The organism is Actinoplanes sp. NPDC023936 (genome assembly GCF_040639325.1).
Classification (GTDB): Bacteria; Actinomycetota; Actinomycetes; order Mycobacteriales; family Micromonosporaceae; genus Actinoplanes.
The window spans coordinates 1-57,671 of record NZ_JBEZZR010000023.1 but is presented as its reverse complement, the minus strand read 5'-3'; the positions used below and the strand labels follow the sequence as shown (position 1 = coordinate 57,671).

The following is a 57,671-nucleotide window of genomic DNA, read 5'->3' as shown; positions in this document are numbered from 1 at the left end:
CCCGACGGCAGCACCCAGGTCGGCATCACCGAGGACCCGCCCGGCCCCCCGACCACCCTGCTCCAGCTGAAGGTCACGGGCTGACCCCAGCGCCAGGCGCACGACGGCCCACCGGGCCGTCGTGCCCTCAGCCATGCCTCGAATCCCGCAGGAGAGGAGCAGAGAACACCCATGACATCCCGATGGACACGACGGACCGCCGCCCTGGCGACCGTCGTGATGATGACCTCGGCGACCACCGCCGTGAGCAGCCCGGCTCGTGCCGAGCAGACAGCAGTGGAACCGGCCGACCGCTCAGCGGTCGTCCAGATGTGGCAGAACGGCGGGGTGCTCGTCGCCCCGGCCGCCGAGAAGGCACTGCTCGGTAGCGACGACGACGTCCGGGCCTTCCTCGACCAGGTCGGTACGCTCCAGGCCCTCGACGACCGGATCATGGTGAACCGGGTCCTCGCCGGCGGCGGCCCGACCGTCCGCACCGAAGCACAGGAGGCCCTCGACTCCGGTCAGCTGATCCCCTTCCTGACCCGGGGCTGGCAGGCCGCCCTGCGCGTGGACCAGCGGGTACGGGTCAACCAGATCATGGCGGCCGGTGGCACCCAGCTGCGCGCCGCCGCGCAGAAGGCCCTGGACGCCGACGCGGCCGCCACCGGACCGGCGGTCGAGGAGGTCGACGACTCCCCGCAGAGCCCGCTGGACGTCTTCCTGGCCTCCGGCTGGCAGAAACCGTTCGAACTCGACCAGCGGATCAAGGTCAACCAGATCCTGACGAAGGCGCCGGCCACCTCGAACGTGCGCCGGCTGGCGCAGCGGGCCCTCGACGCCGGCAACGTCGACGCCCTGACCTCCTTCCTCGACAGCCAGCACGCCATCGCCGCAGCCCGCGACGAGGAGGCCACCGCGATCACCGACCTGGTCGGTGCCGCCGAACGGGCCAGCGCGCGCTCCGCCGAACTCATCGAGACCGCGAAGGAGGAGGGCGCCAAGGCCGCAGCCGCCGCAGCCGCCGCCAAGGCGTCGGCGCAGGAGGCGCTGGCCGCCATGCGCGACGCTGAGGAGGACGCCGAGCGGGCCGCGGCCGCCGCCCGCCGCGCCGCCGACGCCGCACGCAAGTCCGCCGACGCCGCCGCCCAGGCGATCCAGGCGTCGCAGGCCGCGGTCGCCGCGGCCCGCGACGCCGCCGCGGCCGCCTCCCGTGCGGTCGCCGCCGCCGCGGCGACCCGGCGCGCCGCCAACCGCGCCTACAAGGCCGCCGCCGACGCGGCCCGCGACAAGAACAAGGCCGCCGCCGCACTGACCGCGGCAGCCGACGCGGAGAAGGCCGCCGCACTGGCGACCAGGGCCGCCGACGCGGTCACCAAGGCCGAAGCCGTCCTGGTCAAGGTCAAGGACGTCGTCGCGGCCGCGGACAGCGCCAGCGCGAACGCGGCGAACGCCGCCGCGGCCGCCGAGGACGCCCTCGCCCAGGCGCGTGCCACCGGCGTGAACGTCGCGGAAGCCGAAGCGGCCGCCCGGCGTGCCCGCTACCAGGCTGCCCGGGCCAACCGGGCCGCTTCCGCCTCGGTCAAGTACGCGCAGGTGGCCGCGACCGCCGCCGGCAACGCCCGCGCGGCGGCTACCCAGGCCGTCACCAGCGCACTCGCCGCTGCCAAGGCCGCCAAGGACGCCGCCGGTCATGCCGGCGATGCGACAAAGGCCGCCAACGCCGCGACCGCGGCGGCGAACGCGGCCAGCCAGGCCGCCGACGCCGCCATCACCGCGGCCAACAACGCCTACGCCATCTACGAGGCGGCCCGGGCCGTCGACGCGGAACGGCTGGCGATCTTCACCGAGGACGGCACCGAGCAGGCCCGCACCGAACTCGCCGCATATCAGCAGTACCAGGCGCGGATCCGGTGGGACGCGCAGGAGGCCGCCAAACGCAACGACGAGACCAACCGGCTCATCGCCGAAGTCCGTGACCCGGCCACCAACGCGGCGAACGCCGTCGTGAGCGCGCGCAAGGCCGCACTGAGCCTGAGCCGGACCGCTGGCCCCTACACCCAGCAGGCGGCGGCACGGGCACTCGGCGGCACCGACGACGAGGTCGTGGAGTTCATCCGCCACGGCATCGACGTCGCGGCCGCACGCGACGACCGGACCACCGTCGCCACCATGGCGCAGACCGGCACCGCCAGCCGGCGGGCGGCGGCCATCGCGGCGCTCGGTGGCACCGACACCGACGTCGCACGATTCCTCGCCGACCAGAACTACCCGGAACGGGCCGTGGACGACCGGGTCGAGGTCAACCGGATCCTCGCCGAGGCCAAGACCGCCGGCAGTCCGGCCACCATCGAACAGGCGCAGCGCGCCCTCGACGGCACCGACCAGGACCGTCGTGACTTCCTGGCCACCGGGCAGTTCCAGTCGGCGTACAACGACGATCGCATCGCCGCCAACAGGATGCTGACCAGCGAGGAGAGCGGCCCGGAACTACGTGCTGCCGCACAGATCGCACTCGACGGCACTCCCGGCGCCCTGCACGAGTTCGTGACGACCGGCTGGTACGGCCCCGCTCAGAACGACTACGACGCGGTCGTGCACGAGCAGGAGATGCTCGCCTTGCTGGCGCGGGCGTCCAACGCCGCCACCACCGCGAAGCAGAACGCCGAGGAGGCGCAGGCGGTCGCCGCCATGGCACGCGGCAAGGCCACCGAGGCACAGCAGTGGTCCGCCAAGGCGGGCGAGTCGGCGAAGCTGGCGGCCACCTACGCGACAAAGGCGATCCAGTCAGCGGTCAAGGCCGAGGAGTCGGCCGTCAAGGCCGCGAACTCGGCGAAGACGGCCATCGCCGCGGCCAAGGTCGCCAACCAGGCGGCCAGCGACGCCGCCCAGTCCGTCGCTGTGGCGCAGGCCGCCTACCGGCGGGCCCGCGCCGACGCGAGCCGGGCCATCGACGCAGCCGAACGCGCACGGGCGTCGGCGCTGGCCGCCGGCAAGGACAAGCAGGAGGCGCAACGGCTGTACGAGGAGGCCGCCACCCACGCCAACAAGCTGATCGACCAGGAGACCAAGGCAGCGGCCCAGGCGGCCCAGGACCAGTTCATCAACTGCCTCAGCGGCGCCGGACCCGCCCCCGAACTCCAGGCGGAATGCCTCCGCGTCTTCGAGCCGACCGACGCCAAGCTCGGCCGGGCGATGGTCAACAAGGAGTTCTGCAACAAGTTCGCGCAGAGCAACAGCGTCTACTACCAGAACTGCGTCGCGGACACGTTCAACCCCAACTTCATGCACAACCGGGCGATGGACCTGCTGACCGCGGGCGCTCTGGTGTTCAGCCAGTGGGGCACCGTCGCGATGGAGGTCATCCTGGGTGGCGCACTGACCCTGGGCTGCCTGGGCGGGCTCTGTTCCGCCGCGATGGCGGTGATCGGCGGCGCCGAAGCCAGCATGGGCATCGGCGGCATGTTCCTGACCTGGGCCGAAGGCTCGCTCATGCGGTACGCGGCCGGCGGCGTCTGGAGCGGCGTCGGCGGCGCCCGGCTCCTCGGGTCGCTGCACGGGTCGATCAACAAGATCCGGATCCCCGCGATCCTGCAGCGCGTCAGCACGCCGCAGAAGGCGGTGGACGCCAACTTCGCCCGGCTCGTCAGCACCCGCATCCTGCCCTCCTGCCTGCGGAAGAACAGCTTCGTCGCCGGCACACCGGTGCTACTCGCCGACGGCACCAGCAAAGCGATCGAGAACGTACGGGTCGGCGATCGGGTGCTGTCCACCGATCCCGGAACCGGGGTCACCGACGCGCAGACGGTCACCGACCTGATCACCGGCACCGGTACCAAGAACCTCGTCGAACTGACCGTCGACACCGGCGACTCGACGGCCACCGTCACGGCGACCGACGACCACCCGTTCTGGGTGCCGGACCTCGGCCGGTGGCGCAAAGCCGACGAACTCGCGGCCGGGCAATGGTTGCGTACCAGCGCCGGCACGTGGGTGCAGATCACCGCGGTGCAGCACAGCATCCGATGGACGACGGTCCACAACCTGACCGTCTCGACGCACCACACGTACTACGTCCTGGCCGGCGACACGTCGCTCCTGACCCACAACGACGAGCGCTGGTGCGACATCGAGTGGCAGGACCTCGGAGACGGCTGGTTCGAGAGCCCTTCCCACCTGCTGTACGGCCCGGGGTCGGCCGAGAATCACCGGATCCTGCACGTGCTGGACCACATGCAACCCAGGCCGGACAAACCGGTTCACAACGTCTTCGACATCGGCGACCAGAACGTCTTCGAATTGATCGACGAGGCCTGGCTCCGGCGCGGAACCGCGGTCTTCACCGACGACCCGGGGAACCGCACGTACTACATCATCCCGATGGGCCGCCGTATCGGTACCAAGGGCGAAACACATATCCTCATAATCGTCAAGAACGGCGACGAGATCATCACCGCGTATCCGAAGACGAAACTCAATCTGGAAGCCGATGACTAGAGACGACGTGGCCTGCAAGGTCTGTGGTCAGGATTGGCTCCGCCCCTACCGGAGCCTTCTCGACGGGACAAGTTTCCTGCTGTGCGGGGAGTGCGACTCGGTCTGGCTGAACGGTGACGATGTCACGAAGCCGACCGAGCATTCGCTCAGCACCGTGTTCGAGGGTTATGCGTTCCTGCCCGGCCAGGTCGACTGGGACCTGATCGAGCCCGACCCCGACCAGCCGAAACGCCGATGATCCGTGGGAGGGCGCCGGCACCGGCGCCCTCCCACGCGCGTACCTAGAAGGCGTAACGGACCCGCAGGTAGGGCGTGCGTGACGCGATCAGGTCGGTCAGGGCGCGGACGTAGGCGCCCTTCTCGCCGGTGCGGTAGCGGACGTTCAGGTCGCCGTTCTGGGACCGTTTCACCTGTTGCAGGTCCGGGCGCCAGAGCAGTTCCTCGGCTTTCGGGTGCCAGCCCAGGTTGACCTCGTGCAGGCCGCGGTTGTGGGTGAGGAAGATGATTTCCGCGGCCAGTTGCTGTTTCGCCGCCGGGCCGATGCCGGCGTCCAGCCGGTCGAGCAGGTCGGCCCAGTCGGCCAGCCAGCCGTCGCGCACCACGACCGGGCTGAAATTGACGTGCACCTCGTAACCGGCGGCCACGAAGTCGTCGATCGCGGCGATCCGGTCGTCGATCGGGCTGGTCCGGATGTCGAGCACTCTCGCGTCGGCCGGCGGCATCAGCGAGAACCGGATCCGGGTGCGCCCGCGCGGATCCCAGTCGAGCAGGTCGCGGTTCACGTGTTTGGTGGCGAAACTGGCTTTCGCGGTGGGCAGGTCGCGGAACAGGGTGACCAGATCCCGGACGTTGTCGCTGATCCGCGCGTCCAGCGCACAATCGGAGTTCTCGCCGATGTCGTAGACCCAGCTGAGCGGATCGCATTCGTTGGCGGCGGGCTTGACGCCCTGCTTCCGCACATGCCTTTCCAGGTACGCGCTGATGCGCTCGATGTTCGCGAAGATGGTGATCGGGTTGCTGTATCCCTTGTGCCGCGGCACATAGCAGTAGGCGCAGGCCATCGCGCACCCGTTGGCCGTCGACGGCGCGATGAAGTCGGCGGACCGCCCGTTCGGCCGGGCGGTCATCGTCTTCTTCACGCCGAGGACGAGCGCCTCCCGCTTGATCCGCACCCAGCGCCGCACGTTCGTCTCGTCGCCGTAGAGCTCGGGGATCCGCTGATGGCTCTCCACCTCGACGATCGTGGCGTCCGGGTGCCGCGCGAGCACCTCCCGCCCGCGCGGCAGGTCGGCCGCCGCCGGCTCGAGGTAGATGCGCCGGATGTCCAGTAGGTCGCTCACCTGTCGATTGTCCGTCATGACGAGGGCGGCCCGGCGGCGGTGCTCGCTATGCCGGGGGAGCGGGACGGGGAGGACCGATCCTGGTCAAGCGGGGACGCTCTCCGCGTACCCTCGCTCTTTGGTGGCCTGCGCCCAGCGGCCTGTGCTGAAGCGACCCAGCGCAAGCACCGCCAGGCCCAGCCCGCACAGGATCCACCAGCCGGCGTGCCCACCGGTGGGTGTGCCGCCGGAGGCGACGACCGCGCCGATGACCGCCACGCCGAGGGCGCTGCCGACCTGGCGGCTGGTGGAGGCGATCGCGGCCGCCACGCCGGCCTGGGCGCGGGGCATGCCGGAGACGGCGGTGTTGGTGATCGAGGATGAGGTAGCGGCGTGGCGCGCCGGTAGTTCTACCCGCAGGATGTTGGTCACATCGGCGGTTGTTTTCCCCGCCACAATTTTTGGGCATCGTGGGCGCATGAAAATCTGGCCTGGCAACCCTTATCCGCTGGGTGCGACATATGACGGCGGCGGCACGAACTTCGCCATCTTCTCCGAGGCGGCGACGCGCGTCGAGCTCTGCCTCTTCGACGACGACGGCACGGAGACACGGGTTGACCTGCCGGAACGTGAGGCGCTGGTCTGGCACGGCTACCTGCCGCGGGTGGTGCCGGGGCAGCGGTACGGCTACCGGGTGCACGGGCCCTACGATCCGTCGCGGGGTCTGCGGTGCAATCCGTCGAAACTGCTCCTCGACCCGTACGCGAAGGCGATCGACGGGGACTTCCGGTGGGATCAGGCGCTGTTCTCGTACAACTTCGGTGACCCGAACTCGTACAACGACGCCGATTCCGCGCCGTTCGCCGCGAGGTCCGTGGTGATCAACCCGTTCTTCGACTGGGGCAACGACAAGCCGCTGAAGATCCCGATGTGGGAGACGGTGATCTACGAGGCGCACGCGAAGGGGATGACGGTCCAGCACCCGGACATCCCCGACGACGTGAAGGGCACCTACTCCGGCATCGCCCACCCCGCGATGATCAAGTACTTGAAGAGCCTCGGGGTGACAGCGGTCGAGCTCATGCCGGTGCATCAGTTCGTGCACGACAGCGGGCTGATCGAACGCGGTCTGACCAACTACTGGGGTTACAACACGATTGGCTTCTTCGCCCCGCACAACGGCTATTCCTCGTTCGGCGGCCGGGGCGGGCAGGTCCAGGAGTTCAAGGCCATGGTGAAGGCGCTGCACGCGGCCGGCATGGAGGTCATCCTGGACGTGGTCTACAACCACACGGCCGAGGGCAACCATCTCGGTCCGACGCTGTCCTTCCGGGGCATCGACAACCCGGCCTACTATCGATTGGTCGACCAGGACAAATCGTATTACTACGACACCACGGGTACGGGTAACAGCCTCAACGTCCGCCACCACGAGTCGCTGCGACTGATCATGGACTCGCTGCGGTACTGGGTGACCGAGATGCACGTCGACGGCTTCCGGTTCGACCTGGCCGCCGCGCTGGCCCGCGAGTTCCACGAGGTGGACCGTCTCGCCGCCTTCTTCGACCTGGTCAACCAGGACCCGGTGGTCTCACAGGTGAAGCTGATCGCCGAGCCGTGGGACGTCGGCGACGGCGGGTACCAGGTCGGCGGCTTCCCACCGAACTGGACCGAGTGGAACGGCAAGTACCGCGACTCGGTGCGCGACTTCTGGCGCGGCGACCAGTGGAGCCTCGGCGAGTTCGCGTCCCGCTTCACCGGCAGCTCCGACCTCTACCAGGACGACGGCCGGCGGCCCATCGCGTCGATCAACTTCGTGACGGCGCACGACGGGTTCACGCTGCACGACCTGGTGTCGTACAACGAGAAGCACAACGAGGAGAACGGCGAGGGCAACCGGGACGGCGAGAGCCACAACCGCTCCTGGAACTGCGGCGTCGAGGGTCCCACCGACGACGCCGACATCGTCACACTGCGGGAGCGGCAGAAGCGCAACTTCCTGGCGACGCTGCTGCTCAGCCAGGGCGTGCCGATGATCGCGCACGGCGACGAGCTGGGTCGTACCCAGCAGGGCAACAACAACGTCTACTGCCAGGACGGCCCGCTCTCCTGGGTGGACTGGAAGGACTCCCGCAACTTCGACGTGCTGACCGGGTTCGTCCGCCGGCTCCTCGAGCTGCGGGCCGAACACCCGATCTTCCGGCGCCGGCGGTTCTTCACCGGCGAGCCGGCCGGCGACTCCAAGCTGCCGGACATCGCCTGGCTGCGCCGCGACGGCGAGGTGATGACCGAGGCGGACTGGAACACCCGCAGCGGGATGACCATGACGGTGTTCCTCAACGGGAACGGGATCCCGGAGCGGGACGCGCTCGGCGAGGAGATCAAGGACGATTCGTTCCTGCTGCTCTTCAACCCGCTCGACGAGGACGTGGCGTTCACGCTGCCGGGGCGGGATTACGGGCGTACCTGGGAGGTCGTCGCGAACACGGCTGATCCGCTGCTGGCCGGCCGCCGGCGGACCGCCAAGGCCGGCAGTCAGGTCAACGTGATGCGGCACAGCCTCGCCGTGCTGCGCTGCCGGTATTAGGTCTCCACGCAGAACACGTTGCCCTCCGGGTCGGCCAGCACGGTCAGCGCGCCCGGCGTCACCACTGTGGCGCCGAGCGCGCTGAGCCGGGCCACCACGGCGTTCGTGTCGCCCTCCAGGTCCTCGCCGAGCGCCGCCCAGTACCGGGCCGCGGCCGGGGCCCCGGGAAAGTCGAACGTGATGCTCTTGACGTACGTCAGTGTTCCGCTACCGACCGGTACCACGCGATCTTCTCCCGTACTCGTTTCTGTTCGAGTCGCAGCTGGGCGACCTTCTCGTCGATCTCGCGATCGTGCTCCTCGAGCAGCGCGGTGCGCTGCCCCGCCGTCTCGTCGCCGCCCTCCAGGAGCTCGGCGAACCGCCGCAGGCGCGCGATCGGCATGCCGGAGTCGCGCAGGCAGCGCAGCAGGCCGAGCCGGGAGAGGTCGTGCTCGGAGAAGACCCGGCGGCCGACGGAGTCGCGCTCGACCCCGTTCATCAGGCCGATCTTCTCGTAGTAGCGGATCGTGTCGATGCTGACCCCGATCCGGCCGGCGGCCTCGCCTGGCGTGTACGGCATTCCTCGATCCTCCCCGTGATCACGTCTTGACCTGGAGCGCGCTCCAGGCGACAGGGTATCGGACATGACAATTGTTCTCGGGGCCCTGGCGTTCGGTACCCGCATCGACGAGGCACAATCATTTGACCTTCTTGACCAGTATCTGGACCTCGGCGGCGAATGGATCGACACCGCCGACAACTACGCGTTCTGGATGCACCCGAGCGGGCGGGGCGGGCAGAGCGAGACGGTGATCGGTCGATGGCTGTCCAAGCGGCCGGGCGTCCGCGACCGCGTCCGGATCAGCACCAAGGGCGGTGCGATGGGGTTCCCCGACAATCCGGACGGGTTGTCGGCGGGGGCGCTGACCGCCGCGTTCGCCGGGAGCCTGGAGCGGCTGCAGACGGATCGGGTGGAGTTGTACTGGGCGCACATCGAGGACCGGTCGGTTCCGCTGGAGGAGACCGTGACGACGCTCGGCGGGTTCGTTGCGGACGGGCGGGCTGCTCGTCTGGGGGTGTCGAACCACCCGACGTGGCGGGTCGAGCAGGCACGAAACATCGCTGCTTCTCTGGATGTCGCCGGATACAGCGCTGTTCAGCTCCGGTGGTCCTACCTGCAGCCGCTGCCCGGCGTCGCCCTCCCGCAGAGCGGCCACGTGCACGCCACCGCCGAGACGTTCGACTACCTGCGCAGCCACGACGACGTCTCGCTCTGGGCCTACAACACCCTGCTCGACGGCGGCTACACCCGTGCGGACCGCCCGCTCCCGGACGCTTACGACCATCCGGGTACGGCCCGCCGCCTCACCGTCCTCGACGAGGTGGCCGCCGAGACCGGCGCCACCCGTAACCAGGTGGTGCTCTCCTGGCTGGCCGGTGGCCCGCTGCCGATCCTCCCGATCGTCGGGGTCACCACGGCCGCCCAGGTCGCCGAGGCGATGGGCGCCCGGGACGTGGTGCTCACCGCCGAGCAGCGCGCCCGCCTGGACCGGGCGGCCTGACGGATATACCGCAGGAAGACGACGCCGGACCGGGCCCTGCTCACTAACCTGAAGCGCATGATCGTGGCGGGGACCCGGTCCGGCCCGATCCGCCGGTTCGTCACAGCGCACCCGTTCGCCGCTGACCTGCTGTTCGCCGTCGTCCTGGTCGGTGTCCCGCTGGCCGGCTATCTGGCCGGGTCCATGCGCGACGAGGCGCGGGAGCCGCTCACCGTCTCCCTGGTCACCGGCCTGGTCATCACGTTCGTCGCGGTCCTGCTGCGGAGCCGGTGGCCGCGGGCGGTGCTGGTCGCCGTCACCGCCGCGATGATCTGGTACACGGTGCTCACCGGCGCCCGTCATCCGCTCCTGATCGTCGCGGTGGGTGTGGCGGCGTACACGGTGGCCCTGCACACCCCGCGCCGGGCGGCGCTGACGCTCGTCGCCGGGTGCGGGGTGGCGCTCTACCTGGGCGACGCGCTCTCCGGGCACTTCTCGCTGATCACCGGCGTGACGGTTCCGGTGCTGACGTTCCTGGCGATGGCGACGGCGTTCGGTGACGCCGCCCGCAACCGGCGGGCCTACCTCGCCGAGGTGGAGGAGCGGGCCCGGCGCGCCGAGCAGACCCGCGAGGAGGAAGCGCGGCGCCGGGTCATCCAGGAACGCCTGCGGATCGCCCGCGAGCTGCACGACGTGGTCGCCCACCACATCGCCGTGATCAACGTGCAGGCGGCGGCCGCCTCGCATCTGGTCGACCGCCGCCCGGACCAGGTCAAACCGGCTCTCGACCACATCCGGCAGGCGGGTGACAACGTGCTCAAGGAGCTGGGCTCGGTGGTCGGCGTGCTGCGCCAGTCCGACGACCCGGACTCGATCGAGCCGACCCGCGGGCTGGCCCGCCTGCCACAGCTGCTGGAGGCCATGGCGGCGGCCGGGCTTCGGGTCGCCGTCACCTTCTCCGGGCATGAGCGGGAGCTGCCCGCCGTGGTCGACCTGGCCGCCTTCCGGATCGTGCAGGAGGCGCTGACCAACGCGCACAAGCACGGCGACGGGGAGGCCACGCTGACCGTCACCTACACCGCCGAGGCGGTGTCCGTCGAGATCGTCAACACCGCCGGGACGGGCCACGACGGCGGCGGCTCGGGGTACGGCATCGTCGGCATGCGGGAGCGCGCCGCCGCCGCGGACGGGACCTTTCACGCCTCCGCGCAGCCGGACGGCCGCTTCACCGTCCGGGCTCACCTACCAGCACCGACTCCCTGACCAACCGCACCCATCGAGGAACGACGATGACCATCCGTGTCCTGCTCGCCGACGACCAGCCGCTGATCCGGGCCGGCTACCGGATGATCCTCGACTCCGAGCCCGACCTGGAGATCGTCGGTGAGGCGGTGGACGGCCGGGAGGCGGTGGAGCTCGCCCGGACCCAGCGCGCCGACGTGGTGCTGATGGACATTCGCATGCCGGGCGTGGACGGGATCGAGGCGACGCGGCTCATCGCCGCGGACGACGACCTCGCCGGGGTACGTGTTCTCGTGCTCACCACGTTCGAGCAGGACGACAACGTGATGCTCGCCCTGCGCGCCGGCGCCAGCGGGTTCCTCGGCAAGGGGGTCGGTCCGGACGACCTGATCAGCGCGGTCCGCGCGGTCGCCGCCGGTGAGGCGATGCTCTCCCCGAAAGCCACGCGCGGACTGCTCGATCATCTGCTCAGCCAGCCGGAGACCGGCCCGCCGCCGTCCGCGGAGAAACTCGCCGAGCTCACCCAGCGGGAACGCGAGGTGCTCGTCCTGGTGGCGCACGGCCTCTCCAACGACGAGATCGGCGAGCGGCTGTTCCTGTCGCCGCTGACGGCGAAGACGCACGTGAACCGGGCGATGGCGAAACTGGGTGTCCGGGATCGGGCACAGCTCGTGGTCGTGGCGTACCAGAGCGGGCTGGTCCGCCCCGGCAAGTGATCCGGCTGCGGTAGGAGCCGAGGCGTTTCTACTGCGGTTGGAGTAGCCGAACGGCCCTCCGCTGGAGGACGCGCCGGGCGACCCGCCGGGACCAGACTGGGCGCGCTCACTTCTCGTCGCCCGAACGGGGTCCCTGGTGTCCTTGTTGTCCCGGATCAGTCTCACGAACCGGAAGCTGGTGGCTCTGGTCACCGTGCTGCTGGTCGCCCTCGGCGTCTATGCGACGTCGTCGCTGAAACAGCAGCTGCTGCCCGACCTTTCGTTCCCCGCCGTGACGGTCGTCGCGTCCTATCCGGGCGCCGCCCCCGAGGTCGTCGAGGAGCAGGTCACCCGGCCGATCGAGGACGCCGTGCAGGGCCTCGACGGGGTGGAGAGCATGACCTCCACGTCGACGCAGGGCTCCGCCGTGGTGCTGCTGTCGTTCGCGTTCGGCACCGAGATCGGCGACGCCGCCGGCGACATCGAGCAGGCCGTCTCCAAGATCTCGCGGCAGCTGCCGGCCGACGTCGACCCGCAGGTGATGACCGGCAGCACCGGCGACATGCCGACGATGGTGCTGGCCGCCACGGCGGACGGCGACCAGCGCGCGCTCGCCGCGAGACTGCGCAGCGAGGTGGTGCCCGCGCTGCAGGCCGTCGACGGGGTGAACGAGGTGTCCGTCTCCGGCACGCGGGACCAGATCATCACGGTCACGCCGGAGAAACCGGCGCAGGCGCAGGCCGTCATCACCGCGCTCAGCGGGCTCGGCGGCACCCAGTCGGCCGGGTCGATCACCGCCGGCGGCACGGACCTGAGCCTCGCGGTCGGCGCCGCGGTCACCTCGGTGGACCAGGTGCGCAACCTCTGGCTGCCCGGCCCGGTGCAGCTCAAGGACGTCGCGACCGTCACCCTCGAGGATGCGCCGCGGACGTCGATCACGCGGACCGACGGCCGGCCCAGCCTCGGCGTGTCGATCACGATGGACCACGGCGGCAGCGCGGCGTCGATCTCCAGCGACGTGACCGATCAGCTCGCCGAGCTGGCGACCCGGCTCGGTGACGGCGCGCGGCTGACGGTGGTGTCGGACAGCGGCCCGCAGGTGCGCGAGTCGGTGAACGGGCTGCTCGAGGAGGGCGCGCTCGGCCTGCTGATGGCGATCGTGGTGATCCTGGTGTTCCTGCGCTCCGCGCGGTCCACGCTCGTCACCGCCGTCTCCATCCCGGTGTCGCTGCTGATCGCGCTGACGGCGCTCTGGACCCAGGACTACTCGCTGAACATTCTCACGCTCGGCGGCCTCACCATCGCGGTCGGCCGGGTCGTCGACGACTCGATCGTCGTCCTGGAGAACATCAAACGCCACCTGGGGTACGGGGAGGACCGTCGCCACGCGATCCTGACCGCCGTGCGTGAGGTGTCCTCGGCGGTCACCTCGTCCACGCTGACCACCGTGGCCGTGTTCCTGCCCGTCGCGTTCGTGAGCGGCTTCGTCGGCGAGCTGTTCGGGCCCTTCTCGATCACCGTGACGGTGGCGATGGTGGCGTCGCTCGTGGTGTCGCTGACGATCGTGCCGGTGCTCGCCTACTGGTTCCTCCCGGCACCGCGGAACGTCTCCCGCGAGCAGGTCGAGGCCGAGGAGCGGCAGGGCTTCCTGCCCCGGCTCTACCTGCCGGTGATCGCGTGGTCGGTGCGGCGCCGTAAGACGGTCCTCGCGGGCGCGGTGCTGCTGCTGGTGGCGACGGCCGGCATGGCGGGCGCGCTGAAGACCAGCTTCCTCGGCGACTCCGGCGAGGAGAGCGTGAGCATCAGCCAGGAGCTGCCGCCGGGCGCCGACCTGGAGCGGACCGACGCGGCCGCCCAGAGAGTGGAGACCGTGCTGTCCGGGCTGGACGCTGTGACGTCGTACCAGGTGGTGATCGGTTCCTCCGGTGGCTTCCTCGGCGGTGGCGGCGGCGCGAACACCGTCTCCTACACGGTGCACCTCGCCGAGGGCGCCGAGGCCTCCGCGGTCGAGGAGGCGCTCGCCGGTTTCGACGACCTGACGTTCGGCTCCGGCGGCGCCGGCCTCGGCGGCACCGACATCGAGGTCTCGGTGCGGGCCGGCGACGACGCCACCCTGACCGCCGCCACCGAGCAGGTGGCGAAAGCCCTCGCCGGGGTCAGCGAGGTCACCGGCGTGACCAGCGACCTGAGCGCCAGCGCGCCGCAGATCAGCATCGTGCCCAAGGGCGAGGCAGCCGCGCGGTGGGGCGTCAGCGACCAGACGATCGTGTCCACGCTGCGCACCGCCGTGCAGGGCGTCACGACCAGCCGGGCCGGGGCGAACGACGTGGTGGTGAAGACCGCCGCGACGGCGCCGGACAGCCTCGCCGAGGTGAAGGCGCTGACCGTGACGACCGAGAGCGGCCCGGTGCGGCTCGACAAGGTGGCCACGGTGAGCCAGGTCGACGGCCCGGTCCAGCGGGTCCGCACCGACGGCGCCCGGACGAACACGGTCACCGCCACGCCCGCCGGCGACGACACCGGCGCGGCCGGCGCTGCCGTGCAGGAGGCGCTCGACGCGCTGACCCTGCCGGCCGGCGCGTCGTATGAGACCGGTGGCGTCACGGCGCAGCAGGACGAGGCGTTCGGCCAGCTCTTCCTCGCGATCGTCGCGGCCATCGCGCTGGTCTTCCTGATCCTGGTCGCGGTGTTCCGCAGCATCCGGCAGACCCTGATCCTGCTGGTCTCGATCCCGTTCGCGTTCGTCGGCGCGGTCGCGCTGTTGCTCGTCACCGGCACCCCGATGGGCGTGGCCGCCCTGATCGGCATCCTCATGCTGATCGGCATCGTGGTCACCAACGCGATCGTGCTGATGGACCTGATCAACCAGTACCGGGAACGCGGCATGACCGTCACCGAGGCGGTCGTCGAGGGCGGCCTGCGCCGCCTCCGGCCGATCTTGATGACCGCGCTGGCCACCATCTTCGCGCTGATCCCGATGGCGCTCGGCATCACCGGCTCCGGCGGCTTCATCTCCCAGCCGCTGGCGGTCGTGGTCATCGGCGGCCTGGTGAGCTCCACGTTGCTCACGCTGGTGCTGATCCCCACCCTCTACACGCTGGTGGAGAGCCGCCGCGAACGCCGGATGCAGCAGCGCCACCCGAAGCAAAGCCAGCCCGAGCGCGAACTCGAACCAGTCAGCTGACGCACCCGCCCCGCCCCGCCCGCTCTGCCCCGCCCTACCCGCCCCGCCCCGCCCGCTCTGCCCCGCCCCGCCGCCGACCCGTTCCGGCGGCGGGGCGGGGCGTCAGCGCCGCTCGGCCGTGCCGCGTCAGCACCGCTCGGCCGTGCCGTGTCAGCGCCGCCCGGTCGCGCCGTGCCACGCGGCCGCGCCGTGCACACCCGGCCGCGCCGTGCACAAGCGCCCCGCGCACACCCTGCCGCCCGCACTAAAAACCGGTCGCGCCGCGAACAACCTGGTCGTCGTCGTGTACAACCGCCACCGAAGCAGATCTAGGCAAGTTGCGGCCCCCGGGACACGATCTGCCATGATCCCGCCCCGGTGGGCGGCATCCCACCCCTGAGCGCTGTGAGCGTGTGGAGTTCGGGTCAGCGCGTGCGAGCGGCCGCCTGTCAGCGTCCGTGATTGTCACTCGGTGTGCCGGCGTTCGGGGTAAAGGCGGCGCTTCGCGGAAGTCCGTGGACGCTCCAGGATCCACAGGATTCCGAGAAGCAGCAGCGCTCCGGCCATTTCGGTGACCCATCGTGACGCCGCATGGGCTCGGCGAGGGCCGGGACGCGGTCCGGGGCCAAACGAGCCTTGCCACGAGACTTGCGCCAGCTACGGCCGGGGCTCGCGAGCCGTAGCTCAGGCATGTGATCAAGTGCGTTTGCCTGCGCCAGCTACGGCCGGGGCCCGCGAGCCGTAGCTCAGGCATGTGATCAAGCGCGTTTGCCTGCGCCAGCTACGGCCGGAGCCGGCGAGCCGTAGCTCAGGCATGTGATCAAGCGCGTCTACTTGCGCCAGCTACGGCCGGGGCCGGCGAGCCGTAGCTCAGGCATGTGATCAAGCGCGTTTGCCTGCGCCAGCTACGGCTCGGCCGCAGGGCCTGCGCCGCTGCCCGCGCCGCTGCCCGCGCCGCTGCCCGCGCCGCTGCCCGCGCCGCTGCCCGCGCCCCTGCCCGCGCCGTGCCCCGGCCCGGCGGCTGGACCGGAAGGCATCGATGGATGTGCAATTGATCGACTTCGATTGTGGATGTTCGGCCCATGTCGCGCGGGCCGTTCGACTGATCGGATGCAGTGGTCGGTAAAGGCCGTCCACAGAGGAGGTACCGTGCGCACACCATCCCGTGCGTCGGCGGCATCCACCACAGCATTAGTCGCAGCCACGCTCGTCGTGCTCGCTCCCGCGTCCGCGGGGAACGCGGCGCCCGCCGAGCCAGCCCGGGCCGCCCGGGTGCACGACCAGGATCATGATCATGAGCATTCCGTCGACAACCGCAGCGGCCGGGTCGCCCCGACCGCGCAGCAGCGCCGCGACGCCGCCGATCTCGGTGCGGTGGCGCGCTGGAACACTCTCGGCACCCCGGCCGCGCTGACCGCCACGGCGGAGCCGCTGGCCTCCGGTCTGCCCGCGGAGCCGGTCGCGGCCGCCCGGGCGTACGTCTCACAGAACCTCGACGTGCTGGGACTCACCGAGCGCGGAGCGGACGCCCTCGAGGTGCTCGCCGACGCGCCGCTCGGCGAAGGCGCCGTCGTGATCTTCCGGCAGCGCTTCGGTGACCTGGTCGCCGGTCGTGACGGCCTGCTCTCGGTGGGCCTGCGTGACGGCAAGGTGTGGCATGTCACCTCGTCCCTGGCCCGGGACGCGGCGGCGCCCGCGCCCGCCACCCTCACCAAGGCCGACGCCGAGCGGATCGCCGCGCAGGACGCCGGTCTCACCAGCCCGACCGTGCTCGCCACCCAGCTCGTCGCGGTGCCCACCCCGGAGCAGGGCGCCCGGGCCGCCTACCAGGTCACTCTCGGCGAGGACCTGAACGGCGCGGACCCGGTCGCGTTCACCACCTGGGTCGACGCCCGCGACGGCGGCGTGCTGGTCAGCGAGAGCATCGTCGACGCGGACAGCGACAACCCGGAGTGGGACGTCTTCCCGGACTCGCCGCCCACCAGCTACTCGTCGGCGGACACCCGCCGGACCTGGTGCCAGCAGCCGTCCCGGCGCTGTGACGAGGCCGTCGGCAACCCGGCGTCGCCGCTCGGCTGGGACGTCGACCCGGCCACCGATCAGCCGACGTTCACGACTCGCGGCAACAACGCGATCGCGGTGCACAACTGGAACTCCAGCGACCCGTTCACGGTCGGCACCGAGACCGCCACCCCGAGCCCGACCCGCGAGTACCAGTACCCCTGGACCAACCAGTGGTACGAGGAGAAGTGCGCGCCGACCGTGTTCGAGACGCCGGCCCGCAACGACATCGACGCGGCCCGGGCGAACCTGTTCGCCATGCACAACCGGATGCACGACTGGTCGTACCACCTCGGCTTCACCGAGGAGACCTGGAACATGCAGGCCGAGAACTTCACCGGCGCCGGGCTCGGCAACGACTACGAGCAGGGCAACGCGCAGGCCGGTGGGATCAGCGGCGGACCGCCGGACTTCGCGGCCCGCAACAACGCCAACCAGATCACCCCGCCGGACGGCGAGGCGCCGATCACGAACATGTACCTGTGGCAGCCGATCGCCGGCGCATTCTACGGTGAGTGCGTCGACGGCGACTACGACATGTCGGTGATCGCCCACGAGTACACGCACGCCATCACCAACCGCATGATCGCCGGGCCGAACGCGGGCCTCAGCTCGCCGCAGGGCATGAGCGAGAGCTGGTCCGACCTGCTCTCGATCGAGTACCTGTACGAGCACGGTTACTCGAAGGACTACACGGTCGGCGAGTACGTGACCGGCGACGCCACGGCGGGCATCCGCAACTTCAACATGAGCCGCAGCCCGCTCAACTACAGCCACGTCGACTACGACTTCGTCGGGCTGCAGGTGCACGCGTCGGGCGAGGTGTGGAGCGCCGCGAACTTCGACATCCGCGCCGCGCTGATGAAGCGGTACGGCGCCGGCAACGCGGCCCTGCAGAAGGCCTGCGCCAACGGCAAGGTCGCGGTCACCAAGTGCCCGGGCAACCGGCGCTGGATCCAGCTGGTGTTCGACTCATTCCTGCTGCTGGCGAACAGCGCCAACAGCCAGGTCGACGCCCGTGACGCGCTGATCGCCGCGGACCAGCTGCGGTTCGGCGGCGCCAACCAGGACCTGATCTGGAACGCGTTCGCGAAGCGTGGCCTCGGTGAGGCGGCGCTGAGCAACGGGCCCGGCGACGCCGACCCGCGTCCCGGCTTCACCTCGCCGTACGCGAACGAGGCGACAGTGAAGTTCCGTCCGCTGGACGAGAACGGCAAGGTCGTGGCGGGTGCCAAGCTGTTCGTCGGTGACTTCCAGGCCCGCGCGGTCCCGGTCGCCGACACCGACCCGGCCACCGCGCTGCCGGACACCGTCGACCTGGTCGCCGGCCGGTACTCGTTCATCGCCCAGGCGCCCGGTCACGGCGAAGCCCGGGTCCGGCCCACGGACTTCCGGTCCGGGCAGGACCGGACGCTGACCGTGAAACTGCCGACCAACCTTACCTCCGGCGCGAACGGCGCGACGGCGACCGGTGACGGCGTGAACCTGGCCGCGCTGATCGACGACACCGAGGCGACCAACTGGGCGTCGCTGAACGCCCCGGTGGCCGGCAAGGGTGTCACCGTCGACCTGGCCGGTGACCGGCAGCGGGTCGAGCGGGTGCAGGTCAGTGCGATGCTGCGCCCGGCGATCGCCGGTGACCCGGACCCGCTGGCGCAGAACCGGTACTCGGCGCTGCGGCAGTTCAAGGTTCTCGGCTGCACGGCGTCGGCCACGACGGACTGTGCGGACGCGGCCGACTTCCGGACCGTCTACGTCAGCAAGCGGGACGCGTTCCCGTCCGGCCAGCCCCGCCCGCGGGCCCCGGAGGTGATCGTCCGGGAGTTCGACATCCCGGACACGACGGCCACCCACCTGCGGATCGAGGTCGTCACCAACCAGTGCACGGGCGGCCCGGACTACGCCGGTGAGCAGGACGCCGACCCGCGGGCCAACACGGACTGCGCGACGGCCAGCCCGCAGGCGCTCAACGTGCGCATCGCCGAGTTCCAGGCCTACGCACGCTAGAAAAAGCAGCACCCAGAGAAGCAGCACCAGAGAAGCAGCACCAGAGAAGCAGCACCAGGAAATCTCCTCCTGCCGGGGCGGACCACCCTTCCGTCCCGGCAGGATGGACCCATGAGTTCCGAACCGATCGCGATCACCGGCGCCACGGGCCAGCTGGGTGGCCGCATCGCTCACCGGCTGAGTGCCCTGGGCGTACCCCTGCGATTGCTCGTGCGAGACGTGGCGCGGGCGCCGCGGCTGCCCGGCGCTGACGCGGTCGTCGCGCCCTATGCCGACGGGCCGGCCGTGCGCAAGGCCCTGGACGGTGTGCGGACCGTGCTGATGGTGTCGGCGTCCGAGACACCGGACCGGGTCCAGCAGCATCACACGTTCATCGACGCCGCGGCTGACGCCGCCGTCGAACATCTGGTCTACATCTCGTTCGCCGGGGCGTCCCCGGCCGCCACGTTCACCCTGGCCCGCGACCACTGGGCGACCGAGGAGCACATCCGCGCGCGGGGGATCGCGGCGACGTTCCTGCGGGACAACCTCTACGCCGACTTCCTGCCGCACCTGGCCGGGGCCGACGGCGTGATCCGCGGACCGGCCGGCGACGGGCGGGTGGCCGCCGTGGCGCAGGACGACATCGCGGACGCGGCGGTCGCGGTGCTGCGGGACCCGGCGGCGCACGCCGGGCGGACCTACGAGCTGACCGGGCCGGAAGCGCTCAGCCTCGCCGAGATCGCCGGGATTCTCGGCGTGCGGTACCACGACGAGACCGTCGAGGAGGCCTACGAGTCGCGCGCGGTCTACGGCGCGCCGCGCTGGCAGCTCGACGCCTGGGTCTCCACCTACCTCGCGATCGCCGCCGGCGAGCTGGCCACTGTCACCACGCACATCGCCGACCTGACCGGCCACCCGCCGACCGGAATCGCGCAGCTGCTGCGAAAGTGACACGCCCCGGGGGACGAATCGGAGAATTGGTGCTAGGCAGAGACATGGACGGTGTGCCTTTGCCCCGGTTGCACTTCACCCCGCGCGCCGGCGAGGCCGGTGAGATCATCGGCGTGGTGCGCTCCGGCGGGCGTTACCAGCTCTTCTACGAGACGCCGGACGGCTGGGGGCAGGCGACCTCCGACGACCTGGTGCTGTGGTGGGAGCAGCCGGTCGCCGATCCGCTGCCGGAGCAGTTCCGCACCGGAACCCCGGGGGAGGTCCCGATCGGGGACGCGCCGTCGGTGCTGACACCCCGGGAGGGCGCGCGCGGCCCGCAGCTGTTCCCGCTCGACGGCGTGTGGGTGCTGCTCGCCGACGCCTCCTACGCGGTGGGTGACTACGACGGCCGCACCTTCACGCCGCAGACCCGGGGCGTGTTCGGGCGCGGCCGCCTCGGGCGTGTGGTCACCTTCGCGGACGCTGCCGGGCGGCGCTGCGCGCTCGCCCAGCTGCCCGGTCCGGCCGGGGCGTTCAGCCTTCCCTGGGTTCTTTCGGTACGGGCACGGACGCTGCTCGCCACCCCCCACCCCCACCTCGACCCCTATCTGACCAGCGGCGCCACCGGTCTGACCGCGACCGGGGGCGAGGTCCGCGACAACGGCGAGCTGATCCTGCGGATGCCGGCCGGCGGCGAGACCCTGGTCGTCACGGACGCCGACATCGTCGAGGTGACCGTCGAGGGCGTGAGCGGCGTCGGCGCGGCACGCCGCAGCATCGCCGGCTTCTCCGGCGTCCGGGTGGCCCGTTTCGCCTGAGATCTCGGCGGCCGTTCCGCCTGATGTTTCGGCGGCCGTTTCGGCTGATATTTTGGCGGGCGTGAGTGATCTCGAACGGTTCGTGCAGGCCCAGGACGGCGTCTACGAGCAGGCCCTGGCCGAGATCGTCGCCGGCACCAAGCGCACGCACTGGATGTGGTTCGTCTTCCCGCAGATCGCCGGCCTCGGCTCCAGCCCGACCGCCCGGCAGTACGCGATCCGGGACCTGGCGGAGGCCCGGAGCTACCTGGCGCACCCGGTCCTCGGACCACGGCTGGTCGCCTGCGCGACCGCGCTGCTCGCCCACACCGGCCGATCCGCGAGCCAGATCTTCGGCTACCCCGACGACATGAAGCTGCGCTCGTCGATGACCCTGTTCGCCCGCGCGGCAGAGCAGCCCGGTGTGTCCGAACAGCCCGGTGTGTCGGAACAGCCCGGTGTGTCGGAGCAGCCGGGAGTGTTCGAGCAGGTGCTCACCCGGTTCTACGACGGCCCGGACGAGCGCACGCTGGCGTTGCTGGGCTAGAAAAAGTCCGGCCAGGTGCGGTCCGACGAGACGGTCGCGGCCGGAGTGGCCGCGACCGCCCGCCGCGAAACCCGGCCGTCAGACCGAGAAACCGCCGTCGACGTTGATCACCGCGCCGGTGACGTACCGGGCGCCGTCACCGGCGAGATAGGAGACCGCCGTCGCGATCTCGGCAGGTGTTCCATAACGGCCGAGCGCGGTGAAGCCGGCGATCGTGGCTGCGGCCGGGCCGTCGGCCGGGTTCATGTCGGTGTCGATCGGGCCGGGATTGACCAGGTTGACGGTGATGCCGCGCGGGCCGAGGTCCCGGCTGAGGCCCTTGGTCAGTCCTACCAAGGCGGTCTTGCTCATCGAGTACAGCGAGAAGCCCGGGAACACCGTGCGTTCCACCATGTTGCTCCCGATGGTGACGATCCGTCCGCCGTCACCCATGTGCCCGGCGGCGGCCCTCGACGCGAGGAACGGCGCCCGCACGTTGACCGCGACCATGCGATCGAACTCCTCCCGCCCGAGATCCTCCACCGGCCCGACGAGGAACACCGCCGCGTTGTTCACCAGAATGTCCAGCCGCCCGAACTGGGCGGCCGCACGGTCGACCGCGCTGGTCACCGCGTCCGGGTCGGCGCTGTCCACCCGCAGCGCCATGCCGCGGCGGCCGAAGCCCTCGATCTGCTTCACCACGACCGCCGCCTGATCGTCACGGTGCTGGTAGGTCAGCACCACGTCAGCGCCGTCCTCGGCCAGCCGCGCGGCCACGCCGGCGCCGATGCCCCGGCTCCCGCCGACCACCAATGCCACTCTGCCATCAAGATCGTTCGTCATGCCCCTACTGTCGTCCGCAGGCGCGTCCTCGTCTGGCGGCAATCGGACCCGGCGTTCCCCGGTCCCGTCCGACGCCACGGCACGTGACACCGGGTCGGGCGCCGGGCCGGGCGCCGGGAGGGGGAACAGGCGCTGGGAGGTGGATCGGGCGGCGGGAGGTGGATCAGGCGCCGGGAGGTGGAACGGCAGGCTAGGTCCGCGCGCCCGGCCCGGCGATCCGGCGCAGGGTGACGGCGATCTCGGTGGCGCAGCGGACCCGGCGGTCGCCCACCGGCTGCAGCAGGCCGTCGGCGTCGGCCGCGTAGAGCGCCACCAGCTCCTCGGCCAGTTGCGGGGGAACCGGCAGCGCCTCCCGCCAGCCGGCACGCGGCACGGTGACCACCTGCAACGGCCGGCCGAGCAGCTCGCCGAGGGCCGTGGCGACCTGCCGCTCGGTGTACTCCGGCGCCTCCAGGACGACGATCTCGCTCGCCGCCGGCGGGTCGATCAACGAGTGCGCCACGGCGGCGCCGATGTCGGTGGTCGCGACCATCGGAACCGGGACGTCGGCGTCGTCGCCGAAGACCGGGTAGATCCCGGCGCCGGTCGCCGCCTCCAGGACGGTCTCCACCTTCTCCTGGAAATGCGGCGACCGGATCGCGGTGACCGTGGCACCGGTGGCGCGCAGCAGGTTCTCCAGGTGGTGCAGCCAGCGGATCGGGCCGGTGCCGGCGGCCAGGTCGGCGCCCCAGGACGACAGCACCACCACGTGCGGGACACCGCTCGCCTCGACGGCGGCGGCGATCGAGGCGGCGAGCCCGCGGTGCGCCTCGTCGGTGAACGGCGCGACGACGGGCAGCAGCACGAACGCGCCGTCGCATCCGTCGAACGCCTTGGTGAGCGCGGCGGTGTCGGCGAAGTCAGCGACCGCGTCGTGCTCGTGGGCCGGGTTGCGGACGATCCGGCGGACGGGCCGGCCGGCCTCGGTGAGCGCTCGGGCGGCCGCGCCGCCGACGTGCCCGGTGACTCCGGTGATCGCGTACATGTGGTCCTCCTCGGGTTTGGTAGGCCTCCAGTCAAATCGCAGGTGGTGAGACGATCCATGTTCGTGCGCCTCGTTCGCATGTTCGTCCGTCTACGCTGCGGAGTCATGGACCCGCTCGGAGACCTGCTCGACGGCGTGCGCGCCCGGACCGCCGCGTTCTGCCGGTCGGTGCTCGATCCGCCGTGGGCGCTGCGGATCGTCGACGAGGCGCCGCTCGGGCTCGCCACGCCGCTGCGGGGGCACGCGTGGGTGGTGCCGGACGACGGCGAGCCCACGTTCGTCGACGCCGGGGACGTGGCGATAGTGCAGGGACCCGCGCCGTACACGGTGGCCTCCTCGGTGGGTGTCGAGCCGACCGTTTTCGTTCATCCCGGCAACCGGCTGGTCACGGCCGGCGGGACGGACATCACCGCGGAGACCCGGCTCACCGCCGGCACCAGCGCGCTCGGGCTCGGCACCGGCGGCGCCGGCACGCTCGGACTCGGCACCGGCCGCGCCGGCACGCTCGGACTCGGCACCGGCGGCGCCACGGTGATCGCGAGCGGCGCCTATCAGGTTTCCAGCTTCGTCAGCGGCCGGCTGCTCGCCACCCTGCCCACCGTCGTCCGGGTGCCCCGCGAGCAGGTCCAGTCACCGATCATGGACTTGCTGCACGCCGAGGTGGAGCGGGACGAGCCGGGCCAGCAGGTGGTTCTCGATCGGCTCCTCGACCTCGCCCTGATCGCCACGCTGCGGGCCTGGTTCGCCCGGCCGGCCGGCGATCCGCCCGGGTGGTACCGGGCGCACGGCGACCCCTGCGTCGGCCACGCTCTGCGGAGCATGCACGAGGAGCCGCACCGGCAGTGGACGGTCGCCGGGCTGGCCACCGCCACCGGGGTGTCCCGGGCGGCGTTCGCCCGCCGGTTCACCGCGCTGGTCGGGCAGCCGCCGATGACGTACCTGACCCATTGGCGCCTCGACCTCGCCGCCGAGTCGCTGCGCACCACCGAGGCCACGATCGGCTCGATCGCGCGCCGGGTCGGTTACGCCAACGCGTTCGCGCTGACGGTGGCGTTCAAGCGGGTCCGGGGCGTGACGCCGCAGCAGTTCCGGGCGGGTCTCGCCGCTGTCCGAGCGCCGCTTGCAGCAGCCCCACGTCCCCGGCGTCCTTCGGCCGCCTCGGCAACCCCGGGACCCAGACCGGCATCGATTGCTTGATCTCGATTTGGGCGTACGGGCTGACCACCGCGCACGTGACATCCCCGATCCGGCATGCCGGCCAGTCGAGCAGGCCGGCCGGCCAGGACTCGCCGGCCCACGGTCCCGCCGCGACCTTCAGATCCGTGGTGAGCAGCGCGAAGCTGAGCTCCACGCCGTCACGCAGGAACTCCAGCTGGTGGTCGTGCGGTAACCGTTCCCAGCCGCAGGCGGTGAGCGCGGCGGCGATCCGGTCCGCGTCGGCGGCCATCGCGAACCAGTCGACGTCGCGGTGCGGGCGGGTCACCCGGCCGAGGAAGAAGTCCATCGCCCAGCCGCCGCGCAGCCACACCGGGATGCCCAGCGCGGCGACCTCCGCGATGGCCGTGAGCTGGCGTTGCGTGCCGGAGCCGGTTCGGTCCGTGAACACTTCGGAGTCCTTACAGTGACGACACGCGAGGGTGATCGGCGTCACGCCGGCGGTGTTCGCGCAGCGCCGGCCGGGTGCCCGGGCGGCACCGGGACGCGGTGTGCTTTTCCGGACATGAGCATGCGTCAGGATACGGCGCTGCGGCCGCAGAGCGCGCGCCGGACGTATCGCGGGGAGACGACGACAGTGAACGGCAACGCACCAGATCCGGCCGAGGGGCGCGACGCGGCGGGGCAGCGGCGGCTGTCCCGGGCGGAGAGTCTGCGGCTGACCCGGATGCCGCAGCGGCCGGTCGCCCGCACGAGCGATCCGGCCGGGCCCGGCGCGCCGCCCGCTGTCGCGGCGCCGGCTCGGAACGCTTCCGCGACGCCCGGGCGGGGCGAGTCCGCGCTGCTCGGGCGGACCACGCTCGCGGCACCCGGACGGGACGACTCCGGGCGGCTCGGGCCGGATGCGCCAGCGGCGCCGGGGCGGCCGGCCGGCGGGCGGAAAGGCGTTCGCCGGGCTGTCGTCGGGGTGACGGTCGCGGTTGTCGCACTGGCGGGCGCCGGCTGGGCGTACCGGATGGAAATCGCGGAGGCGGGCAGCGAGCCCGCGCCCCCGCCGGTGGCCGAGCCGGTCGGAAGCGGGGTCCTGCCGAGTGCGCTGGCCCGGCCTCTGACCGAAAGTGCTCAGGGCGCGCCGCTGCCGGGAGGCGTCTCGGCAGCGCCGCCGCCGGGAAGCGCCCCGGCCGCGCCGCTCGCGGCGAGCGCGCCGGCCGCCGGACAGGTGTCGCGTTCTCCGGCCGGCAGCGCGGCGGCGAGCCCGTCGGGGCCGGCCGGGTCGGGACCGGCCGGGACGAGCAGCCCGGCCGGGAAGAGCAACCCGAGCGGGGCCAATCTCGCGCTCGGCGGCGTGGCCAGCGCGTCGGCGGTGGAGGGCGATGCGTGGCTGCCGAGGAACGCGATCGACGGGGACGAGACGACACGGTGGTCGAGCGGCTTCTCCGACCCGCAGTGGATCAAAGTGGATCTGCGCCAGCGGTGGCGGATCTCCGAGGTGACGCTGGTGTGGGAGCACGCGTACGGCGTCGCCTACCGGGTGGAGACGTCGGTGGACGGTACGAAGTGGAAGGCCGTGTACTCCACCACGGCCGGCAAGGGCGGCGAGGTCGCCATCGACGCCAAGGGCGAAACAGCACGTTATATCCGGATGTACGGTACGAAGCGTAACGGCTCCTACGGCTACTCCCTCCTGGAGCTGCGCGTCACGTGACCAGCGGGATCGACGGGTCGGGGCGCAACGCCACCTTCACCGCGCCCGCGCGGGCCCCGGCCGTGGCCGTCGCCAGCGCCGCCTGCCAGTCGTCCAGATCGTGCACGTGTGTGACCAGGCCGTCCGCCGGGAACGACGGGTCGCCCAGCCACTCCACCACGCGGGCCATCACCGGCGGCGCCGAGTTGACCGTCCCCTGCACGGTGAGCTGCCGGTTCCACACCAGGGACCAGTCCACCTTCTGCTTGCCCGCGCTGCCGATCAACACCAGCATGCCCGCCGGGCGCAGCAGGTGCAGTCCGAGGTCGATGGTCTGCGGCGCCGCCACACAGTCGAACACCACGTCCACCCCGTCCACGAGGATCGGCGTCCGCGTCATCCGCGGCCGCAGCACCGCCCCGAACGCCTCCACCGCCCGTGGCCCGGACGGCAGCGTGCGGGTCGCGCCCATCGTCTCCGCCCGCGACCCCGGCCCGATCACCGTGATGTCGAGATCCGGGTGGAGGCGCCGCAGCGCCGCGGTGAGCAGCAACCCGATCGTCCCCGGTCCGATCACCACGGCCCGGTCGCCGCGCCGCTCCCAGCGCAGCGCCGCGTGCAGGGCGATCGAGGCGGGCTCGGCCAGCACCGCGCGGCGGGACGGGATCGCGCCGACCGGGTGCAGCTGGGTCTCGTGGGCGACGAGGCGTTCACCCCAGCCACCCCCGAGCGCCGCGTCGAATCCCTGCGCCGGGCTGGTCTGGCGTTCGCAGACGTTCGGACGGCCGCCCCGGCAGGAACGGCAGAGCGTGAAGCCGCGCTGGGCGCAGGAGAGCACCGGATCCAGGGCGACCCGTTCGCCGGTGGACTCCACCACGGCGACCATCTCGTGCCCGAGGATCTGCCGCCGGGCGGTGTAGAACGCGCTGAGCACCAGTGACGACTTCGCGTGGGCGACCGCCACGTCGCTGCCGCAGATGCCGGAGAGCTCGGGCCGCAGCACCACCCAGCCGGAGCCGGACGGCAGAGCCGGCTCGGGCGCGTCGTCACGCAGGGTGAGCAGAGAGGGCCGCCCGGCGGCGGTCAAAAGGTAACGAGGGACGGACATTTCGGCGACCACTGCTCGCATTACGTGATGTTGCCATTGCGGCCGGTCGATGCGGAAGACCTAGGTCACAAACCCGTTGCCCGCAGACGCCCGCGATGACCGGATCGGTAACGTGGCCCGCCATGCGAGCAACCACCGCAGTGATCGCCACAAGCGTCCTGCTGACCCTGGGCCTGACCGGCTGCGCCAGCAGCGACGAGACCACCACCGCTCCGGGCGCCGCCACCGCGGCCTCCGCCGCGGACCTGTCCGGCCTGGACGAGGGCACCGCGACCGCCTGCACGCTGGCGGAGAACGCGGTCCTCGGCAACGCGGGCCACGACCTCGACCTGGAGTCCGCGAGCCAGATCGTCACCGCCGGCAAGTCCGCCAAGAGCACGCTGATCACCACCCAGACCGGTGCGCTGGAGTTCAGCGTCCGCAAGGCCCAGGCGGCGGCCGGCAACCCGGACGAGCAGACGCTGACCGCCGCGGTCAGCAGCGAGATCCTCAAGTTCCGCACGGTGTGCCAGGACGTCGCGGCCCTGAAGGCCAGCATCCCGTCGGCGAGCACGGGTGGCTCGGGCGCGAGCGCCGACCCGGACGAGCCGGTCGACCGCAGCGTCCGCTGAGCGGTTTTCCCGGCTCACATGCCGCCGCGCGTGGACTCACGCGCGGCGGCGACGGAGCTAACCGCAGGTGTTCAGCATGGCCTGCAGGGCGGTCTTCTCCGCCGGCTGCAGGGTGAGCGCCCAGTAGTACTTCACCGCGATCCACATCCGGGCGTACGTGCACCGGTACGACGTGACCGACGGCTGCCACGTCGACGGGTCCTGGTCGCTCTTGGCCTGGTTGACGTTGTCGGTCACGGCGATCAGCTCGGGACGGGTCAGGTCGTTCGCGAAACTCTGCCGCTTGCTCGTGGTCCACGCGCTCGCACCGGACCGCCACGCCTCGGCGAGCGGCACCACGTGGTCGATGTCGACGTCCGAAGCCGCGGTCCAGGTGGCCCCGTCGTACGGCGAGTACCACGACCCCGACGTCGCGGCGCACGCCGAGCTGGTCACCACGCCGGACCCGTCGCGCTTGAGGACGGTCTCCCGGGTGTTGCAGGTCCCGCTGATCGTGACCCAGTGCGGGAACAGGTCCCGGTCGTAGCTGCCGGCGTTCGCCTCCGCGGCGACGGTCAGCGCGTTCAGGTAGGTCTGCGCGGTCGCCTTCGCCGGAATGCCGGTGGGCGCGGCCTCAGCCGGGGTGCTGAGTGCGGTGACGCCCAGGACGGCGGCCAGGAGTGCGGGGATGAGGGGACGGAGGGACAGGCGCATGGGGGCTCCCATCGATGACGATGTCCGGTGCGGACACGCATAGATCTACGGGAGCCGAACGTCACGAGATGTCGACGTACGTGAATTCCTTGTGTCTGAACAAACAAGAACAATCACCCACGCCGCAGCGGTACCCGCACCCCCCGGCTGAACATCACCTCGTGCAGGACCAGGGTCGTCAGCCGGGTCCCGCGCGGCACGTCGAAGACCAGCCGGCCCTTCACCGTGTGCCCCGGGCCGATCGACCGGGTGAAGTCGGGGTGCTTCTGGTTCGCCCAGGTCCCGGCGATGGTGTCGGGGTGGTGAACGCCGTCCTCGGCGTCGCGGGCCAGCTGCGGCATGTCCAGGAACGCCGTCGGGGACGTGCCGATGTTCGTCACGGTCAGGTCGATCAGGCAGAACTCGCCCTGCGCCGCCGCGCCGTACGCGGCCGGGCCGACCCGCTCGCCGCCGCACGTCATCGCCGTGACGGTGAACTCGAACCCGCCGTCGCGGGCCGGCTCGCCCATCGCGCCGGTGACGGCGTGGTCGCCGCGCTGGTTGGCGTCGAGCTCGGCGGCGGTGACGCCGGCTTCGATCGCGCCGGGGCCGTTGAGCGTGAACGCCGCGATGCCACCCAGCAGCACGGCGGCGGTGAAGCCGCCGGCGACCCGGGGCCACAGCGCCCGCCGGCGCGAGGCGCGAGCCGGAACCGGGATACGAACCGTGGCCTGCCCCGAGTCGGGCTCCACGACCGCCTCGCCGGGCTCCGGCACCGGCTGCCCGGGCTGCACGACCGCCTCGCCGGGTTCCGGCGCCGGCTCGTCGAGCGTCGACGGCGACTCAGAAACGGAAGGCTCGAAGGTCACCCTCGACCAACACGCTCGGCACGCTCGCGGCGATGGTCCGATCGGACACGCGCCACCGTCGATCGGACAAAGAGCGGGCCGTCTACGATGCGGCCATGATCGAGATGCACCTGGCGAACGCGGCGGCGATGTGGGCCTCGCACACGGCGGGGGTGGTGCGCGGCGACGGATATCTGCTGGCCGAGCACCCGGCCGGCGCGCGGGTGATCCTGCTCGGCGCCGAGGCGCGACCCGATGAGGTGCTCGATCTGGCGCCGCGGCGGACGCTGGTGGTGGAGGACGCCTTCGGCGTCGTCGAACCCGGGCCCGGCACTCGGCAGATGCCGGTGATGATCCGGCGGCCAGGGCGCGTGGCCGCGCCGATCACGAGGGTACGGGTGAGCGAGGTCCACGATCCGGACGAACTGGCCGCGGCGGAACGCGTGATCGTCGACGGGTTCCCGCTGCCCGCCTATCAGCCCTGGTCGCCGGGGCGGGCGCTGTCACCGGACCTGCTGGCGACGCCGGGCTGGCGGGTGTGGCTGGGCCGTCACGAGGGATCGCCGGCGGCAGCCGCCTACACCTACGACGACGGTACGGCCGTCGGCGTCTACTGGCTGGCGACGCTGCCCGAGCAGCGTTCCCGCGGCGCCGGCCGGGCCGTGCTGACGGCGGCTCTGGCGGCCTGCCCGGACCGGCATGTCACCCTGGTCGCGACGGAGGCCGGCCGCCCGCTGTACGAGTCCGCCGGTTTCGTGACGGCCGGTGTCGCGGCGTGGCACACCCGCCCGCCGTGCGAGCCGTGACCGGCGAGCGGAGGATCCTGGCGGTCACGGCGGGTCACGCGATCTCGCGGACCGCGCCGGTCGCGCTGTCGTAGACGAACGCCCGCAGCGGCGCGGCGGCGACCGGAGCGATGCTGGCCGGGCCGACAGCGGTGGCCGACCCCGCAGCGGCGGCCAGCCCGAAGGCGAGGGCCACACCGGTGACCGGTGACGACGGGACCGCGGAGGTGATCGGGGCGACCGCGACACCGTGGTCGGCGGAGCGGATCGCGGCGGTGCTGCCGGCCGTGCCGAGGACGACGGCGGCGGCCATCGCGGCGCCGCGCATCCGCCAGCGGATCGGCGTCACGGCGACGGCGGCGGAGGACTGGGTCTGCGGGAAGCGAATCGCGAAGTCGGTCATGACGATTACTGTCCGCCCAGCTCTTGGCCCTGACCCATGAGTGATCTGTGGGCTTCCTGTGCGCCGGGGAACCCCGGGCAGCAACCGGCCCGGGGCGGAACCCCCGGGCCGGTGCGAGTGGATCAGTCGGTCGGTTCGGGCTGCGGCGGCGGCTTCCCCGGGTCGTCGTCCCGGCGTTCCTCGTCCGGCCGCTGCGCCTTCTCGCGTTCACGGATGTCGTTCAGGTCGACCGGGCGTTCGATGTCCGGCTGCCCGTTCGGGTCGGTGGCTGTCATGCCGGCCTCCTCTCGGCAACAGGAGGAATACCCGCCGGCAGCCGCTAATCACTTCTTCTGGTTGATCCGGATCATGTTGCCGGAGGGGTCGCGGAAGGCGCAGTCACGGACACCGTACGGCTGGTCGATCGGCTCCTGGAGCACCTCGCCGCCGGCGGCCCGGATCCGCTCGAACGTGCCGTCGACGTCCTCGGTGGTGAAGATGACGCCGCGCAGCAGGCCCTTGGCGAGCAGCTCGGCCATGGTCTCCCGGTCGGCGGGGGAGGCGTTCGGGTCGGCGAGGGCCGGTTCGAGGACGATCTCCACGTCCTGCCCGGGCGCGCCGAGGGTGATCCAGCGCATCCCCTCGTAGCCGACGTCGTTGCGGACCTCCAGGCCCAGGGCGTCGCGGTAGAAGGTGAGCGCCTTGTCGAAGTCGTCAGCGGCGATGAACGTCTGCGCGAGTCGGATCGTCATGCGCCCCACGCTACGGCCGGGCGGTCCGGCGGGCTTCTCCGTTCCTGACCGGTCTGGTGTAAATCTTGGCGTAGCAGGCCGGGATGCCCGCGCCGGCGTCGTGGCTGCGCGCCCGGTACGCGCTCGGGCTCTCCCCGACGAGCTCGGTGAACCGGGAGCTGAACGAGCCGAGCGAGGTACAGCCGACCGCGAAGCACACCTCGGTGACGGACAGGTCGCCGCGCCGCAGCAACGCTTTCGCGCGCTCGATCCGGCGGGTCATCAGGTAGCTGTACGGCGTCTCGCCGAACGCGGCCCGGAAACTGCGGGAGAAGTGACCCGCCGACATGCAGGCGTCCCGGGCCAGCGCCGGGACGTCGAGCGGCTCCGCGTAGTCGCGGTCCATCCGGTCGCGGGCGCGGCGCAGCCGGACCAGGTCGTCGAGCGTCACCGGATCACCATCGCACATTCGCCGGGGAGCCCGCGTGACCCGGTCGGCGGAGTTACCCCGTACCCGATGGGGAAGTCAGCTCGCCCGGCCCCAAGCCTGCTCCGCCGCGCGTTGATGGATTACCGCCAAGCCGGGGTGATAGCTGCGCAAGCAGCCCTTTCCATCGCGTTTCGCCGCATACATGGCGATGTCCGCGTCGCGCAGCAGCGTCTCGATGTCGGCGTCCGGCCCGGCGGTGGCCGCCCCGATGCTCGCGTTGGCGTGGACGGCGGCGCCCTCGTCGACCGGGATCGGCGTCTCCAGCGAGCGCAGGATGCGATTGGCGGTGTGCTCGGCAGCGGCGGTGTCGCAGTCACGCAGCAGCACCGCGAACTCGTCGCCGCCGAGGCGGGCGACCAGATCGTCGCCGCGCACCGACTCGGTGAGCTTGCGGGCCACCCCGGCCAGCAGGGCGTCGCCGGCCGGATGGCCGAAGGTGTCGTTGACCGCCTTGAAGCCGTCCAGGTCGATCAGCAACAGCGAGACGGTGCCCGGCTCGTGGCCGTCCAGCGCCGCGGCCATCTCGTCGTGCAGGTGGGTGCGGTTGGCGAGGCCGGTCAGCCCGTCGGTGTTCGCCTGGCGGCGCAGCCGGATCTCGTGTTCGCGCAGCTCGGCGAGGGTGCGGTCGAGCTCGGAGATGAGCCGGGTGTTGTCGTGGAACGCGACCAGCTGCCGTCCGGCGACCAGCGCGATGATCACGCCGAGCCCGGCGATCACGCCCCAGAGCCGTCCGTTGTCGGCCCCCCGCAGGCCGCCGTTGCGGGCGATGAGCAGCACCATCACGCCGAAGACGATCGCGATCGAGCCGTAGGGCAGCAGGCTGTACGGCTTGCGGCGCCGGGTGCCGAACGCGCTCTGGTCGAACCGGGCGATGATCTCCTGGGTGCGCGGACCGATGGCGATCAGCAGCGACGGCAGGAAGCGGATCGCCAGGGCGTAGGCCGGTAGCGCCTGATCGGTGCCGCCGGGCAGGAAGAACGCGATGCTGTTCACGCCGGCCGCCACGATCATCGGAAACGCGGCCGCCCTGTGCATCGGCGCGTTGCCGTTGAGGCTCATCTTCACCGACGCGAACGCCGAGGTGAGCACCACCGCGCCGGCGGCGAGCGTGGTGACCAGGGCGCCGGTCGAGTTGCTGCCCGGGCCGAAGCACCAGGCCACGACCGCGCCGCCGACCATCACGGTGGCCGAGTCGAGCCAGAACGCGAGCCGATCGCGGCCGGAGCGCTGCGGGTGCGGGTGCAGCAGCATCGCCAGGATGAGGGCGCCGAGCCCGACCGCGAAGCAGATGCTCTGCACGGCGCCGCCGCTGGTCCGGGTGCCGGCGCCGGCGACCAGCACGGTGACCGTCTGGGTGGTGTCCCCGATGACGAAGAGCACGCCGCAGAACGTCAGAACCCACCAGAAGCGCTTGATCGCGCCGGTCGCGATCCGGGAGACCCGCCAGGACGAGTACGCGACGAGCGCGTCGAGTGGCACCTGGAACGCCCAGTAGATCCGGATCTGGGACTCGATGGCGTCGTCCAGCGCGAACAGGAGGATCACCGCGAGGATGGCCCACCAGCTGGCCACGGTCAGCAGCGGATCATGCCGGAGGGCGGGTGCGATGATCTCGCTGCGCTGCTGCCCGTCCTTCAGTGACCGTTCCACGCATGCGTTATCGGCCGTGGCGGCGGGTCCATGAGGGCAAGCGTTATGTACAAGCGTACATAGCGTCTGTACCCTCGTACGCATGTCCGTCACCACCCGCACCGCCCCGCCGCGCGAAGCCCGCCTGGCGCGCGTGGCCGTCGCTCTGGTCTTCCTCACCAACGGCGCGCTCTACGCGAACGTAGTGCCCCGGTTTCCGCAGCTCAAAGCGGATCTCGGGCTGACCAACGCGGCGCTGGGGTCGGCGATCGCGGCGATGCCGCTCGGCGCGCTCATCGCCGGCCTCTTCGCCGCCGCGGTGATCCGCCGGTTCCGCTCCGCGCGGGTCGCCTCGGCCGGCATCGTCCTGCTCGCCGTGCTGGTGCTGCTCGTCGCGTTCGCGCCGAACGTCTGGGTCCTGGCCGCCGTCTTCTTCGCGGCCGGCGCGCTCGACGCGATCGTGGACGTGGCGCAGAACGCGCACGGGCTGCGGGTCCAGCGGGTGTACGGGCGGTCCATCCTGAACTCGCTGCACGGGTTGTGGAGCGTGGGCGCGGTGCTCGGCGGCCTGATGGGGTCGGCTGCGGCCGGCCTGGCGATGAGCCTGCCGCTGCACCTCGGCATCTCCGCCGTGCTCTTCAGCCTGGTCGCGATCGTCGCGTTCCGGTTCATGCTGCCCGGCCCGGACGGGGCCGCCGTTCCCGCGTCCCCGGCGTCGTCCGGCTCGTCGCCGAAGCGCGCCTACTCCGCGCACGCCGTCCGGATGCTCGCGGTGCTCGGCCTGCTCGCCGCCTGCGGCGCGCTGGTCGAGGACGCCGGTTCCTCGTGGGGCGCGCTCTACCTGCGCAACGAGCTGTTCACCAGCGCCGCGGTGGCCGGCCTCGCGTTCGTCGCCCTGCAGGTGGCGATGACCGTCGGCCGGCTGACCGGCGACCGGGTGGTCGACCGGTTCGGGCAGCGCGCCGTGGTGCGTGCCGGCGGCGCCGTCGCGGCCCTCGGCATGGGACTGGCCCTGGCGTTCCCGTCGGTGCCGGCCACGCTGATCGGATTCGCCCTGGCCGGTCTCGGGACCGCCACGCTGGTTCCGGCCGCCATGCACAGCGCCGACGAGCTGCCCGGCCTGCGGGAGGGCGTCGGCCTGACCGTGTCGAGCTGGTTGCTGCGCGCCGGATTCCTGCTGTCGGCGCCGCTGGTCGGGGCGATCGCCGACCTGTCCAGCCTGCGTGTCGGCCTGTTGTCCGTGGTCGCCGCCGGGCTGATCACGGTGGCGTGTTCCCGCGTCCTTCCGGATAAGTGATCGACTTCGATTGACGGGGAGCGTTCCGGTGCCTAACTTACGAGTCAATATCGTAAGTTTCGCGCTCCTCTCCACCGAAGGAGTCACCCGTGAGAAAGGCAATTCTGGCCGTCGTCGCCGCGGCGGCCGTCCTCCTGCCGTTCGCCCCGCCAGCGCAGGCCCACGGCTCGTCACTGCGGGACGCCGCTCCCCGATACTTGCGGATCGGTTCCGCGGTGGCCGGCGGCGGGCACCACGTCGACCAGCCCTATCCGGACCCGTTCCCCAACGACCGCGAATACCGCAGGATCCTCGCCCGGGAGTTCGACTCGGTGTCTCCCGAGAACCAGATGAAGTGGGAGTTCATCCACCCCGAGCGGCATCGGTACAACTTCGGCCCGGCCGACGCGATCGTCGCGTTCGCCCGCAGGAACGGCCAGGTCGTCCGCGGGCACACCCTGCTGTGGCACAGCCAGAACCCGGCCTGGCTGCAGGAGGGCACGTTCACCAAGGCGCAGCTGCGCTCGATCCTGCGTGAGCACATCTTCACGGTGGTCGGTCACTACCGCGGCAAGATCCAGCAGTGGGACGTGGCCAACGAGATCTTCACCGAGAACGGGGAGTACCGGCAGGAGAACATCTTCATCCGGGAGCTCGGGCCGGGCATCGTGGCCGACGCGTTCCGCTGGGCACACCAGGCCGACCCGCGCGCCCAGCTCTTCCTCAACGACTACGGGGTGGAGTGGCCCGGTGTGAAGGTCGACGCGTACGAGACGCTCGCCCGCCAGCTGCTCCAGCAGCGGGTGCCGCTGCACGGGTTCGCCTCCCAGGCGCACCTGAGCATGCGGTACGGGGCGCCCGACCAGCTGGCCGGTGTCCTGCAGCGGTTCGACGACCTCGGCCTGGCGACGGCGATCACCGAGCTGGACGTCCGGATGGACCTGCCGGTCACCGACGAGAAGCTCGCCACCCAGGCGGTGTACTACCGGACCGTGCTGGACGCGTGCCTGGCCGTGGACGGGTGCAACTCGGTCACGCTGTGGGGCTTCACCGACAAGTACTCGTGGGTGCCGGTCTTCTTCCCGGAGGAGGGCGCGGCCACGGTGATGTGGGAGGACTTCCGCAAGAAGCCCGCGTACTTCACGGTGCGCGACACCCTGGCGTCAGCGCCCCGGCACCACCGCCGCTGAGCCACTGCGCCGGATCGTGAGCGAAGCGCTCACGATCCGGCATCGAGGGATATGGTTCTCGGATGTTGCTGGGACCGGACGAGACTTCTGCAGGGGAATGGCACGAACCGGGCTGGGACGACTTCGTCGCCTCGGTGCTGGCCGCGGCCGGGACGCCGGCCGGGCGGCCCCTGCTGATCGCCGTCGACGGGCGGGGCGGCAGCGGCAAGACCACCTTCGCCGAGCAGCTCAGCCGGCGGATCCCCGGTTCGGCGATCGTGCACACCGACGACGTGGCCTGGTGGCACTCCCGCTTCGACTGGTCGGATCTGATGGCCGGCGGCATCCTCGAACCGCTGCGCGCCGGCGCGGCGGTGCGCCTGCGCCCGCCGGCGTGGGAGCGGCGCGGCCGGGACGGGCGCATCGAGGTGCCGGCCGGTTGCCGGGCGGTGCTGGTCGAGGGCGTCGGCGCGTCCCGGCGGGACCTCGCGCACCTGTTCGACGTGGCGATCTGGGTGCGCTCCGACTACGTCGAGGCGGAACGGCTCGGTCTGCTGCGTGACCTGGGGCTCAAGGGTGTCGACCCGGAGACCGCGAAGCGGGAGTGGGACGAGTGGATGGTCGAGGAGAACCCGTTCCTCAGCGCTGATCGTCCGTGGGAGCGTGCCGGGTTCGTGGTCGCCGGCACCGGGGTGGGAACGCCCGGCACGGTCCTGACGTCGAAACGGCCATGAAGCGGATCCTTGCACTCGTGGTCGCGGCCTGCCTGCCGATCGGCGCGGCGGGCTGCGGGGGTGAGCCGTCGGCCGTTGTCCCGCCGGACACGGCGGTGTCGTCGGCCCCGCCTGTCCTGGAGATCCCGCCGCTCGCTGAGGCGCCCTCCACCCCGCTCTCCGTCCCGCCGGAACCCACGCGGTCCCGGGTGCCGGCGGACTGCGGGACCTTTGTGCTGAAACAGGGGGAGGCGCTCCCGGCCGGCGCCGCCGGTTGCCTGCTCGACGCGGCCGGGGCGAAACGTGTCGCCACGCTCAGGGTGACCGCGCCGACCGTCGAGGGCCACCCGATCCCGACCACCTACGCGGCCCGCGCCGACGGCCGGATCGACGTCACCGTCGACTCCCGCACCGACCCCTACGGCGAGCAGGCGATGACCCGCCGGACCTGCGCGACGGCCGATTACGACACGGCGCGAGGCATCGTCGTCGGCGACTGCGCGAACCCGCTGCGCGTCGAGGAGTGACAGCCGTAGAGTGTCGACCCATGTCGATGTTCGTGCGGCAGTTCGTCAGCTATTGCCAGTACCAGGTGTACACCGGTGACGGCGGCGACGGGCTGGAGATCTACACCGTCGGGGACGACCTGCTCCACGTCGGCGGACCGGCCGAGTGCACCGGGTTCACCGGGTTGCACACCGGGGAGATCGACATGCGGATCGTGCCGTCCGCGAGCGAGCCGCCGGTGCTGTCGATCGACGACTGGGACGCGGCCAGCGAGACCACGCTCTGGTGCCCGGACGGCAGGATGACGGTGATCGGGCTGATGTCCGGGCCGCGGGACGGGCTCGACCGGGTGCCCCTCACGGGACACGGATTGATGAGGGTACGGGCCTACGCGCGTAACCGGATCCACGAGTCCGTCCGCACCGAGGAGGACCCGCCCGAGCAGCACGAACTGCATGTGTGGCCGGTGACCGAGGAGACCGGGTCGCGGACGCTCTACGACGACGGGTCGCGGGGAGGCTGGCCGCAGCGGACGGAACAGGCCGCGACCTGGGCGCTGACCCGCCTGCTGACAGCGCCGGGCACCTCGGCTCAGCGGGTCACCGTGGTCCGGCGCCGGGACGAGGCCTGGACGCCACCGGAGACGATCTTCGCCGGGGACCTGGAGATCCGGCTGCGGCGGGTGCGCGAGGGGACGTACACCTGGGAATGGGTGACCGGGCAGCCGATCTTCCCGGATCCGGTGACGCGGCTGCCCGACGACGAGCCGAGCACCGTGCGGCTCACCGTGCAGGACGGGACGCCGACGGTACGCCACGAGGGTGTGCCCGGACACCAGGCGGTGCTCCTCGGCCTGGTCTGGGATCACCTGCTCGGCCTTCCGCCGGGCCGGCCGCCGGCGTGGGAGCAGCCGATGCGCGCCACGGCCGCCGAAGCCACCCGCGCACACGAGGAACGCCGCCGGCGCCGCGTCGAACAGGAGGCCGCCGCATGGGGTGGCGTCCCGCCGACCGAGCGGATGCGCGGCCTGCGGGCACGGGCGAAGGCGTTGGCCAAGCTGGACCGCGCGCTGCTCGACCGGCTGGCCGGCCTGCCCGCGGACCGGCAGCGGAAGGTGGCGTGCTGGGCGGTGCGCCGGGCGATGGCGTCCGCCGCGCTCGATCGGGTGCCGTGGATCGCGCTGTCGCTGGAGGCGGTGGAGGCGGGCGGTCCGCTGCCGGATTTCCTGATCGATCACGGCGAGGCGTTCCGGCGGCTCCTGGAGGACCCGGAGGTGCCGCAGACGCTGCTGGAGATGCCCGGCGGCCCGCGCAACGTCCTGCACCAGGCTGTTGCGTTCCCGGCGCTGCTGGCACTCGGCGAGGAGGATCCCCTGGCGGCGGCGATCGAGGCGGTCTACATCGCCTCGTCCGCGCACGGCTCCGAGTTCCGCGCGTTCCTCGCCGAGGCTCATGACGCTTAGCCCGGCCGCACGCCGCCGCGCCCGTCCCGTCCCATCCCGTCTCGTCCCGGCGGAATAACGCGCAGCGCGCGAGAGCGGGCCGCCCGCCGAGCCCGGTGTCACAGTGGGTTCCGGCGGTGGGGGAGCGCTGCGGGTTCGCGCTGACGGGCGGCCGTGGTCTCCTGCCGGCTCCGGCGGCGATGACGCGCCCCGAGCAAGTCGCCCCGAGAGCATTGCCGCGTCCGGGAGCACTGACCTTGCCGGCTGATCGAGGAGCCGTCGTCCGGTGGGACGTGAGGTGGCGCCGCTCGGTTGTGGATCGTGGAGCGGTGCGGGCGGGCTGGCGCGCAGTGCTCTCGGAACAGGCATCCGGCAGCACTGGTGACCAGCTCGTGTGGCCCGGCTGGCTGTCGGTGTTCTCGCCGGCCCGTCGGGACAGCACTGAACGCCAGCCGGACCGCGCGCTTCCACGATCCACCAGCCGAGAACAGCACTGACTACCAGCTGGACCAGCTGGTAGTCAGCGCGCTCGGCCGCGGCAATGTTCCCGAGGCGCGTCATCACCGCTGCAAGGCCAGCCGAAAACCAGGACCGGACCGCCCGTCAGCACGAGCCGTTGTCACCCAGCGTGCCGACAACCACGGTAAACCCCGCGCTGCACGGAAACCTGCGGACGCCCCACGCCCTGCAGAATGACGCAAACCCCCAGCGCTCCACGGTCAGCGGCGACCGACCGTGACGCGCGGCCGCATCGGCGCACTACCGGGCAGCGGGTATTCGGCCAGGTCGTCTTCGATACCGCAGAGTTCCTCCACCTGGTCGGGGAACACGGCGGCGCGGCGATACACGACAGCCGGCGGATCCGCCCCTTCCGGCCAATTCCACGACCGGCATCGTGGCGTGCGCTATGGAGGATCGCGTCGAACAGCCCCAGCGCACGGCTGTTGTGCAGCGGTTCCGTGTTCATCGGTGCCCCGGGACGAAGTGAGGATGAGAAGGCATGACGCCTCCGGCCGCGGTGGCAGGCTGACTGGGGGCCTCGGTGTGTCGTCGGGCTGTCCCCGGAGCGGGGGAGTGCCGGCACGGCCCACGACGGCCCAGCACACTCGGAACCCGGCAAGCAGTGGCCGTCCAGGCCCGGCACCGGAGCAAGCCGGGCCTGGACGGTGTTTCACCTGCTCAGCGGAGATAGATGACGGGTTGCGGCGGCGTGGTCATGCCGTTGCCGAGGAAGAAGCTAGGGTGCGGCGGCTGGTTGTACGCCGTGTTCTGCCAGGCGATCGCGACGCGGTACTGGGAGTCGTGCATCAGCGTGTGAACGCGCCGGTCCGTCGCCGCCGGTGTGCTGTAGATCCGCAGCGCCGACGAGTCCGACAGCCGCCAGACGATCTCCTCCCGCCAGTCGCCGAGGATGTCGCCGGAGAGGGCCGGCGTCTGTTTCGTGCCGTTGTTCGACGCCACGCCGGACGCGGTGAGCAGCCGGGTGTCGGCGCTGGTGCCGTACTTGTCGACGCGGGTGGCGTCCACGAGTTCGCGGACCGGGTCGCCGTCCCACCAGGCCAGGAAGTTCGCCGACGACGGTTTGCGGCCGATGTTCTGGCCTGCCGTGTTGGAGAGCCCGCTGACCGACGACGACCAGGCCTCGGCGCCCGCGCTGCCGGCGTGGACGTCTGCGGCCACCGCCCGGCCGTTGTCGCAGCCGCAGGACGGGTGGGACCAGATGACCGCTCCGGTACGGGCGTCGAGCATCGCGTCGGTCGGCTGGGAGGTGCTCTCCGACGGTCGGTAGACCTCCAGGCCGGCGCGGGACGGGATCAGGTCGCCGACGTGCAGGGCGTCGCCGTGGCCGAGACCGCTGCGCCACATCAGCGTGCCGTTGTCGTTGATCGCCGCGGCGCCGTACATGATCTCGTCCTTGCCGTCGCCGTCCGCGTCGGCGATCGACAGCTGGTGGTTGCCCTGGCCGTAGGCGCCGGTGTTGCCGGTGCCCGAGTCGTAGGTCCAGCGGCTGGTCAGCGCGCCGTTGCGGAAGTCCCAGGCGGCCACGACGGCGCGCGTGTAGTAGCCGCGCGCCATGATCAGACTGGGGCGTTCGCCGTCCAGGTACGCGGTGCCGGCCAGGAACCGGTCGACCCGGTTGCCGTAGCTGTCGCCCCAGGACGACACGGTTCCCCGCGCCGGGACGTAGTTGACCGTCGACATCGCGGCGCCGGTCCGGCCGTTGAACATGGTCAGGTATTCCGGGCCGGACAGGATGTAGCCGGACGAGTTGCGGTGGTCGGCGGTCGACGAGCCGATCACCACGCCGGTCCCGGAGCGGGTGCCGTCAGCGGTCTTCATCGCCACCTCGGCCGTGCCGTCCCCGTCGTAGTCGTAGACCTGGAACTGGGTGTAGTGCGCGCCCGCCCTGATGTTGCGACCCAGGTCGATGCGCCACAGCCGCTGGCCCTGCAGGGTGTACGCGTCGACGAAGACGTTGCTGGTGACCCCGGACTGCGAGTTGTCCTTGGCGTCCGCCGGGTCCCACTTGAGGACGATCTCGTAGTCGCCGTCGCCGTCCAGGTCACCGACCGAGGCGTCGTTCGCGGAATAGCCGGATCCCGGTGGTGAGATCGGCACGTCCAGATAGCCGTTCGCGAACGTCAGCGAGTTCGGCGAGGCGGCCTGCTCGACGCCGCCGACAACGGCACGCACGGTGTAGACCGCGTTCGCCGCGGCGCCGGCGTCGAGGTAGTTGGTCGACCCGGTGACCGGGGTCGTGGTGATCCTGGTGCCCGCGCGGTAGACGTTGAATCCGGTCGACGGCGCCTCGGTGCCGAGCAGGCGCCAGCTCACCAGGTTCGCGCTGCCGGATCGGACGCTGATCAGGCCGCGGTCGAGATCCTCCATCTGGCGCGCGACGGCCGCCGATGCCGGGTTCGTTGCGACCGCGACGACGGCGACCGGTGCGGCGATGGCGGCGAGCACGGCTGCGGTGAGCCGTCTCCGCCTTCGTGTTACGGACATAACGGGTCCTTCCACTGGGGATGACGATCGGCCGGTGGGGGACCAGCCGATCCATACCAGTAGATGCGTTAGGGCGTCCGGAACAACAGTTCTTTCAGGCGGCGACTTCAGGTTTTCCGGCGGCGGCTTCGAGAGATTCCTGCCAGACCGCCCAGCGGGTCTCCGGGCCGAGCGCCTTCGCCTTGTACATCGCCAGGTCGGCGCGGTGCACGAGCTCGTCGTGGTGAAGCTCGCCCGGCGCGGACACGGCCACCCCGATGCTCGCCGCCAGGGTGATCAGCCGGCCGTCGACGGCTACCGGGCCGAGCGCGGCGGCGATCCGGCCGGCCGTCTCGTACGCCTGCCGCGGTGACGCCAGGCCGGAGAGCGTGACAGCGAACTCGTCCCCGCCGAGCCGGGCCGGCAGGCCCGGCGACGGCACGCAGCGGCGCAGCACGTCGGCGAGCTCGACGAGCACCGCGTCGCCGGCCTGGTGGCCGAACGTGTCGTTGATCTCCTTGAAGCTGTTCATGTCGATCACCAGGACGGCCGAGTGCAGGCCCGCGCGGGCGTCCCGGTGCAGCCCGCGGTGCGACGTCTCGCGGAAGCGGGACCGGTTGGCCAGGCCGGTCAGCCCGTCGATCAGCGCCAGCTCGTCGGACTCCCGCTGGACCAGCGTCTGGCGCGACAGCACCAGGGCGCTGAGCGCGGCGCCGCCGATGGCGAGGCCGCCCCACGGCGAGAAGTGCCTCTCGGCGATCGCGGAGTACAGCATCAGGCCGGGGGCGACCATGACCGCGAGGTACGGCAGGCAACGCCCGATCCGGAACCCCGGCCGGTGGGTGAACCCGGCCCGGCGCGCCGGCCGGCTCTGCTCCACCGCGGCCGCCGCGAGCAGCGCGTCACTGGTGATCCACCAGTAGAACTGCCAGGAGGCGCTGACCGTGATGCCGTGCGCGTTCAGGTAACCGTTCACCGCGTCGCCGGCGAAGAGCACCAGCGTGCCCGCGGTGAGCAGCTGCAACGGCCGCCGCGCGGAGTCGTCGGCGCCGCGCAGCAGGGCGCGGGCCACGGTGAACAGCAGGGCCAGGTCGCCGATCGGGTAGAGCACCGCGGAGACGAACCCGTCCGTGAAGTCGTGACCGCTGTGGATCATCGGGTCGACGGCCGTGTACCAGAGCACCAGCGAGCCGCCGACCAGCACGGTCATCGCGTCGAGCACGTTCTTGGCCCGGTCGCGCGGACGCATCTTCGCCAGCGGGAAGAGCTGCAGCGCGATCAGCAGCGCCACCACGAAGATCACGTGGATGACGTCGTCCGCGGTCTTCGCGTCACCCGGGTTCAGGCCGCTCAGGTTCAGCACGCACAGCACCGGCACGCTGAGCACCAGCACGCCGAAGCAGCCGGCCACCGCGGTCCAGGCCCGCCGCAGACGTGCCGGCAGGTCGGGCAGGCGGGCCGCGCGCAGGGCCGCGAGCATGCCGAAGACGCCGAAGCCGAACCGGGCCGTCTCGGCGATCCACTCCTCGTCGCCGCCGCCCGCGTCCACGGCGAGCAGGGCTGCCGTCGTGACGGCGTAGAGCAGGCCGAGCGCCCGATACGACGCCCGCGACGGAGGCACCCGATTCGTCCAGGTGTGCAAGGATCCTCCTCCGCCGGTGCCGACCCGCCGACCAGCTCCGTGCTGATCAGTTCCGGATGATTGGTTCCGGGTGATCGGTTCCGGGCTGATCGGTTCCGGCCAGAGGCGACTTGAGCAGGCCCTCGGGGGCAGTCGGGTTGCCGCATAGGATCGGCGCATGCTGACCCACGACGAGGCGGTCACCGCCGCCCACCGGCTCGCCGCCGAGCTCGAACCCGGCGCGATCCAGCGCGACCGCGACGGCGCCGCGGTGATCCCGCACGACGCGCTCGCCGCCCTCGACGCGTCCGGCCTGCTCGGCATCACGATCCCGGCGGCGGACGGCGGTCCGGGCCTCGGCCCCCGCACCCTCGCCGAGGTCACCCGCGTCCTCGCGGCAGCCGACCCGGCGATCGCCCAGGTGCCGCAGGGTCACTACCTCATGATCGACATCCTGGCCGTGCACGGCGGCGCCGACGCCCGCAAGCGCCTCTTCGCCGACGTCCTGGCCGGAAAGCGCCTCGGCAACGCCCTCGCCGAGCGCGGCGGCAAGCATGCGCAGGACCTGCGCACCACCATCACGGACGGTCGTCTGACCGGCGTGAAGTACTACACGACTGGCGCGCTGACCAGCGCCTGGATCGCGGTCAGCGCGCTGTCCCCGGAGGGCCGCCTGGTGCTGGCGTTCGTGCCCCGTGACGCGCCCGGCGTCACCGTGGACACCGATTGGGACGTGATCGGCCAGCGGGCGACGATCAGCGGGACGGCCACGTTCCGTGATGTCCCGGTCGAGCTGGTCGTCGATTACGCGTCGGCCTACGAGGTGCCGCAGCAGCTCGGGGCGCGGGCGCAGCTGGTGCACACCGCGATCGAGGCGGGGATCGCCGGGGCCGCGCTGCGCGACGCACGGACCTATCTGCGGTCCACGGCCCGTCCGTCGACGGAGGCCATCCGGGCAGGTCACGGCAGTGCTGCGGAGGATCCGCACGTGCGGCACCGCTACGGGCGCCTGGCCAGCCGGGTCCGGGCCGCGGAGGCGCTGCTGGACTCGGCCGCACGCACCCTCGACGAGATCGGCCTGATCCCGGCATCCGCCGACGAGGCGACCCGCGGATCACTCACGGTAGCGGCGGCGAAGGCGTTCGCCAGCGAGGTCGCGGTCGACGCGGGCTCGGAGCTCTTCGCGATGTGCGGCACCAGCGCAGCGGCCGCCAAGTGGGACCTGGACCGCCACTGGCGCAACGCGCGAACGCACAGCGTGCACGACCCCCTGGATTGGAAGTATGCGCACATAGCCGCATATGAGCTCTCCGACATCCTTCCGCCCAATCACGGACAGCTATAACCCTTTCCGGTACGCGCAAAGCCGTCCCCCACCGCACCACACCCGTCCCGCCGCCACCACCCCTGACGCCCCCGGCCCGGCGCGCCCCGCCGCCGGCCCCGGCGCGGGTCCGGAGAGCGCCCGCGCCGACAGCGCCCGCGCGGCGACAGGCGCTCGTTTCGCCAAGGTCGCGCCGACAGCGCCCGCGCGGCGACAGGCGCGCCGCGACCGGGCACGGGGACGAGCCGCTGCGGCTGGCGGCGGGGAAGTGTCGTAGGGGAGTGGCACGATGCGGGCATGGGGCTACGGGTTGATCTGACATTCGACTGTGTGGATGCCGTCTCGTTGGCGGAGTTCTGGAAATCGGCGCTCGGTTACGTGGACGAGCCGCCGCCGCCCCCGTTCGCGACGCGGGACGAGTGGGTGGCGTCGTTCGGCGAGGGGGAGGGTGACGGCGGCGCGGCCTGGCTGGAGGATCCGGCCGGCGCCGGGCCGCGGCTGAGCCTGCTCGAGGTGCCCGAGCCGAAGGTTGCCAAGAACCGGCTGCACATCGACATCCGGGTGGGCAGGTCGGACGACCAGTGGGAGCGCGTCGTGGCGAAATCCGGCGAGCTCGTCGCGGCGGGCGGCCGCGTGCTCACGGTCGTCGACGGCCACCACATCGTGATGGCCGACCCGGAGGGCAACGAGTTCTGCGTCGCCCCCTGAGGGAGGCCGCCCCGGGCTCGGGGGGCGCCGGGCTCGGGGGGCGCCGGGCTCAGAGGGCCCCCGGCTCGGAGGGCGCCGGGCTCTGCGTCGCCCCTGAGGGAGGTCGCGCCCCCGGCCCGGAACGAAAGGGACGGGCCGGAGGCGGGTGTCAGGCCGTGGCGGTGCGGCGGAAGGAGGCGAAGACCACGTCGCCGCTGTGTTCGAAGCCGAGCCGCCCGTAGAGCCGGATGGCGTTCTCGTTGTCGTGGACCGTGTGCAGGAACGGGAGCTCGCCCCGGGCCAGGATGCCGGCCGCCACCGCGAGGGTGAGGCGGGCGCCGAGGCCCTTGCCGCGGAACTCCGGGTCCGTGCAGACGGCGCTCACCTCGGTCCAGCCGGGCAGGCGGAACCGTTCGCCGGCCATCGCGACGAGGCGGCCGCCGGTGTCCCGGATGCCGAGGTAACGGCCCAGGTCGATGGTGCGCTTGCGGAACGGGCCGGGTTGGGCGCGGGCCACCAGCTCCAGCATCTCCGGCACGTCGGCCTCGGTCAGCTCCACCGCGTCCGGGTCGTCGACGCCGGTCATGCTCTGGCCGATCATCTGCACGCCGGCGAGGACCTCGGTGGTCTCCCAGCCGGCCGGCGGGGTGATCGACGGGCCGGTGAGGACCGCGTGATCGGTGATCGTGGCCAGGTCGCGCCACCCCGCCGGGTCGGCGGGGTCACGCAGCGCGGCGAAGGGCGCGATCTCGGGTGAATAGCGGGCGGCGTCACCGGCGGCCTCGGCGAAACAGGCCTGCGGCCCGGCGAGGGCGGCCCACACGGGATTCTTCAGCACTCTTGCGACCCTGCCCCTTACCGGTCCGCCGCGCCAGTGATATCCGGGCAGCCACTCACGCGGGAACGCACACTTATCTGCCGGATCTGTCAACGATCCGGCAGACAAGTGGGATACGTGCCAACTCAGCTCATGATGGCCAGGCGGGACGCCACCTGCGTGCGCGCCGGGATGTCGGCCGGCCAGAGCGGCTTGGCGAACAGGTAGCCCTGACCGTACTGGCAGCCCATGGAGTCGAGCGCGGCGTGCTGGCCGGACTCCTCGATGCCCTCGGCCACGACCGCCAGGTCCAGGTTGCCGGCGAGCGTGATGATCGTGTCGACCAGGGCGTGCTGCTGCCGGCTGTGCAGAATGTCGTCGATGAACGACTTGTCCAGTTTCAGCACGTCTACCGGCATCTGCCGCAAGTAACTGAGCGAGGAGTACCCGGTGCCGAAGTCGTCGATCGCCACCCGTACCCCCAGGGCGCGCAGCGCCTTCAGATCGGCGAGGACCTTGTCGGCGTCCCGGAGCACCAGGCTCTCGGTGATCTCCAGGAGCAGCCACTCGGGACGGGCGCCCGTGTCGGCGAGGGCCTGGCGGACCACGTCGGCGAAGTCGGGGCTGCGGAACTGGCGCGGCGACACGTTGACGCTCACGTAGCGCAGCGTGCTCGACGGGTCCTCCGCCTTCCACTCGGCGAACTGGCGCAGCGCCTCGCGCAGCACCCACGTGCCGATCCCGACGATCGCGCCGCTCTCCTCGGCGGCCTCGACGAAGTGGAACGGCCCGAGCAGGCCGCGCACCGGGTGCTGCCAGCGGACCAGCGCCTCCACGCCGGTGATCCGCTGATCGGCCAGCTCGACGATCGGCTGGTACTGCAGGACGAACTGCTCGCCCTCGATCGCCTCGATCAGCTGGGTACGGACCTCCAGGCGCTGCACCATCGCGGTGTGCAGGTCGTTCTGGTACCGCTGCCAGCCGCCCTTGCCGAGGCCCTTGGCCAGGTACAGCGCGAGATCCGCGTGACGCAGCATCTCGGTCGCGTTGGCGGCCTCGGAGTTGGTGGCCACGCCGACGCTGGCGGCGCCGTTGACCAGGTGCACCCCGCCTTCGCCGTCGGCCAGCTCGATCGGCGCGGCGAGCGCGGCCACCAGGCGGCTGGCCACGTCCTCGGCGGCATCCGCGCTGTGGCTCTGCTTGACCAGCACGGCGAACTCGTCGCCGCCCATCCGCGCCGCGGTGCCGCCGGCCCCGATGGTCGCGGTGATCCGCTGCGCCACCGCGATCAGCAACTGGTCGCCGACCGCGTGACCGAGAGTGTCGTTGACCTCCTTGAAGTCGTCGAGGTCGAGGAAGAGCATGGCGAGGGTGCTGCCGTCCTGAGCGGCGGCGAGGTGCGCCTGCTCGAGACGGTTGCGGAACAGCACCCGGTTGGCCAGGCCGGTCAGCGAGTCGTGATACGCCTGGTGGGTGAGGTCGTCCTCGAGGCGACGCTGCTCGGTCACGTCACGCAGGGTGACCACGATCCCCCGTACCGTCGGGTCGTCACGCAGATCGCGCGAATCGCACTCGATCTCCACCCGCCGCTCGCCGCGCAGCGCGGCGAGCGCGATCCCGGCCAGGTCGCCGGCGCCGTGCTCGACGCGGGCGAGGGCGTCCCACAGCGTGATCCGGGCGTCCGGCGTGAGCAGGTCCGCGAAGATCCGGCCGGTCGGGTCGGTGCTGCCGAACAGTGTGCCGGCGGACGGGCTCGCGTACCGGATGGTCCCGTCCTCGTCGAGGATCATGATGACGTCGGCGGCGCTCTGGATCAGGGTACGGAAATAGGCCTCGCTGTCCCGGCGGCTCACCTCGTGGGTGAGCGCGATCCGCTCCAGCACCGACGCGATCTGCGCGCCGAGCGTCTCCACCGAGCCGCGCAACGCCCGCAGCACCGCGTCCGGGGCGCCCAGCACGATCACGCCGTGCCGGTCGCCGGGCAGCGGCTGCGCGCAATGAAGCACGTTCGCGAACCCGCCGCTGCTCAGATCCTCGGGCAGGTCGCCGGCGGCCATCCAGCTCACCACGGCCTCGGCGCGACCCGGCCGGGGCATCGCCAGCTGCAGGTGGTACGGCTGGTCCTCGGGCATCAGGCGGGCCACGGCGCTCTTCACACCGACCACCAGATCCTGCTCGTCGGCGGCGGCGAACAGGGCGGCGCCGGCCTCCCGCAGCGCCCGTTCCCGCGCGCCGGCCTGGCGCTGCGCCACGGCGAGATCCGCGACCCGGGCCAGGACCAGCAGGAACATGACGGCAGCGGCGGCCGCGATCACCGGCGCGTCGACGATGCCGCCACGGGCGATCTCGACCTCCCGGCCCTGCGCGTATTCCAGGGCCAGCACGGCCGGGGCGATCAGTGCGGCGGCGCTGAGCCAGAACAGCCGGTGGCGGCCCATGCCGGTCTCGGCGCTCTGCCCGGCCGGCTCGGTGAGCTCGCGCATCGACGGGCGCAGCGCCGCGTACCCCATCGACGAGTAGAAGACGATCCAGCCGAGGTCGACCGGGCCGCCCAGCTCCCACGCGCTGTTGAGCTGGTCCTGGCCGTAGAAGATGTCGGAGACGAGCAGGCCCACCATGGCCACGCCGATCGTGCTGACCGCGCCGGGCTTCTTGCCGTGGCCGGTGAGCATCCGCAGGATCATGGCGAGCACCAGCACGTCCCCGAGCGGGTAACCGATCGAGACGACCTTCTCCAGCGTGGTCAGCTCGGCCGAGCGGGCGAACGGCGCGATCCAGTACACCCAGGCGAGCAGCCCGAGGCCGACAGTGGGCACCAGCGCGTCGAGCAGCGCCGCCTTGTCGCCGCCACCCGACCGGACCCGCACGAAGATCAGCAGACCGGCGGTGAGCAGCGGGTAGAACAGCAGGTAGAGAACATCGTTCGGGCCGGGGAAGCCGGGCTCCCCACCAACCGCGAGCACCAGGTTGTACAGGCTGTCGCCGGTGGTGAACAGGACCAGCGAAATGCTGATCAGGTACCACGGCAGGCGCCGGGCCGGTCGGTGCAGGCGCACACCCACCAGCACCATCGCCGCGCACGAGTAGCCCAGCGCCGCCCAGGTGTAGAGCTGCGCGTCCGGAAACGCGTAGTACAGCCCGGTCAGCACCACGGCCCAGGCGGCGAAGCACGCGCGGACAGCTCGCGTCGACAATGCGTACTCCGATCGTTCGGCGGGGTTACCGAACAGGGGTATCGGAGGGGAGGGGCCGGGACTTGAGGAATCCGGGGGATCAGCCAGCCAGGGCGTCCACCAGGCGCCGGGCCGAGCCGGCCAGGTTCCACCGCTCGGCGAGCGCGAGCAGCGCGTCACCGTCGCGGGGCGAGGCCGGCAGCGCCGGGTCGAAGTCGGGCAGCGGCACGTCGAGGGCCACCTTGCAGACCGGCAGCGCCTTGGCCAGGTAGTCCCGTGCGGCGTCGAGTTTCAGCCGCAGGCCGGGCGCGAATCCCGAGGCCGGGTCGTCGAGGGCGGCCAGGATCTGCTCGACGCCGCCGTACCGCTCGATGAGCCGGGCCGCGGTCTTCTCGCCGACCCCGGCCACGCCGGGCAGGCCGTCGCTCGGGTCGCCGCGCATCGCCGCGAAGTCCGCGTACCACCGGGCGGGCACCCCGTACTTCGCGCTCACCAGGGCCTCGTCGGCGTCCTCCAGCTTCGCGACGCCACGGCCGCAGTAGAGCAGGCGGGTGCCGCGCGCGTCGTCGACCAGCTGGAACAGGTCACGGTCGCCGGAGACCACCTCGACCGGGGCGGGCTGGCCGGCGGCGAGGGTGCCGAGCACGTCGTCGGCCTCGTAGCCCTTCACCCCGAACGCCGGGATGCCGATCGCGGCGAGGACCTCGAGCAGCACCGGGACCTGCCGTTCCAGCGAGGCCGGCACCTCCTCGACGTCGCCGTGCGCCACCCGGTGCTTCTTGTACGACGGAACCAGCTCGACCCGCCAGGCCGGCCGCCAGTCCGCGTCGAGCGCGCAGACGAGACGGTCCGGCCGGCGGGTCCGGATGAGCTGGGCCAGCATGTCGAGGAAGCCGCGGATCGCGTTGACCGGCTCGCCGGCCGGCGTCTGCGCGGCCTTCTCGGGAATGCCGTGGAAGGCCCGGAAGTACAGGCTCGGGGCGTCGACTGCCAGCAGCGGTGAGGTCACGCCGAACACCCTATTCGTTGTGCAACACCCGTGCGATCGTCAGCCTCGCGGCGGCGCGGGCCGGCAGCAGCGCCCCGGCCACCGCGATCGCCACTCCGCTGAGCAGCAGCAGCCCGAGGGTCACCGGATCCCAGACCTGCATCACGTACTCCGGCAGGCGGATCTTCGCGGCGTCCGCGGAGAGCGGCACCACGAACCGGTGCGCGACCAGGCCGAGCGGGATGCCGAGCACCCCGGCGACCACGCCGAGCGCCGCCATCGACGTCACCACCATCGTGACGACCTGCCGGGGCGTCATCCCGATCGACTTGAGCATGCCCAGGTCGCGGCGGCGTTCGGTGACGTTGAGCGCGACCGTGTTGAGCACGCCGAGCGCCGCCACGGTCGCCAGCATCAGCGCGAGCACGCCGGAGAAGGCCGTGATCGCGGTGGAGAACGAATCGCCGCCGGTGTTGTTCCAGGCGTCCAGTCCGGGATCGGCAGCGGTCACCGCGTCGGCGTACGCGGTCAGGTCGGTCCCGGCGACGGTCTGCACCTGGTAGAAGTACGCGTTCGTGTCGAGGCCGGTGAAGTTCCGCCACGCGGCGAACGCTCCTTCGGGGCCGGGCAGGCCCCGGACCGTCTCGCCGACGACGGTGAAGGTGGTCCAGGCGCCGTCCAGCGACACGGTGAGCTTCTCACCGATCGCCAGGCCGCGTTCGTTGAGCAGCTGGGTCGGCAGAACGAGCTGATCAGGGGCGGTCATCCAGTGGCCCTCGTAGAGTTGTTCCGCGTAGCCCATGGCGGCCATGTCACCCCGTACAAAATTGATCTGCAAAGGCTCGCTCTGACCGGCGACCGACAGGTTCCGGTTCACCGCGACCCCGACCCGGGCGGTTCCCGGCAGGCCGCGCAGCATCTGCTCGACCTCGGTGTCCGACCGCCGGCTGGGTGCCTGCTCCTCGCCGTTGAAGGGCCGGACGCCGATCTCGCCGGAGGCGCGTGCCCCGACCTCGCTGATCCGGATGACGGAATCGGACAGGCCGATCGCGAACGTCACGCTCACCACGCCGAGCAGCAGCGACGCCATGGTGAGGGCGGTCCGGGCCGGGCGGGCGAACGGCAGGCCGAGTCCGAGGCTGATCGACCGGGGCAGCCCGGATCCGCCGAGCACCCGCTGCACACGCAGGCCACGGCCACGCCGCGGCGCGCTTCCCGCGCTGATCGCCTCGGCGGCGGAGAGGCGGTGGGCACGCCAGGCGGGCAGCAGCGCCGCGATCAGGACAATCATGGGTACGCCGGCAAGCGCCGCCCCGATGACCCAGGAGCGGATCTCCGCCTCCTCACCGAAGCCGAGCCCGCGGAACGTGTCGGTCAGCATCGGGCGCACCGCCGCGACGCCGAGCCCGGTGCCGATCGCCGCCCCGGCGACGGCCGGCAGCGACACCATCGTCAGGTAGACGGCGACGACCTGGCGCGGTGTGAACCCGAGCGCCTTCAGCACGCCGATGTGCCGGAACCCGGAGATCACCGCGCCGCTCACCACGTTCCCGACGATGATCACCGCGACGAGCAGCCCGAGCACGCCGAACGTGCCGAGGAACGGCAGGTAGACACCGGGCCCGGCGGCCGCCTCCTCCTTCCTGACCAGGTACGGCTGGGCGGCGAGCAGCGCGTCGCCGGGGAGCCCCGTGGTCACCCCGGACAGTCGCGCTCCCAGCGCCGCACGGGTGGCGACGTCGCCGGTGAAGCGGTAGAGCATCTGCGTGCCGGTCGGCTTCATCGCGGCCACCTGGGCGGGCGTCACCCAGCCGTCGGCCGAGCCGCTGATCGTGAACGCGTAGCCGACGACCGTCAGCGTGGCGGCCGGCGTGACCAGCTCGGTGATCCCGGCGAGCGGGCCCATGCGATAGTCCTCGGCGGTCAGCGGCGGCTCGTTCAGCACGATCTCGCCGGCGGCGGACGGCCAGCGGCCGTGCCACAGGTCGACCCGGTCGACCGGTCCGGCCGGATCGGCCCGCCCGACCACGGTGAGCGGCTGCCCGAAGACCGGGCCGACGTCGTTGCTCGCCTCGACGATCACCTGGCCGAAGGGTCCGGCCGCGGCCTGCACCCCGGTGGTGGCGCCGGTCAGCTGGGCGCCGGTGACGCGGGCCGGGTCGTAGGTGACGACCGCGTGGGCGCCGCGCTGCGACTCGAAGGCCCGCTGGAACGGTGAGCTCGCCGCGTCCAGCAGCGCCAGCGAGACCAGGGCGCTGGTGGTGCAGGCCAGCACGACCAGGAAGATCACGAACGTCTGCATCCGGCGCCGCCGCACCGCGGCCCGGGCGGCGGTCCAGACGGCCGTCATACCCGGTCCAGGGCGGACTCGGCCGCGATCCGGCCGTCGGCCAGCTCGATCAGGCGGTTCGCGCAGCGATGCGCGAGGCGCTCGTCGTGCGTGACGATCAGCAGGGTCTGCCCGATCTGATTGAGGTCGAGCAGCAGGTCCATGACCTGCTCACCGGCTCTGCTGTCCAGGGCGCCGGTCGGCTCGTCGGCGAGCAGCAGCGCCGGGCGGTTCATCAGGGCGCGGGCCACCGCGACCCGCTGGCGTTCGCCGCCGCTGAGCGCGGCCGGGTAGACGTTGCGGCGGTCCGCGATCCCGAGCTCGTCGAACAGCTCCAGCGCGCGGCGCCGGGCGGTGCCCGCCGAGCTCCCGGTGAGCTGGGCGGCCAGGGCCACGTTGTCCAGCGCGGACAGGTCGTCGAGCAGGTTGAAGAACTGGAAGATCATGCCGAGGTGGTGGCGGCGGAACAGCGCCAGCCTGGTCTCGGTCATCTCCTCGAGGCGTTCGCCGTGCACGCTGACCTGGCCGGCGGTCGGCCGGTCCAGCCCGGCGATCATGTTGAGCAGGGTGGACTTGCCGCAGCCGGACGGGCCCATCACGGCCACCGCCTCGCCGCTGTGGATCTCGAGGGTGACGCCGTCCAGCGCCACCGTGTCGCCGTACTCCTTGCGGACGCCGTCGAGGCGTACCACCGGGGTGTCTGTGGTCATGGTGGGAACGCTACGAAAATTCGTACCCGTAAATCATCGGCCCGGGGATGCAATCAGCCGCCGCGTCATCCCGGCGATGTAGGCGCGGATACTCTCGCCGGCGGATGTGGCGGGATGCGCCGGTCTGACAGGGTGGGCGCATGGTGGTGGCGGGGCTGGTGATCACGGCGCTCGTCGCTGCCGGTCTCGCGATCGCGCTGCGCCGGGCCCGGCAGCGTCACGAGACGGCGATGGGGGAGCGGGGCTGGCTGCTGGAGCGCGAGCGGGAGAGCGCGGCGCGGGCCGCCGTCGACGCCGAGCGCGCCCGGATCGCCCGCGAGCTGCACGACATCGTGAGCCACAACGTCAGTGTCATGATCGTGCAGACGGCGGCGGCGCGCGAGGTGCTGCGCACGCTGCCGGACGAGGCGCTGACCGCGCTGGCCGCGGTGGAGACGGCCGGGCGCGACACGATGAGCGAGCTGCGGACCCTGCTGGGCGTGCTGAACCCGGCCGCGGGCAGCGACGACCTGACGCCGCAGCCGACCCTCGACGCGCTCGGCCCGCTCGTCGACCGGATCGCGTTCGCCGGCATGCCGGTCGAGGTGCGGATCTCCGGTGCGGCGCGCCCGCTGCCGAGCGGGATCTCCGCGACGGCCTACCGGATCGTGCAGGAGGCGCTGACCAACGCGCTGCGGCACGGCTCCGGCGGCAAGGCCGAGGTGACGATCCGCTATGCGGAGCGCGCGCTGCGCGTCGAGGTGCTGACAACCGGCCCGAGCGTCCTGACCGGTGCGGCGCGCGCGGAGGGCAACCCGCCTGCGGAAGGCGCCGGCCGTGGCCTGCTCGGGCTGCGCGAGAGGGTGGCCGTCTACGGGGGTGACCTGGACGCCCGGCGTCGTCTCGGCGGCGGATTCCGGGTGCGGGCGAGGATCCCGCATGAGTGAGCCCAGAGCCATGAGTGAGCCCAGAGCCATGAGCGGGCCCAGAGCCATGAGCGGGCCCAGAGCCATGAGCGGGCCCAGAGTGCTGATCGTCGACGATCAGGAGCTGATCCGCACCGGGTTCCGGCTGATTCTGACCGCCCGCGGCATCGAGGTGGCCGGCGAGGCCGCCGACGGCCTGCAGGCGGTCGACGCCGAGCGGCGGCTGCGGCCCGACGTGGTGCTGATGGACATCCGGATGCCCGGCATGGACGGGCTGGAGGCGACACGGCAGATCCTGGCCCGCAACCCCGGCTGCCGGGTGCTGATGCTGACCACGTTCGACCTGGATCGGTATGTGTACGCAGCGCTCGCCCTCGGCGCCAGCGGCTTCCTGCTCAAGGACGTCACGGCCGACCACCTCGCCGCGGCGGTGCGGCTGGTCGGCACCGGTGACGCGCTGCTCGCGCCGTCGATCACCCGCCGGCTGGTGCAGCGGTTCGCCGCCGCGGGCGACACCCCGGCCGTGCACCGTGATCTCACCGCGCTGACGCCCCGCGAGCGGGAGGTGCTGACGCTGCTCGGGCAGGGCCTGTCCAACACCGAGCTGGCCGCCGCGCTGACGCTGAGCGAGGCGACGGTGAAGACCCACGTGGCACGGATCTTCGCGAAACTCGACCTGCGGGACCGGGCGCAGGCGGTGGTGCTCGCCTACGAGACGGGCCTGGTGACGCCCGGTTCCCGGGATGGCTGAACGTTCGTTAAGCTGGCGCCATGACTGTGGATCGGCTGCTTCCCACCCCCGAGGCGCACGACCTTCTCGACCTGACCCGTGAGCTCGCCACCCGTGAGCTGGCCGGCAAGGTCGACGACTTCGAGGCGCGCGGCGAGTTCCCCCGTGAGGTGTTGCGCACCCTGGGCCGGTCCGGGCTGCTCGGCCTGCCGTACCCGGAGGAGAGCGGCGGCGCCGGCCAGCCGTACGAGGTCTATGTCCAGGTCCTGGAGCTCCTCGCCGGCACCTGGCTGGGCATCGCCGAGGCGGTGAGCGTGCACACCCTCTCCTGCCTGCCGGTCGCCTTCTTCGGCACCGAGGAGCAGCGCAAGATGCTGCCCGACATGCTCGGCGGGGAGATGCTCGGCGCGTTCGCCCTCTCCGAGCCGCAGGGCGGGTCCGACGCCGCGTCGCTGACCACCCGCGCGGTCCTCTCCGGCGATCATTTCGTGGTGAACGGGACGAAAGCCTGGATCACCCACGGTGGCCAGGCCGACTTCTACAACCTGTTCTGCCGCACCGGAGGCCCCGGCCCGAAAGGCATCTCCTGCATGCTCGCCGACGCCGCCACCCCCGGCCTGCTGCCGCAGCAGCCGGAGCGGCTGATGGGCCTGCGGTCATCGGCGCCCGCGCAGATCGTGCTGGAGGAGGCTCGGGTGCCGCGCGACCGGCTGGTCGGCGCGGAGGGCGAGGGCTTCGCCATCGCGATGAAAGCGCTCGACGCCGGGCGGCTCGGCATCGCCGCCTGCGCGGTCGGCCTCGCCCAGGGCGCGCTGGACCACGCGGTCGGATACGCGCGGGAGCGCGAGCAGTTCGGCCGGCCGATCGGCCGTTTCCAGGGCCTCGGCTTCATGCTCGCGGACATGGGCACCCAGATCTCGGCCGCCCGGGCGCTGCTGCTGAACGCCGCCCGCCTGAAAGACGCCGGCCGGCCGTTCTCCACCGAGGCGGCGAAAGCGAAACTGTTCGCCACCGACGTCGCCATGCGGGTCACCACCGACGCGGTGCAGGTCCTCGGCGGATCCGGCTATGTCAGCGACCACCCGGTCGAGCGCTGGTTCCGGGAGGCGAAGGTGCTGCAGATCGTCGAGGGGACCAATCAGATCCAGCGAATGGTGATCGCCCGCTCTCTTCTGGGCTGACATCTCTGCGGCCGGGCCACCGGTGTGCTTCCGGGTGAACCGCTCTCCCGTAGGGTTACCGGCGTGGAAGAGATCGACCAGGCGATCGTGTCGGCGCTCACCGCGGACGGCCGGCTGTCCTACACCGACCTGGCCGAACGGGTGGGCCTCAGCGTCTCCGCCGTGCACCAGCGGGTCCGGCGCCTCGAACAGCGCGGCGTCATCGCCGGCTACACCGCGAAGGTGTCCTACGAGGCGCTGGACCTGCCGCTGACCGCGTTCGTGGCGATCCGCCCGTTCGACCCGTCCCAGCCCGACGACGCGCCGGACCGGCTGGCCCACCTCACTGAGATCGACTCGTGCTATTCGGTGGCCGGCGAAGATTTCTACATGCTTCTGGTACGGGTGAAGAGTCCCGCCGATCTCGAACGCCTGTTGCAGGACATCCGGACCGCGGCCAACGTCACGACGCGTACCACGGTGGTGCTGTCCACCCCGTACGAGAACCGGCCGCCAAAGATTGGGTCGACCACCGTTGAATGACATCGCGCCATTTCTTTCGCATTCCGGTCGTGTACAAAATCTTGGGATTGGCCAGGAATTTTCGCAGTCCGTCACAACGCTCGAATTCGGTCGCGCAACTGTATGACTAGACCATCACCTAGGTCTTATCTGCCGGGCATGAGTTGCAGATCGAAGACAAAAGTGTCACCCGTTCTAGCGTCGAGGAATTGCCAAGTAGCATAATTTGAGCCCGCCAGATCGGAAGCGGATGTCACGACTCCCCTTCCGCCTCGCTCGCTCACCGAGACGACGGAATCAGCGGGGGGCACGAAGTTGATGGTAACCTCGGCTACTGACTTATCAGTATAATGAGGATGTCGTCGCATTCTCCAGGTAAGTGAGTCTCGCCCAGATTCACGCAGTGGATTCCACAGGCCAGGGGAATAATAGTTGACAACCCAATGGCATGATTTCTTGATTGCAGGCCGGAATAAGGCAACTACACGAATCCAGCGATCCCTCCGGACCGGCAGGATCTCGATGCTGGCGTCTCCCGGCCGAATTATCTCGCCTGAGAACCTCATGTCCTCGAAGCTTGGGGCATTACGGCTATCCGGAATAACCGGGTAGAAGGATCGGTACCTGAGTGGCTTCGTAGGGGTAGTTACTAATTCATGTCGAACTCTGTCCCCGTTGCTGGAGTGCCCGATGCGGACGGTCAGGTCTATTTTCTCCGAGAAAGGAGCGTCGGCGGAGTCCAATACATAGTCCAAGGCCTCGCGAAGCATATCCCTTTCGCGAAGCGCTCCAATCAATCCGGCGACTATGCGGCGGTGAGCGAAATGGATAAGGGGAAGGGACAGTGATATGGCAAAAATTGCACCTAGTGTTAGCTGGCCAATTCCGCTCACTGCTAACTGGGCGACTCCGGACGACAGTGCAAGCGCAATCGACAAGAAGGGCCAAGCGATGCGAAGAGGGCCGCCGTCTTTTCTCATGCCCCTCCAGGGCTGGCGTGACTACGGAAAATCGAGTCTCTAGCCTTCGCTATCTATCGCGACTGCGCAAGATATGCGCCACAAGCCGTCAGAAGCATCGAGTTTCGATCAGGCAAGTGCTCTACTGAAATTTTTTCATCTTGAGCAGGCTGGGTTCTCGACGTAGTGCAGGACGAGGATGACCCAAAGCGAGCAGGGCTCGCCGGCCGGGGTCGAGGCGGCGAAAGCGGCGCCGGAATTCTGACGCCGCTTTCCCAGAGCTGCCCTAGCGCCAATGCCGGGTAGTTAAGGATCCGGGCTGGTCGTCAAGGCTGGTCCGGCGAGGACCGTGAGGCTGATGGTGGCCTTGTAGGTTCGGCGGTCGATG

The 57,671-nt window shown here is 71.4% G+C and carries 48 protein-coding genes and 1 pseudogene (1 of these 49 running past the window's edge); 27 read left to right on the top strand and 22 right to left on the bottom strand.

The window, feature by feature from the left end; genetic code table 11:
- The 3 genes from AB0F72_RS26520 to AB0F72_RS26510 form a co-directional block, all read left to right on the top strand.
- A protein-coding gene (locus AB0F72_RS26520) for a hypothetical protein (protein WP_360436205.1) crosses the window boundary here: on the top strand, nucleotides 1–84 show its final stretch. It extends 441 nt beyond the left edge of the window; the window shows 84 of its 525 coding nt (coding positions 442–525); its start codon lies off the left edge, out of view; it ends in the stop codon at nucleotides 82–84.
- A gap of 87 nt (nucleotides 85–171) precedes the next feature.
- On the top strand, nucleotides 172–4,476 hold the full coding sequence (locus AB0F72_RS26515; RefSeq protein ID WP_360436203.1) for a polymorphic toxin-type HINT domain-containing protein: 4,305 nt from the start codon (nucleotides 172–174) through the stop codon (nucleotides 4,474–4,476).
- Entirely contained in the window at nucleotides 4,469–4,714 is a 246-nt protein-coding gene (locus tag AB0F72_RS26510) for a hypothetical protein (protein ID WP_360436201.1), read from the top strand. The genes AB0F72_RS26515 and AB0F72_RS26510 overlap by 8 nt, the downstream gene beginning before the upstream one ends.
- 43 nt (nucleotides 4,715–4,757) lie before the next feature.
- Here the strand turns inward: AB0F72_RS26510 and AB0F72_RS26505 are convergent, their stop codons facing one another.
- Entirely contained in the window at nucleotides 4,758–5,816 is a 1,059-nt protein-coding gene (locus AB0F72_RS26505; protein WP_360436199.1) for a spore photoproduct lyase family protein, read from the bottom strand.
- 84 nt (nucleotides 5,817–5,900) lie between these two features.
- Nucleotides 5,901–6,227, bottom strand: a complete 327-nt coding sequence (locus AB0F72_RS26500) for a hypothetical protein (protein ID WP_360436197.1) — start codon at nucleotides 6,225–6,227, stop codon at nucleotides 5,901–5,903.
- A 46-nt stretch (nucleotides 6,228–6,273) separates the two neighbouring features.
- On the opposite strand from AB0F72_RS26500, the gene glgX reads away from it, so the two are divergent.
- A complete protein-coding gene (gene glgX / locus AB0F72_RS26495; RefSeq protein WP_360436195.1) occupies nucleotides 6,274–8,382 on the top strand; it encodes a glycogen debranching protein GlgX in 2,109 nt (702 codons plus the stop codon).
- Here glgX and AB0F72_RS26490 read toward each other — a convergent pair.
- Nucleotides 8,379–8,606: a VOC family protein gene (locus tag AB0F72_RS26490; protein WP_360436193.1), complete on the bottom strand. Its 228-nt coding sequence runs from the start codon at nucleotides 8,604–8,606 to the stop codon at nucleotides 8,379–8,381. The genes glgX and AB0F72_RS26490 overlap by 4 nt on opposite strands.
- On the bottom strand, nucleotides 8,579–8,941 hold the full coding sequence (locus tag AB0F72_RS26485) for a MerR family transcriptional regulator (RefSeq protein WP_360436191.1): 363 nt from the start codon (nucleotides 8,939–8,941) through the stop codon (nucleotides 8,579–8,581). The genes AB0F72_RS26490 and AB0F72_RS26485 overlap by 28 nt, the downstream gene beginning before the upstream one ends.
- A gap of 64 nt (nucleotides 8,942–9,005) precedes the next feature.
- Between AB0F72_RS26485 and AB0F72_RS26480 the strand changes: the two genes are divergently transcribed.
- The 8 genes from AB0F72_RS26480 (at nucleotide 9,006) to AB0F72_RS26445 (ending at nucleotide 21,326) form a co-directional block, all read left to right on the top strand.
- Entirely contained in the window at nucleotides 9,006–9,923 is a 918-nt protein-coding gene (locus AB0F72_RS26480; RefSeq protein WP_360436190.1) for an aldo/keto reductase, read from the top strand.
- 57 nt (nucleotides 9,924–9,980) lie between these two features.
- Nucleotides 9,981–11,165 carry a histidine kinase gene (locus AB0F72_RS26475; RefSeq protein WP_360436188.1) on the top strand — a complete coding sequence of 395 codons (1,185 nt, stop codon included), beginning with the start codon at nucleotides 9,981–9,983 and terminating at the stop codon, nucleotides 11,163–11,165.
- Nucleotides 11,166–11,191: 26 nt separating this feature from the next.
- Entirely contained in the window at nucleotides 11,192–11,860 is a 669-nt protein-coding gene (locus AB0F72_RS26470; RefSeq protein WP_360436186.1) for a response regulator transcription factor, read from the top strand.
- A gap of 136 nt (nucleotides 11,861–11,996) precedes the next feature.
- A complete protein-coding gene (locus AB0F72_RS26465) occupies nucleotides 11,997–15,023 on the top strand; it encodes an efflux RND transporter permease subunit (RefSeq protein WP_360436184.1) in 3,027 nt (1,008 codons plus the stop codon).
- Nucleotides 15,024–16,151: 1,128 nt separating this feature from the next.
- Nucleotides 16,152–19,070, top strand: a complete 2,919-nt coding sequence (locus AB0F72_RS26460; protein WP_360436182.1) for a M36 family metallopeptidase — start codon at nucleotides 16,152–16,154, stop codon at nucleotides 19,068–19,070.
- Nucleotides 19,071–19,181: 111 nt separating this feature from the next.
- The gene (locus AB0F72_RS26455) at nucleotides 19,182–20,003 is read left to right on the top strand and encodes an SDR family oxidoreductase (RefSeq protein ID WP_360436180.1); all 822 of its coding nucleotides are present in this window, start codon (nucleotides 19,182–19,184) and stop codon (nucleotides 20,001–20,003) included.
- Nucleotides 20,004–20,047: 44 nt separating this feature from the next.
- On the top strand, nucleotides 20,048–20,800 hold the full coding sequence (locus AB0F72_RS26450) for a hypothetical protein (RefSeq protein WP_360436178.1): 753 nt from the start codon (nucleotides 20,048–20,050) through the stop codon (nucleotides 20,798–20,800).
- 61 nt (nucleotides 20,801–20,861) lie between these two features.
- Nucleotides 20,862–21,326, top strand: a complete 465-nt coding sequence (locus tag AB0F72_RS26445; RefSeq protein WP_360436176.1) for a DUF1810 domain-containing protein — start codon at nucleotides 20,862–20,864, stop codon at nucleotides 21,324–21,326.
- A 78-nt stretch (nucleotides 21,327–21,404) separates the two neighbouring features.
- On the opposite strand, the gene AB0F72_RS26440 is transcribed toward AB0F72_RS26445, so the two are convergent.
- Nucleotides 21,405–22,148, bottom strand: a complete 744-nt coding sequence (locus AB0F72_RS26440; protein ID WP_360436174.1) for a 3-oxoacyl-ACP reductase family protein — start codon at nucleotides 22,146–22,148, stop codon at nucleotides 21,405–21,407.
- Between the two features lie 190 nt (nucleotides 22,149–22,338).
- Nucleotides 22,339–23,172, bottom strand: coding sequence for an NAD(P)H-binding protein (locus tag AB0F72_RS26435; RefSeq protein WP_360436172.1), 834 nt, complete (start codon nucleotides 23,170–23,172; stop codon nucleotides 22,339–22,341).
- 105 nt (nucleotides 23,173–23,277) lie between these two features.
- On the opposite strand from AB0F72_RS26435, the gene AB0F72_RS26430 reads away from it, so the two are divergent.
- Nucleotides 23,278–24,369, top strand: coding sequence for an AraC family transcriptional regulator (locus AB0F72_RS26430; RefSeq protein ID WP_360436170.1), 1,092 nt, complete (start codon nucleotides 23,278–23,280; stop codon nucleotides 24,367–24,369).
- A gap of 268 nt (nucleotides 24,370–24,637) precedes the next feature.
- Here the strand turns inward: AB0F72_RS26430 and AB0F72_RS26425 are convergent.
- Nucleotides 24,638–24,778, bottom strand: a pseudogene (locus AB0F72_RS26425) (aminoglycoside adenylyltransferase); the annotation flags it as partial.
- A gap of 120 nt (nucleotides 24,779–24,898) precedes the next feature.
- Here AB0F72_RS26425 and AB0F72_RS26420 point away from each other — a divergent pair.
- Nucleotides 24,899–26,032 (top strand): discoidin domain-containing protein, encoded by a 1,134-nt coding sequence (locus AB0F72_RS26420; RefSeq protein WP_360436168.1) that lies wholly within the window; start codon nucleotides 24,899–24,901, stop codon nucleotides 26,030–26,032.
- Here AB0F72_RS26420 and AB0F72_RS26415 read toward each other — a convergent pair.
- Nucleotides 26,025–27,119, bottom strand: coding sequence for an alcohol dehydrogenase catalytic domain-containing protein (locus tag AB0F72_RS26415; RefSeq protein ID WP_360436166.1), 1,095 nt, complete (start codon nucleotides 27,117–27,119; stop codon nucleotides 26,025–26,027). The genes AB0F72_RS26420 and AB0F72_RS26415 overlap by 8 nt on opposite strands.
- 122 nt (nucleotides 27,120–27,241) lie before the next feature.
- Here AB0F72_RS26415 and AB0F72_RS26410 point away from each other — a divergent pair, with 122 nt between their 5' ends.
- A complete protein-coding gene (locus AB0F72_RS26410) occupies nucleotides 27,242–27,730 on the top strand; it encodes a hypothetical protein (RefSeq protein WP_360436164.1) in 489 nt (162 codons plus the stop codon).
- A gap of 57 nt (nucleotides 27,731–27,787) precedes the next feature.
- On the opposite strand, the gene AB0F72_RS26405 is transcribed toward AB0F72_RS26410, so the two are convergent.
- Both AB0F72_RS26405 and AB0F72_RS26400 read right to left on the bottom strand, forming a co-directional pair.
- Nucleotides 27,788–28,423: an HNH endonuclease family protein gene (locus AB0F72_RS26405; protein WP_360436163.1), complete on the bottom strand. Its 636-nt coding sequence runs from the start codon at nucleotides 28,421–28,423 to the stop codon at nucleotides 27,788–27,790.
- A gap of 113 nt (nucleotides 28,424–28,536) precedes the next feature.
- A complete protein-coding gene (locus tag AB0F72_RS26400) occupies nucleotides 28,537–29,271 on the bottom strand; it encodes a DUF4352 domain-containing protein (RefSeq protein ID WP_360436161.1) in 735 nt (244 codons plus the stop codon).
- A 95-nt stretch (nucleotides 29,272–29,366) separates the two neighbouring features.
- Between AB0F72_RS26400 and AB0F72_RS26395 the strand changes: the two genes are divergently transcribed.
- Nucleotides 29,367–30,056, top strand: coding sequence for a GNAT family N-acetyltransferase (locus tag AB0F72_RS26395; RefSeq protein ID WP_360436159.1), 690 nt, complete (start codon nucleotides 29,367–29,369; stop codon nucleotides 30,054–30,056).
- Between the two features lie 34 nt (nucleotides 30,057–30,090).
- Here AB0F72_RS26395 and AB0F72_RS26390 read toward each other — a convergent pair whose 3' ends face one another.
- The 5 genes from AB0F72_RS26390 to AB0F72_RS26370 form a co-directional block, all read right to left on the bottom strand.
- Nucleotides 30,091–30,438 (bottom strand): hypothetical protein, encoded by a 348-nt coding sequence (locus AB0F72_RS26390; protein ID WP_360436157.1) that lies wholly within the window; start codon nucleotides 30,436–30,438, stop codon nucleotides 30,091–30,093.
- Nucleotides 30,439–30,560: 122 nt separating this feature from the next.
- Nucleotides 30,561–30,713, bottom strand: coding sequence for a hypothetical protein (locus AB0F72_RS26385; protein WP_360436155.1), 153 nt, complete (start codon nucleotides 30,711–30,713; stop codon nucleotides 30,561–30,563).
- Between the two features lie 48 nt (nucleotides 30,714–30,761).
- The gene (locus AB0F72_RS26380) at nucleotides 30,762–31,169 is read right to left on the bottom strand and encodes a VOC family protein (protein WP_360436153.1); all 408 of its coding nucleotides are present in this window, start codon (nucleotides 31,167–31,169) and stop codon (nucleotides 30,762–30,764) included.
- A gap of 10 nt (nucleotides 31,170–31,179) precedes the next feature.
- Nucleotides 31,180–31,617 (bottom strand): helix-turn-helix transcriptional regulator, encoded by a 438-nt coding sequence (locus tag AB0F72_RS26375; protein WP_360436151.1) that lies wholly within the window; start codon nucleotides 31,615–31,617, stop codon nucleotides 31,180–31,182.
- 57 nt (nucleotides 31,618–31,674) lie between these two features.
- Entirely contained in the window at nucleotides 31,675–33,288 is a 1,614-nt protein-coding gene (locus AB0F72_RS26370) for a GGDEF domain-containing protein (protein WP_360436149.1), read from the bottom strand.
- 82 nt (nucleotides 33,289–33,370) lie between these two features.
- Here AB0F72_RS26370 and AB0F72_RS26365 point away from each other — a divergent pair, with 82 nt between their 5' ends.
- The 5 genes from AB0F72_RS26365 to AB0F72_RS26345 all read left to right on the top strand — a co-directional run bounded on the left by AB0F72_RS26365 (nucleotide 33,371) and on the right by AB0F72_RS26345 (nucleotide 38,394).
- A complete protein-coding gene (locus AB0F72_RS26365; protein WP_360436147.1) occupies nucleotides 33,371–34,564 on the top strand; it encodes an MFS transporter in 1,194 nt (397 codons plus the stop codon).
- Between the two features lie 89 nt (nucleotides 34,565–34,653).
- Nucleotides 34,654–35,733 carry an endo-1,4-beta-xylanase gene (locus tag AB0F72_RS26360; RefSeq protein ID WP_360436145.1) on the top strand — a complete coding sequence of 360 codons (1,080 nt, stop codon included), beginning with the start codon at nucleotides 34,654–34,656 and terminating at the stop codon, nucleotides 35,731–35,733.
- 62 nt (nucleotides 35,734–35,795) lie between these two features.
- The gene (locus tag AB0F72_RS26355; protein WP_360436143.1) at nucleotides 35,796–36,446 is read left to right on the top strand and encodes a hypothetical protein; all 651 of its coding nucleotides are present in this window, start codon (nucleotides 35,796–35,798) and stop codon (nucleotides 36,444–36,446) included.
- Entirely contained in the window at nucleotides 36,443–36,952 is a 510-nt protein-coding gene (locus AB0F72_RS26350; RefSeq protein ID WP_360436141.1) for a hypothetical protein, read from the top strand. Before AB0F72_RS26355 ends, AB0F72_RS26350 begins: the two co-directional genes overlap by 4 nt.
- Before the next feature lie 20 nt (nucleotides 36,953–36,972).
- Nucleotides 36,973–38,394, top strand: a complete 1,422-nt coding sequence (locus AB0F72_RS26345) for a hypothetical protein (RefSeq protein WP_360436139.1) — start codon at nucleotides 36,973–36,975, stop codon at nucleotides 38,392–38,394.
- A gap of 1,158 nt (nucleotides 38,395–39,552) precedes the next feature.
- On the opposite strand, the gene AB0F72_RS26340 is transcribed toward AB0F72_RS26345, so the two are convergent.
- Together AB0F72_RS26340 and AB0F72_RS26335 are read right to left on the bottom strand one after the other, a co-directional pair.
- Nucleotides 39,553–41,379 (bottom strand): rhamnogalacturonan lyase, encoded by a 1,827-nt coding sequence (locus AB0F72_RS26340; protein ID WP_360436137.1) that lies wholly within the window; start codon nucleotides 41,377–41,379, stop codon nucleotides 39,553–39,555.
- 94 nt (nucleotides 41,380–41,473) lie between these two features.
- Nucleotides 41,474–43,000: a diguanylate cyclase gene (locus tag AB0F72_RS26335; protein WP_360436135.1), complete on the bottom strand. Its 1,527-nt coding sequence runs from the start codon at nucleotides 42,998–43,000 to the stop codon at nucleotides 41,474–41,476.
- 157 nt (nucleotides 43,001–43,157) lie between these two features.
- On the opposite strand from AB0F72_RS26335, the gene AB0F72_RS26330 reads away from it, so the two are divergent.
- Entirely contained in the window at nucleotides 43,158–44,324 is a 1,167-nt protein-coding gene (locus tag AB0F72_RS26330) for an acyl-CoA dehydrogenase family protein (protein WP_360436133.1), read from the top strand.
- Between the two features lie 276 nt (nucleotides 44,325–44,600).
- Entirely contained in the window at nucleotides 44,601–45,011 is a 411-nt protein-coding gene (locus AB0F72_RS26325; RefSeq protein ID WP_360436131.1) for a VOC family protein, read from the top strand.
- A 148-nt stretch (nucleotides 45,012–45,159) separates the two neighbouring features.
- Here the strand turns inward: AB0F72_RS26325 and AB0F72_RS26320 are convergent, their stop codons facing one another.
- The 5 genes from AB0F72_RS26320 to AB0F72_RS26300 all read right to left on the bottom strand — a co-directional run bounded on the left by AB0F72_RS26320 (nucleotide 45,160) and on the right by AB0F72_RS26300 (nucleotide 53,007).
- Nucleotides 45,160–45,828 (bottom strand): GNAT family N-acetyltransferase, encoded by a 669-nt coding sequence (locus AB0F72_RS26320; protein ID WP_360436129.1) that lies wholly within the window; start codon nucleotides 45,826–45,828, stop codon nucleotides 45,160–45,162.
- 125 nt (nucleotides 45,829–45,953) lie between these two features.
- A complete protein-coding gene (locus tag AB0F72_RS26315; protein WP_360436127.1) occupies nucleotides 45,954–49,001 on the bottom strand; it encodes an EAL domain-containing protein in 3,048 nt (1,015 codons plus the stop codon).
- A gap of 79 nt (nucleotides 49,002–49,080) precedes the next feature.
- Complete coding sequence (locus tag AB0F72_RS26310) at nucleotides 49,081–49,989, bottom strand: 5'-3' exonuclease (protein ID WP_360436125.1); 909 nt, start codon at nucleotides 49,987–49,989, stop codon at nucleotides 49,081–49,083.
- Between the two features lie 10 nt (nucleotides 49,990–49,999).
- A complete protein-coding gene (locus tag AB0F72_RS26305; protein ID WP_360436123.1) occupies nucleotides 50,000–52,318 on the bottom strand; it encodes an FtsX-like permease family protein in 2,319 nt (772 codons plus the stop codon).
- Entirely contained in the window at nucleotides 52,315–53,007 is a 693-nt protein-coding gene (locus tag AB0F72_RS26300; protein ID WP_360436121.1) for an ABC transporter ATP-binding protein, read from the bottom strand. The genes AB0F72_RS26305 and AB0F72_RS26300 overlap by 4 nt, the downstream gene beginning before the upstream one ends.
- A gap of 140 nt (nucleotides 53,008–53,147) precedes the next feature.
- Between AB0F72_RS26300 and AB0F72_RS26295 the strand changes: the two genes are divergently transcribed.
- From AB0F72_RS26295 to AB0F72_RS26280, 4 genes are all read left to right on the top strand, one after another.
- Nucleotides 53,148–53,933, top strand: a complete 786-nt coding sequence (locus tag AB0F72_RS26295) for a histidine kinase (protein ID WP_360436119.1) — start codon at nucleotides 53,148–53,150, stop codon at nucleotides 53,931–53,933.
- Nucleotides 53,934–53,997: 64 nt separating this feature from the next.
- Nucleotides 53,998–54,663, top strand: a complete 666-nt coding sequence (locus AB0F72_RS26290) for a response regulator transcription factor (RefSeq protein WP_360436117.1) — start codon at nucleotides 53,998–54,000, stop codon at nucleotides 54,661–54,663.
- Nucleotides 54,664–54,683: 20 nt separating this feature from the next.
- On the top strand, nucleotides 54,684–55,823 hold the full coding sequence (locus AB0F72_RS26285; RefSeq protein ID WP_360436115.1) for an acyl-CoA dehydrogenase family protein: 1,140 nt from the start codon (nucleotides 54,684–54,686) through the stop codon (nucleotides 55,821–55,823).
- Nucleotides 55,824–55,886: 63 nt separating this feature from the next.
- Nucleotides 55,887–56,345, top strand: a complete 459-nt coding sequence (locus AB0F72_RS26280; RefSeq protein WP_360436113.1) for an Lrp/AsnC family transcriptional regulator — start codon at nucleotides 55,887–55,889, stop codon at nucleotides 56,343–56,345.
- The last annotated feature ends 1,326 nt before the right edge of the window (nucleotides 56,346–57,671 follow it).

Coding starts and splice junctions, on each gene's coding strand:
- AB0F72_RS26385 (WP_360436155.1), bottom strand. CDS start 30,713: ATGACAGCCACCGACCCGAACGGGCAGCCGGACATCGAACGCCCGGTC.
- AB0F72_RS26470 (WP_360436186.1), top strand. CDS start 11,192: ATGACCATCCGTGTCCTGCTCGCCGACGACCAGCCGCTGATCCGGGCC.
- AB0F72_RS26290 (WP_360436117.1), top strand. CDS start 53,998: ATGAGCGGGCCCAGAGTGCTGATCGTCGACGATCAGGAGCTGATCCGC.
- AB0F72_RS26365 (WP_360436147.1), top strand. CDS start 33,371: ATGTCCGTCACCACCCGCACCGCCCCGCCGCGCGAAGCCCGCCTGGCG.
- AB0F72_RS26285 (WP_360436115.1), top strand. CDS start 54,684: ATGACTGTGGATCGGCTGCTTCCCACCCCCGAGGCGCACGACCTTCTC.
- AB0F72_RS26450 (WP_360436178.1), top strand. CDS start 20,048: ATGGACGGTGTGCCTTTGCCCCGGTTGCACTTCACCCCGCGCGCCGGC.
- AB0F72_RS26295 (WP_360436119.1), top strand. CDS start 53,148: ATGGTGGTGGCGGGGCTGGTGATCACGGCGCTCGTCGCTGCCGGTCTC.
- AB0F72_RS26415 (WP_360436166.1), bottom strand. CDS start 27,119: ATGTCCGTCCCTCGTTACCTTTTGACCGCCGCCGGGCGGCCCTCTCTG.
- AB0F72_RS26435 (WP_360436172.1), bottom strand. CDS start 23,172: ATGTACGCGATCACCGGAGTCACCGGGCACGTCGGCGGCGCGGCCGCC.
- AB0F72_RS26340 (WP_360436137.1), bottom strand. CDS start 41,379: ATGTCCGTAACACGAAGGCGGAGACGGCTCACCGCAGCCGTGCTCGCC.
- glgX (WP_360436195.1), top strand. CDS start 6,274: ATGAAAATCTGGCCTGGCAACCCTTATCCGCTGGGTGCGACATATGAC.
- AB0F72_RS26300 (WP_360436121.1), bottom strand. CDS start 53,007: ATGACCACAGACACCCCGGTGGTACGCCTCGACGGCGTCCGCAAGGAG.
- AB0F72_RS26355 (WP_360436143.1), top strand. CDS start 35,796: ATGTTGCTGGGACCGGACGAGACTTCTGCAGGGGAATGGCACGAACCG.
- AB0F72_RS26345 (WP_360436139.1), top strand. CDS start 36,973: ATGTCGATGTTCGTGCGGCAGTTCGTCAGCTATTGCCAGTACCAGGTG.
- AB0F72_RS26405 (WP_360436163.1), bottom strand. CDS start 28,423: ATGCGCCTGTCCCTCCGTCCCCTCATCCCCGCACTCCTGGCCGCCGTC.
- AB0F72_RS26305 (WP_360436123.1), bottom strand. CDS start 52,318: ATGACGGCCGTCTGGACCGCCGCCCGGGCCGCGGTGCGGCGGCGCCGG.
- AB0F72_RS26380 (WP_360436153.1), bottom strand. CDS start 31,169: ATGACGATCCGACTCGCGCAGACGTTCATCGCCGCTGACGACTTCGAC.
- AB0F72_RS26475 (WP_360436188.1), top strand. CDS start 9,981: ATGATCGTGGCGGGGACCCGGTCCGGCCCGATCCGCCGGTTCGTCACA.
- AB0F72_RS26485 (WP_360436191.1), bottom strand. CDS start 8,941: ATGCCGTACACGCCAGGCGAGGCCGCCGGCCGGATCGGGGTCAGCATC.
- AB0F72_RS26420 (WP_360436168.1), top strand. CDS start 24,899: ATGCGTCAGGATACGGCGCTGCGGCCGCAGAGCGCGCGCCGGACGTAT.
- AB0F72_RS26510 (WP_360436201.1), top strand. CDS start 4,469: ATGACTAGAGACGACGTGGCCTGCAAGGTCTGTGGTCAGGATTGGCTC.
- AB0F72_RS26410 (WP_360436164.1), top strand. CDS start 27,242: ATGCGAGCAACCACCGCAGTGATCGCCACAAGCGTCCTGCTGACCCTG.
- AB0F72_RS26395 (WP_360436159.1), top strand. CDS start 29,367: ATGATCGAGATGCACCTGGCGAACGCGGCGGCGATGTGGGCCTCGCAC.
- AB0F72_RS26515 (WP_360436203.1), top strand. CDS start 172: ATGACATCCCGATGGACACGACGGACCGCCGCCCTGGCGACCGTCGTG.
- AB0F72_RS26375 (WP_360436151.1), bottom strand. CDS start 31,617: ATGTGCGATGGTGATCCGGTGACGCTCGACGACCTGGTCCGGCTGCGC.
- AB0F72_RS26330 (WP_360436133.1), top strand. CDS start 43,158: ATGCTGACCCACGACGAGGCGGTCACCGCCGCCCACCGGCTCGCCGCC.
- AB0F72_RS26350 (WP_360436141.1), top strand. CDS start 36,443: ATGAAGCGGATCCTTGCACTCGTGGTCGCGGCCTGCCTGCCGATCGGC.
- AB0F72_RS26390 (WP_360436157.1), bottom strand. CDS start 30,438: ATGACCGACTTCGCGATTCGCTTCCCGCAGACCCAGTCCTCCGCCGCC.
- AB0F72_RS26440 (WP_360436174.1), bottom strand. CDS start 22,148: ATGACGAACGATCTTGATGGCAGAGTGGCATTGGTGGTCGGCGGGAGC.
- AB0F72_RS26325 (WP_360436131.1), top strand. CDS start 44,601: ATGGGGCTACGGGTTGATCTGACATTCGACTGTGTGGATGCCGTCTCG.
- AB0F72_RS26480 (WP_360436190.1), top strand. CDS start 9,006: ATGACAATTGTTCTCGGGGCCCTGGCGTTCGGTACCCGCATCGACGAG.
- AB0F72_RS26455 (WP_360436180.1), top strand. CDS start 19,182: ATGAGTTCCGAACCGATCGCGATCACCGGCGCCACGGGCCAGCTGGGT.
- AB0F72_RS26430 (WP_360436170.1), top strand. CDS start 23,278: ATGGACCCGCTCGGAGACCTGCTCGACGGCGTGCGCGCCCGGACCGCC.